The 57,051-nt window shown below is 72.9% G+C and carries 47 protein-coding genes (2 of these 47 cut by a window edge); 15 read left to right on the top strand and 32 right to left on the bottom strand.

The window, feature by feature from the left end; genetic code table 11:
• From ACIF8S_RS20700 to ACIF8S_RS20630, 15 genes are all read right to left on the bottom strand, one after another.
• Positions 1–298 carry the 5' end (the start) of an EboA domain-containing protein gene (locus tag ACIF8S_RS20700; protein WP_400000666.1) on the bottom strand. It extends 464 nt beyond the left edge of the window, so only the first 298 of its 762 coding nucleotides appear in the window; it begins with the start codon at positions 296–298; its stop codon lies beyond the left edge, outside the window.
• Complete coding sequence (locus tag ACIF8S_RS20695) at positions 295–1,242, bottom strand: sugar phosphate isomerase/epimerase family protein (protein ID WP_400000664.1); 948 nt, start codon at positions 1,240–1,242, stop codon at positions 295–297. Before ACIF8S_RS20695 ends, ACIF8S_RS20700 begins: the two co-directional genes overlap by 4 nt.
• Complete coding sequence (locus tag ACIF8S_RS20690; protein WP_400000662.1) at positions 1,239–2,297, bottom strand: SCO3242 family prenyltransferase; 1,059 nt, start codon at positions 2,295–2,297, stop codon at positions 1,239–1,241. The genes ACIF8S_RS20695 and ACIF8S_RS20690 overlap by 4 nt, the downstream gene beginning before the upstream one ends.
• A complete protein-coding gene (locus tag ACIF8S_RS20685) occupies positions 2,294–3,490 on the bottom strand; it encodes an inositol-3-phosphate synthase (protein ID WP_400000660.1) in 1,197 nt (398 codons plus the stop codon). Before ACIF8S_RS20685 ends, ACIF8S_RS20690 begins: the two co-directional genes overlap by 4 nt.
• A gap of 411 nt (positions 3,491–3,901) precedes the next feature.
• A complete protein-coding gene (locus ACIF8S_RS20680) occupies positions 3,902–7,615 on the bottom strand; it encodes a ThuA domain-containing protein (RefSeq protein ID WP_400000659.1) in 3,714 nt (1,237 codons plus the stop codon).
• A 270-nt stretch (positions 7,616–7,885) separates the two neighbouring features.
• Positions 7,886–8,884, bottom strand: a complete 999-nt coding sequence (locus ACIF8S_RS20675) for a sugar phosphate isomerase/epimerase family protein (RefSeq protein WP_349800248.1) — start codon at positions 8,882–8,884, stop codon at positions 7,886–7,888.
• Positions 8,885–8,899: 15 nt separating this feature from the next.
• Positions 8,900–10,108 carry a Gfo/Idh/MocA family protein gene (locus ACIF8S_RS20670; protein WP_400000657.1) on the bottom strand — a complete coding sequence of 403 codons (1,209 nt, stop codon included), beginning with the start codon at positions 10,106–10,108 and terminating at the stop codon, positions 8,900–8,902.
• Between the two features lie 79 nt (positions 10,109–10,187).
• Positions 10,188–11,237 (bottom strand): substrate-binding domain-containing protein, encoded by a 1,050-nt coding sequence (locus ACIF8S_RS20665; protein ID WP_349800244.1) that lies wholly within the window; start codon positions 11,235–11,237, stop codon positions 10,188–10,190.
• A 17-nt stretch (positions 11,238–11,254) separates the two neighbouring features.
• A complete protein-coding gene (locus ACIF8S_RS20660) occupies positions 11,255–12,274 on the bottom strand; it encodes an ABC transporter permease (protein WP_145826328.1) in 1,020 nt (339 codons plus the stop codon).
• Complete coding sequence (locus tag ACIF8S_RS20655) at positions 12,271–13,791, bottom strand: sugar ABC transporter ATP-binding protein (RefSeq protein WP_400000655.1); 1,521 nt, start codon at positions 13,789–13,791, stop codon at positions 12,271–12,273. Before ACIF8S_RS20655 ends, ACIF8S_RS20660 begins: the two co-directional genes overlap by 4 nt.
• An 826-nt stretch (positions 13,792–14,617) precedes the next feature.
• Complete coding sequence (locus ACIF8S_RS20650; RefSeq protein WP_400000653.1) at positions 14,618–15,799, bottom strand: ROK family protein; 1,182 nt, start codon at positions 15,797–15,799, stop codon at positions 14,618–14,620.
• A gap of 307 nt (positions 15,800–16,106) precedes the next feature.
• Positions 16,107–16,784 (bottom strand): GntR family transcriptional regulator, encoded by a 678-nt coding sequence (locus tag ACIF8S_RS20645; protein WP_400000652.1) that lies wholly within the window; start codon positions 16,782–16,784, stop codon positions 16,107–16,109.
• 155 nt (positions 16,785–16,939) lie between these two features.
• Complete coding sequence (locus tag ACIF8S_RS20640) at positions 16,940–17,905, bottom strand: beta-ketoacyl-ACP synthase III (protein WP_400000650.1); 966 nt, start codon at positions 17,903–17,905, stop codon at positions 16,940–16,942.
• A 169-nt stretch (positions 17,906–18,074) separates the two neighbouring features.
• Complete coding sequence (locus ACIF8S_RS20635) at positions 18,075–18,215, bottom strand: hypothetical protein (RefSeq protein ID WP_349800234.1); 141 nt, start codon at positions 18,213–18,215, stop codon at positions 18,075–18,077.
• Positions 18,184–19,536 (bottom strand): OFA family MFS transporter, encoded by a 1,353-nt coding sequence (locus tag ACIF8S_RS20630; RefSeq protein ID WP_400000648.1) that lies wholly within the window; start codon positions 19,534–19,536, stop codon positions 18,184–18,186. Before ACIF8S_RS20630 ends, ACIF8S_RS20635 begins: the two co-directional genes overlap by 32 nt.
• Before the next feature lie 179 nt (positions 19,537–19,715).
• Between ACIF8S_RS20630 and ACIF8S_RS20625 the strand changes: the two genes are divergently transcribed.
• From ACIF8S_RS20625 to fdhD, 5 genes are read left to right on the top strand one after another with little or no spacing between them, the layout of a single operon-like run.
• A complete protein-coding gene (locus tag ACIF8S_RS20625) occupies positions 19,716–20,687 on the top strand; it encodes a 2-dehydropantoate 2-reductase (protein ID WP_400000647.1) in 972 nt (323 codons plus the stop codon).
• A complete protein-coding gene (locus ACIF8S_RS20620) occupies positions 20,684–22,609 on the top strand; it encodes a molybdopterin oxidoreductase family protein (protein WP_400000645.1) in 1,926 nt (641 codons plus the stop codon). The genes ACIF8S_RS20625 and ACIF8S_RS20620 overlap by 4 nt, the downstream gene beginning before the upstream one ends.
• Positions 22,610–22,615: 6 nt before the next feature.
• Complete coding sequence (locus ACIF8S_RS20615) at positions 22,616–24,481, top strand: NAD(P)H-dependent oxidoreductase subunit E (protein ID WP_400000644.1); 1,866 nt, start codon at positions 22,616–22,618, stop codon at positions 24,479–24,481.
• On the top strand, positions 24,478–25,338 hold the full coding sequence (locus tag ACIF8S_RS20610; protein WP_400000642.1) for a 2Fe-2S iron-sulfur cluster-binding protein: 861 nt from the start codon (positions 24,478–24,480) through the stop codon (positions 25,336–25,338). Before ACIF8S_RS20615 ends, ACIF8S_RS20610 begins: the two co-directional genes overlap by 4 nt.
• 17 nt (positions 25,339–25,355) lie before the next feature.
• Complete coding sequence (gene fdhD, locus ACIF8S_RS20605; RefSeq protein WP_400000640.1) at positions 25,356–26,204, top strand: formate dehydrogenase accessory sulfurtransferase FdhD; 849 nt, start codon at positions 25,356–25,358, stop codon at positions 26,202–26,204.
• Positions 26,205–26,437: 233 nt separating this feature from the next.
• Here the strand turns inward: fdhD and ACIF8S_RS20600 are convergent, their stop codons facing one another.
• Positions 26,438–27,451, bottom strand: coding sequence for a bile acid:sodium symporter family protein (locus tag ACIF8S_RS20600; protein WP_400000792.1), 1,014 nt, complete (start codon positions 27,449–27,451; stop codon positions 26,438–26,440).
• Positions 27,452–27,656: 205 nt separating this feature from the next.
• Between ACIF8S_RS20600 and ACIF8S_RS20595 the strand changes: the two genes are divergently transcribed.
• From ACIF8S_RS20595 to ACIF8S_RS20585, 3 genes are all read left to right on the top strand, one after another.
• A complete protein-coding gene (locus tag ACIF8S_RS20595; RefSeq protein WP_400000639.1) occupies positions 27,657–28,538 on the top strand; it encodes a LysR family transcriptional regulator in 882 nt (293 codons plus the stop codon).
• Positions 28,539–28,834: 296 nt separating this feature from the next.
• The gene (locus tag ACIF8S_RS20590) at positions 28,835–30,661 is read left to right on the top strand and encodes an AMP-dependent synthetase/ligase (RefSeq protein ID WP_400000637.1); all 1,827 of its coding nucleotides are present in this window, start codon (positions 28,835–28,837) and stop codon (positions 30,659–30,661) included.
• 125 nt (positions 30,662–30,786) lie between these two features.
• Positions 30,787–31,578, top strand: a complete 792-nt coding sequence (locus ACIF8S_RS20585; protein WP_349800420.1) for an aldo/keto reductase — start codon at positions 30,787–30,789, stop codon at positions 31,576–31,578.
• A gap of 135 nt (positions 31,579–31,713) precedes the next feature.
• Here ACIF8S_RS20585 and ACIF8S_RS20580 read toward each other — a convergent pair whose 3' ends face one another.
• Positions 31,714–32,418: an SDR family oxidoreductase gene (locus ACIF8S_RS20580; RefSeq protein WP_400000635.1), complete on the bottom strand. Its 705-nt coding sequence runs from the start codon at positions 32,416–32,418 to the stop codon at positions 31,714–31,716.
• Between the two features lie 296 nt (positions 32,419–32,714).
• Here ACIF8S_RS20580 and ACIF8S_RS20575 point away from each other — a divergent pair, with 296 nt between their 5' ends.
• A complete protein-coding gene (locus ACIF8S_RS20575; protein WP_400000633.1) occupies positions 32,715–33,260 on the top strand; it encodes an RDD family protein in 546 nt (181 codons plus the stop codon).
• 67 nt (positions 33,261–33,327) lie between these two features.
• Here the strand turns inward: ACIF8S_RS20575 and ACIF8S_RS20570 are convergent, their stop codons facing one another.
• Together ACIF8S_RS20570 and ACIF8S_RS20565 are read right to left on the bottom strand one after the other, a co-directional pair.
• Entirely contained in the window at positions 33,328–34,263 is a 936-nt protein-coding gene (locus ACIF8S_RS20570) for a class I SAM-dependent methyltransferase (protein ID WP_400000632.1), read from the bottom strand.
• A 156-nt stretch (positions 34,264–34,419) separates the two neighbouring features.
• Complete coding sequence (locus ACIF8S_RS20565; protein ID WP_400000630.1) at positions 34,420–36,159, bottom strand: glycoside hydrolase family 6 protein; 1,740 nt, start codon at positions 36,157–36,159, stop codon at positions 34,420–34,422.
• A gap of 492 nt (positions 36,160–36,651) precedes the next feature.
• On the opposite strand from ACIF8S_RS20565, the gene ACIF8S_RS20560 reads away from it, so the two are divergent.
• Positions 36,652–39,567: a glycoside hydrolase family 48 protein gene (locus ACIF8S_RS20560; protein WP_400000628.1), complete on the top strand. Its 2,916-nt coding sequence runs from the start codon at positions 36,652–36,654 to the stop codon at positions 39,565–39,567.
• Positions 39,568–39,781: 214 nt separating this feature from the next.
• Entirely contained in the window at positions 39,782–40,369 is a 588-nt protein-coding gene (locus tag ACIF8S_RS20555; RefSeq protein WP_400000626.1) for a chloramphenicol phosphotransferase CPT family protein, read from the top strand.
• Here the strand turns inward: ACIF8S_RS20555 and ACIF8S_RS20550 are convergent.
• Both ACIF8S_RS20550 and ACIF8S_RS20545 read right to left on the bottom strand, forming a co-directional pair.
• Complete coding sequence (locus tag ACIF8S_RS20550; protein WP_400000624.1) at positions 40,347–41,087, bottom strand: class I SAM-dependent methyltransferase; 741 nt, start codon at positions 41,085–41,087, stop codon at positions 40,347–40,349. The genes ACIF8S_RS20555 and ACIF8S_RS20550 overlap by 23 nt on opposite strands.
• A gap of 5 nt (positions 41,088–41,092) precedes the next feature.
• Entirely contained in the window at positions 41,093–41,398 is a 306-nt protein-coding gene (locus tag ACIF8S_RS20545) for a 4a-hydroxytetrahydrobiopterin dehydratase (protein WP_400000622.1), read from the bottom strand.
• A gap of 127 nt (positions 41,399–41,525) precedes the next feature.
• Here ACIF8S_RS20545 and ACIF8S_RS20540 point away from each other — a divergent pair, with 127 nt between their 5' ends.
• On the top strand, positions 41,526–42,341 hold the full coding sequence (locus tag ACIF8S_RS20540; RefSeq protein ID WP_400000620.1) for a helix-turn-helix domain-containing protein: 816 nt from the start codon (positions 41,526–41,528) through the stop codon (positions 42,339–42,341).
• Here ACIF8S_RS20540 and ACIF8S_RS20535 read toward each other — a convergent pair.
• Positions 42,323–42,748, bottom strand: coding sequence for a hypothetical protein (locus ACIF8S_RS20535; RefSeq protein WP_400000619.1), 426 nt, complete (start codon positions 42,746–42,748; stop codon positions 42,323–42,325). The genes ACIF8S_RS20540 and ACIF8S_RS20535 overlap by 19 nt on opposite strands.
• 194 nt (positions 42,749–42,942) lie before the next feature.
• On the opposite strand from ACIF8S_RS20535, the gene ACIF8S_RS20530 reads away from it, so the two are divergent.
• Positions 42,943–43,806 carry a helix-turn-helix domain-containing protein gene (locus ACIF8S_RS20530; RefSeq protein WP_400000617.1) on the top strand — a complete coding sequence of 288 codons (864 nt, stop codon included), beginning with the start codon at positions 42,943–42,945 and terminating at the stop codon, positions 43,804–43,806.
• A 13-nt stretch (positions 43,807–43,819) separates the two neighbouring features.
• Here ACIF8S_RS20530 and dnaK read toward each other — a convergent pair whose 3' ends face one another.
• From dnaK to ACIF8S_RS20495, 7 genes are all read right to left on the bottom strand, one after another.
• Positions 43,820–45,697: a molecular chaperone DnaK gene (gene dnaK / locus ACIF8S_RS20525; protein ID WP_400000615.1), complete on the bottom strand. Its 1,878-nt coding sequence runs from the start codon at positions 45,695–45,697 to the stop codon at positions 43,820–43,822.
• 96 nt (positions 45,698–45,793) lie between these two features.
• Positions 45,794–46,537 carry a glycerophosphodiester phosphodiesterase family protein gene (locus tag ACIF8S_RS20520; RefSeq protein WP_400000613.1) on the bottom strand — a complete coding sequence of 248 codons (744 nt, stop codon included), beginning with the start codon at positions 46,535–46,537 and terminating at the stop codon, positions 45,794–45,796.
• A 79-nt stretch (positions 46,538–46,616) separates the two neighbouring features.
• Complete coding sequence (locus ACIF8S_RS20515) at positions 46,617–47,045, bottom strand: OsmC family protein (RefSeq protein WP_024883822.1); 429 nt, start codon at positions 47,043–47,045, stop codon at positions 46,617–46,619.
• A 98-nt stretch (positions 47,046–47,143) separates the two neighbouring features.
• On the bottom strand, positions 47,144–48,964 hold the full coding sequence (locus tag ACIF8S_RS20510) for a hypothetical protein (protein WP_400000611.1): 1,821 nt from the start codon (positions 48,962–48,964) through the stop codon (positions 47,144–47,146).
• On the bottom strand, positions 48,961–50,022 hold the full coding sequence (locus ACIF8S_RS20505; protein ID WP_400000610.1) for an ATP-binding protein: 1,062 nt from the start codon (positions 50,020–50,022) through the stop codon (positions 48,961–48,963). Before ACIF8S_RS20505 ends, ACIF8S_RS20510 begins: the two co-directional genes overlap by 4 nt.
• 127 nt (positions 50,023–50,149) lie before the next feature.
• Positions 50,150–52,222, bottom strand: a complete 2,073-nt coding sequence (locus ACIF8S_RS20500; protein WP_400000608.1) for a phage holin family protein — start codon at positions 52,220–52,222, stop codon at positions 50,150–50,152.
• A 100-nt stretch (positions 52,223–52,322) separates the two neighbouring features.
• The gene (locus ACIF8S_RS20495) at positions 52,323–52,724 is read right to left on the bottom strand and encodes a hypothetical protein (protein ID WP_349800184.1); all 402 of its coding nucleotides are present in this window, start codon (positions 52,722–52,724) and stop codon (positions 52,323–52,325) included.
• A gap of 83 nt (positions 52,725–52,807) precedes the next feature.
• Here ACIF8S_RS20495 and ACIF8S_RS20490 point away from each other — a divergent pair, with 83 nt between their 5' ends.
• Both ACIF8S_RS20490 and ACIF8S_RS20485 read left to right on the top strand, forming a co-directional pair.
• Positions 52,808–53,581: an MBL fold metallo-hydrolase gene (locus ACIF8S_RS20490; RefSeq protein WP_400000607.1), complete on the top strand. Its 774-nt coding sequence runs from the start codon at positions 52,808–52,810 to the stop codon at positions 53,579–53,581.
• Complete coding sequence (locus tag ACIF8S_RS20485; protein WP_400000605.1) at positions 53,578–54,231, top strand: DedA family protein; 654 nt, start codon at positions 53,578–53,580, stop codon at positions 54,229–54,231. The genes ACIF8S_RS20490 and ACIF8S_RS20485 overlap by 4 nt, the downstream gene beginning before the upstream one ends.
• A 9-nt stretch (positions 54,232–54,240) precedes the next feature.
• Here ACIF8S_RS20485 and ACIF8S_RS20480 read toward each other — a convergent pair whose 3' ends face one another.
• The 3 genes from ACIF8S_RS20480 to ACIF8S_RS20470 all read right to left on the bottom strand — a co-directional run.
• Positions 54,241–55,284 carry an MBL fold metallo-hydrolase gene (locus ACIF8S_RS20480; RefSeq protein WP_400000603.1) on the bottom strand — a complete coding sequence of 348 codons (1,044 nt, stop codon included), beginning with the start codon at positions 55,282–55,284 and terminating at the stop codon, positions 54,241–54,243.
• Positions 55,281–56,528 carry an aminotransferase class I/II-fold pyridoxal phosphate-dependent enzyme gene (locus ACIF8S_RS20475; protein ID WP_400000601.1) on the bottom strand — a complete coding sequence of 416 codons (1,248 nt, stop codon included), beginning with the start codon at positions 56,526–56,528 and terminating at the stop codon, positions 55,281–55,283. Before ACIF8S_RS20475 ends, ACIF8S_RS20480 begins: the two co-directional genes overlap by 4 nt.
• A 177-nt stretch (positions 56,529–56,705) precedes the next feature.
• Positions 56,706–57,051, bottom strand: partial view of a hypothetical protein gene (locus ACIF8S_RS20470; RefSeq protein WP_400000599.1) — the final stretch only. Its footprint extends 548 nt past the window's final position; the window shows 346 of its 894 coding nt (coding positions 549–894); its start codon lies beyond the right edge, outside the window; its stop codon occupies positions 56,706–56,708.

The following is a 57,051-nucleotide window of genomic DNA, read 5'->3' as shown; positions in this document are numbered from 1 at the left end:
GGGCCGCGTGCAGGATGAGGACGCGGGCGGCCTCGGCGTGCTCGGGGCCGCAGCGGCGGCCCGCCTCGGCGAGGCGCAGTTCCCACACCGAGATCGGTCCGTGGGTGCCGGGGTGGGCGGTGGCCTCGTCCAGGGCCTGGTCGAACCAGGCGCGGGCGGCGCCGTCGAGCCGTGCCGCGAGGTGGCGGCGCAGGTCGGCGGGCGGGGTGAGGGCGGGGGTGGTGCCGTCACAGGAGATTGCCGGTCTGCCGGTGGTGTCTGCCTCCGGGCCGGCCGGGGTCGCGTGCGGGCGGGTCATGGGGTGGTGCTCCCTTCGGGGGTGGCGGAGGGATCGCCGTGGGAGGGGACGGTGGAGGGACCGGTGGCGGTCCGTGCCGCGAGGCGGGCGGCGCGACGGAGGTACGGCAGGGAGTGGGCGGCGAAGCGGGGGCCGGCGTGGGAGTGGCGGGGCAGTTCGACGACCGTCAGGCCCTGGTACCCGGTGGCGGCGAGGGCCGCGAGGACGGGCGGGAAGTCGATCTCGCCGTCCCCGAACGGCAGGTGTTCGTGGATGCCGCGCCGCATGTCCTCGATCTGCACGTGGCGCAGCCAGGGGGCTGCCTCGCGGACGCAGTCGGCGGGCGCGAGGGGTTCGAGGCACTGGCAGTGGCCGATGTCCAGGGTGAGGCCGAGCGGCTCGGGGTCGCCGAGGGCGCGGCGCAGCTGGTGGAAGTCGGCGAGGGTGGCGAGGAGGTGGCCGGGTTCCGGTTCGACGGCGAGCGGGACGCCGGCGGAGGACGCGGCGTCCAGCACCGGGGTGAGGGACTCGGTGAGGCGTTTCCAGGCGGTGTCCTCGTCGGTGCCGTCGGGCACGGTGCCGCTGAAGCAGTGCACGGCGTGCGCCCCGAGGTCGGCCGCCACCCGCACGGCCCGCAGCAGCAGGTCGACGCGGCGCGCCCGGTCGTCGGGGTCGGGGTCGAGCAGGGACGGGCCGTGTTTGCGCCGGGGGTCGAGGACGTAGCGGGCGCCGGTCTCCACCGTGACGCCGAGCCCCAGTTCCTCCAGCCGGCGGGCGACCCGCCGGGTGCGGGCGGCGAGGTCCGGGGCGAGCGGGTCGAGGTGCATGTGGTCGAGGGTCAGGCCCACGCCGTCGTAACCGAGGTCGGCCAGCAGGGCGAGGGCGTCGTCGAGGCGGAGGTCGGCGAGGCCGTTGGTGCCGTACCCGAAACGCAGCGGCAGCGCCGGGGGCTCGTGCGGGGTCATGTGATGCTCACCTTCCTCATGGCGCGCCTGCGGGCGAACGCCCGGCCCGCGGGGGCCAGGGCGGCGATCAGCAGGGACGTGACGGGCGCGCCGGACCGGGCGGCGAGCGCGGCCTGCAGCGGGACGGTGGCGCGGATGCCGCCTCCGACGGCGCGCTGGGTGAGCGGGGGTGAGGGGTTGAGCGCGGCGTGGAAGTACGGCCGCCCGGCCGTGGCGGCGTACGCGGCGGCCAGCGCGGCGGTGACGGCGCCGGCGGGCGTGGGCCGGGCGCCGCCCGGGGTGGAACCCGGCAGGCCGGGGGCGGCTGCTGCCCGCCGGCCTGCCGGGAGTCGGGTACGGCCACGGGTGGCCAGGCAGGTCAGGACGCCCGTCGCCGCGAGGGCCGCGAGCGGGGCCGCCGCGGAGCCCCCGGTGGTCTCACGCCGGGAGACGGCGGTGACCGCGAGCGTGTGGCAGCCGAGCAGGGCCGCGGAGGGCGCGGCGGCCTTGGTGTCACCGGCGGCCGCCGCGCCCATCAGCAGGTCCAGCGCACGGGCGGCGGCCATGGCGGCGGGGCCCGCGGGCGTGTGCTTCAGCGCCAGGTCGTACGCCCAGACCGTCGCCGCCAGCGGTGCTGCCACCGCGAGGGCGGGCCGGCCGGCTCGGGCGGCGAACAGCAGCCCGGCGCCGGTGAGTCCGCAGGCGGCGGCGAACGCGGCGGCGGGGCGGACCCGGCCCGACGGGAGGGGGCGGTGCGGGCGTTCCACGGCGTCCTCGTCGCGGTCGGCCCAGTCGTTCAGCACCATGCCGGCCGCGTACAGGCACAGCGAGGATGCGACGGGGAGCAGCGCGCGGGCGCCCGGGGTCCGGCCGGCCGCCGCCACACCCGCCAGGGTGTCGCCGGGGACGGTGAACAGGGCGGGCAGCCGCACCAGTTCGGCCCAGGCGGCGGCGTGACCGGGGCGTGGGGCGGCCCGCGGGGCGGTCCCCGGCGCCGGGGTTTTGGCCCCGGACGTGGTGTCCGGGGCCGCGGGGGCGGGCGGGGCGGGCCGGTGCGGGGACACGAGGCGGGTCATCGCCGGGCCTCGCTGTCCCCCGCGTCGTCGCGCAGGCGGGCGGCGAAGCGTCGCAGCTCCGTGTACTGCTCGCCCAGGGACGACGGGCCGTCGCCGACCGGGTCCTTGAAGTAGAAGCCGAGTTCGCCCAGCGGGCCGGTCAGCCTCTTCTCCTGGGCGCGTACCAGCAGCCGGGCCAGGTCCAGCACCAGGGGCGCGGCGAGGGCGGAGTCGCAGCCCTGCCAGATGGTCTGCAGGATCATGCGGGAGCCGAGGAAACCGTCGAAGGCGATGTGGTCCCAGGCGGTCTTCCAGTCCCCCAGCGCGGGCACGTCGTCGATGTGCACCTCGCCCTGCGGTGCCGCGCCGAGGGTGTCGGCGAGGACGCGTTCCTTGCCCGCGTTCTTCGCGGCGGCCGCCGCGGGGTCGGCGAGGGCGGCGCCGTCACCGCCGCCCAGCAGGTTGGTGCCGGACCAGGCCCGCACGGCGAGGGCCCGCTGCTGGAACATCGGGCCGAGCACGGAGCGGAGCAGGGTCTGCCCGGTCTTGCCGTCACGGCCCGCGTACGGCACGCCGGAGGACGCGGCGAGGTCTGCCAGCGCCGGGTGGTGCAGGCCGGTGGAGGGGGTGAAGTTGGCGTAGGCGCAGCCGGCGCGCAGGGCGGCGGCCGCGTAGAGGGAGCTGGGCGGCAGGGCGCCGTCCGTGGGGGCGGGCTCGGTGGAGGCGACGTTCACCACGACGGCGCCCGCGAGGTCGTTGCGGCGCACGAAGTCACGGATGTCGGCGGCGAACACCTCGATCCAGTCGTCGTCGGTGCGGGCCGGGACGGTGTCCGTGCCCTCCGGGACGGGGCCGCCGGGCCTGATCTCCCGGTCGGCGGCGACCAGTTCGGCGTGCACGGCGGCGGGCAGGCCGTGCGGCAGGACACCGCCGTCGGCGAGGTGCTCGGCGCGCTTGGGGAGCGGGCAGTCGACGGTGTCGTGCCCGCCGAAGACGAGGGACGACAACGATGGCAGACCGCACGCGGCGAAGTCGGCCGTCTCGGTGACCATGCCGGTCGCCGGGTGGAGTCCGGCGGCGACGGCGGCACAGCCCGCGACGGCGGTCGTGGCCACGGACCCACGGGCGCCGACGAACCAGACGCCGTGGCGGGGAGCGGAGGACGAAGGGGTGGGGGCGGTGGGAGTGGGGATGGACGACGGTTCGGCGGACATGGGCAGCCTCCTTGTCGAACGCGAACCGGGTGGCGGTACGCCGGCCCGGGGGCCGGACGGTGTGCCGGACTCGGGCCCGGGCGTGTGCCCGGTCCCGAGGACGAACGAGGTGTCGGGGAGAGGCCGGCGGGCGCCGGACCCGAAGACCGGCGGGTGCCGAGCCACGGACCGGCGGGGTGCCGGACCGGGGCAGGCGGATGCCGGACCCGAGGCTCGGCCAGGGTGCCGAGCCACGGACCGACGAGGTGCCCGGCCACGGACCGGCTGGGTGCCGAGCCACGGACCGGCGAGGTGCCGGGCCGAGGGCAGGCGGGGCGCCGGCCCCCGGTCGGCGGGGGTGTCGGGCCGTGAGGCCCGGGGAGGCGGCGGGCGGAGGTCCGGCGTCCTTCGCCCGCCGCCGTTCTCGGTGCCCTAGGAGGGCAGTTCCTTCAGCTGGATGTTGCGGAAGGACACATGGTCGTCGGCCCCGTGGTTCTGCAGGCCGATGTACCCGTCGGTCAGGCTCCGCTGCGGGTCCTTGTTGGTGAAGTCGTTGATCTTGACTCCGTTGAGGAACACCTGCAGCCGCTCGCCCTGGACCTTGATCTCGTAGGAGTTCCACTGCCCCGGCGGGCGCAGCACCTGGTCACGGGCCTTGATGTTCGCCGCCTTGAACGTGTAGATCGCACCCGTGGTGCGGTCCACCGCGTCCGTCGCGTCGATCTGGACCTCGTACCCCTTGTCGACCGCGGACCACGGGTCGTCGGAGGCCGGGAAGCCCACGAAGACACCGGAGTTGTCGTCGCCGCTCATCTTCCAGTCGAGCTTGAGCGAGTACGACCCCAGCTCCTTGGCCTGGTACCAGAGCAGACCCATGCCGCCCTCGGACTGCAGGGTGCCGTCCACGACGTTGAACTTGCCGGGGCCGGCCTGCTTCCAGCCGTCCAGGGTCTGGCCGTTGAAGATCTTCCGGTAGCCCTTGTCCGGCTTGCAGTCCGCCTTCACCTGGCCGGTGGCGTACTGCAGACCGCCGAGCAGGTGGGCGCGGAAGGCCTCGTCGGCGTACGACTCCTTGGTGTGGCCACCGCCCGTGTAGAAGGAGCGGCCGCCGCCGTAGGTCTGGCACCAGGCGATCGGGTGGTCGCCCTTCATGGTGCCGCCCTGGTAGGTGGTCTCGTCCAGGGTGGCGAGGACCTTGGCCTGCTCACGCGGGTTGGTGCGGTAGTTGTACCACTCGTCGGTCCGCTCCCACGCGTCGTCCAGGTGGGCGGTGGCGGGGTGGTCGTGGTCCTCCACGCGCACGGTGGCCTTCTGGATGGCCGGGTGCGAGTGGAAGTACGCGCCGACGAGTCCGCCGTAGAACTCCCAGTCGTACTCGGTGTCGGCGGCGGCGTGGATGCCCAGGTAGCCGCCGCCGTTCTTGACGTAGTTCTCGAACGCCTTCTGCTGGTCGGCGTTGAGGACGTCACCGGTGGTGGACAGGAAGGCGACCGCGTCGTACTTGGCGAGGTTGGCGGTGGTGAACTGTCCGGCCTCCTCGGTAGCCGTGACCGAGATGCCGGCCGGGGCGCCGAGTTCCTTCAGGGCGGCGACACCGGTCTCGATGGAGTCGTGCCGGAAGCCGGCGGTCTTCGAGAAGACCAGGACCTTCTTGCCCTGCTTGAACGGCTCGCTGGAGAACTCGAAGTCGTCCACGTCGTACAGCGCGCCGTCACCGCCCCTGAAGACCAGGTAGATCTCGGTGGTCTTCTTCGGCAGTGCCCGCAGCGGAACGTCGACGTCCTGGAACGTCTCCCAGCTGCCGGTCGGCGGGATGTACGCCGAGCCGTGCAGCGGGCCCTCGGGCGAGCCGGTGCGCAGCTCGAGGAAGCCGCCGGAGCCGCCGGAGGAGGCGCGTACGGTCATCTTCTTCTGCCCGGCGAAGCGGTAGGGGCTGAAGGAGATCCAGTCGCCGTCGTGGATGTCACCGACGGTCTTGCCGCCGTTGGCCTGCGTCTTGTCGAAGACGTTCACGCCGGACTGGGACGTGAAGTGCTCGGCCTGGCGGTGCAGCGGCTGGACGACGGTGCGCGCGGTGCCGGTCAGGGCCTCCTGGCCGTTGGCTCCGCCGTCGGTGTAACTGGCCCCGACGACACCGTAGATGTTGGCGTTGGGGTCGTGGCCGCCGTCACCGGCGGGCGGCTTGAGGGTGCCCTCGCAGCCCGTCTCGCTGGTCAGCTCGTGGGCGTGGGAGTCGTGGCCGAGGCTGTAGGCGACCTTGACCTTGGAGCAGTCGATCGTCTCCTCGGGGTCGGTGACGGTCACCTTGAACGGCACCGGCTCACCGAAGGCGGCCAGGCTGCCGTTGCCGGGCACCTCGATCTTCACCTTGGGCTCGGTGTTGCCGACGACGATCCGGGCGCTGGCGTTGCCGGTGTTGCCCTCGGGGTCGGTGGCGGTGAAGGTCGCGGTGTAGGTGCCGACCTTCTTGTACTTGTGGGTGGGGTTCAGCCCCTCGCCCTTGGTGCCGTCACCGAAGTCCCAGGCGTAGGTGAGGTCCGGGGAGTCGGCGTCCTCGGCGGTGGCGGTGAACGTGACCTTCAGGCCGGCCGCGCCGGACGTCCGGTCGGCGCTCACCCCGACGATCGGGGAGAAGCCGTCCTCGGCGTTCTCGATGCGGTACAGCCCGGAGTACTGGTCGCCCTGGAACCAGGACAGGCCGTAGTCGAGGACGTAGAGCGCGCCGTCGGGGCCGAACTCCATGTCCATGATCTGGGTGCCGGTCCACGGGAAGTCGTTGATCTTCGCGACCGAGCCGTCCTCGTTCTGCTCGATGCGCTTGATCCAGCGGCGTCCGAACTCACCCGCGAAGAAGTCGCCGTCGAACTCCTCGGGGAACTTCACCGACGACTCCAGGTCGGGGTCGTAGCGGTAGACCGGGCCTCCCATCGGGGACTCGGAGCCGGTGCCGAACTCGGGGACGGAGCCGTCGTCGTAGGGGATCCAGGCGGGCTGGGCGGGCGGCAGGTCGACCAGGCCGGTGTTGTGCCGGGAGGTGTTCTTCGGCGCGGAGCAGTCGAACGTGTCGCCCGAGGCGCCGGTGGCGAAGTCGTAGTCGACGTAGGCGTCGTTGTCGCCGGTGCAGAACGGCCAGCCGAAGTTGGCGGCCTTCGTCACCTTGGCGAACTCGACCTGTCCGGCCGGGCCGCGGGTGGGGCTGGCGGCGCCGGCGTCGGGGCCGTAGTCACCGACGTAGACGATGCCGGTCTTCTCGTCCACGCTGATGCGGAACGGGTTGCGGAAGCCCATCGCGTAGATCTCGGGACGGGTCTTGTCGGTGCCCGGCGGGAAGAGGTTGCCCTCCGGGATGGTGTACGAGCCGTCCTCGGCGACCTTGATACGCAGGATCTTGCCGCGCAGGTCGTTGGTGTTGCCGGAGCTGCGGCGCGCGTCGAACGCGGGGTTGCGGTCCGGCCGCTCGTCGATCGGCGTGTAGCCGTCGGAGGCGAAGGGGTTGGTGTCGTCGCCGGTGGACAGGTAGAGGTTGCCCTCGGCGTCGAAGTCGATGTCGCCGCCGACGTGGCAGCAGGTGCCGCGGGAGGCCGCGACGTCGAGGACCTTCTTCTCGCTGGCGAGGTCGAGGGTGCCGTTGGGGTTCAGCACGAACCGGGAGAGGCGGTTGACGCCGTCGAACTTGGCGAAGTCCGCGGCGGTGCCGTTCTCCGGGGCGTCCCCGGCGGGGGTGTCGAGCGGCGGGGCGTAGTAGAGGTAGATCGCCCGGTTGGTCTCGAAGTCGGGGTCGACTCCGACGCCCTGCAGACCCTCCTCGTCGTGGTTGTACACGTCCAGACGGCCGGCGACCTTGGTGGTGCCGCCCGCGTCGGTGAGGCGCAGGGTGCCGTCCCGGGACGTGTGCAGGACGCTGCGGTCCGGCAGCACGGCGAGCGACATCGGCTCGCCCGTCTCGGGCTCGCCCTTGGCGAGCGGGACCTGCTGGAACTGGCCCTCGGCCGCGGCCGGCTGGTCGTGCTCCGGGTGGCCGGGGTGGGCGCCGGCGACGGTGGCCGGGGTGCCCACGGCCAGCAGCAGGCCGGTGACGAGGGCGAGGGTGGTGCGGAAGGCGGGGCGCGTCGTGGTGCGGGTGGATTTGAGTCTTCTTCTGTGCACGAAGTCCCTCCGGGAACGGGATGGGGCCGTACGGAACAGGTGCTGATCGTGCGGTGCGTGCGGGCGCCGGGGTGCGCCGTCACCCCGGAGGCGTGGGTGTCCTGAACACTTCAGGGACGGTAACCGCGTTCTTCCTGGGACAACACCCCTTGGACCGCTACTGGTTCAACTTTTTCCCACGAGAGGACAAAGCGGTTTCCGGGCAGGCCGGAGCGGGGGCCGACGGCTTCGCCGGCCCCCGTCCCCGACCTGTCGCCGGACCCGGGTCGGTCAGCTGTTGAAGGCCGCGTCGAAGGACGCGGTGGGCGGGTCGAAGTCGAACGCCTTGAGGCGCTTCAGCGCCTCCGGGGCGCCCTGGAGGCGGTCCATGCCCGCGTCCTCCCACTCGACGGAGACGGGACCCTGGTAGTCGATGGAGCGCAGCATGCGGAAGACGTCCTCCCAGGGCACGTCACCGTGGCCCGCGGAGACGAAGTCCCAGCCGCGCCGGGGGTCGCCCCACGGCAGGTGGGAGCCGAGCCGGCCGTTGCGGCCGTCCAGACGCTTGCGGGCCTCCTTGCAGTCGACGTGGTAGATCCGGTCACGGAAGTCCCACAGGAAGCCGACCGGATCGAGGTCCTGCCACACGAAGTGGGACGGGTCGAAGTTCAGCCCGAACGCCGGGCGCCGGTCCACCGCGTCGAGCGCGCGCACGGTGGTCCAGTAGTCGTAGGCGATCTCGCTGGGGTGGACCTCGTGCGCGAAACGCACGCCCTCGGCGTCGAAGACGTCCAGGATCGGGTTCCACCGCTCGGCGAAGTCCTCGTAGCCGCGCTCGATCATCGACTCGGGGGCGGGCGGGAACATGGCGACCAGGTGCCAGATGGCGGAGCCGGTGAAGCCGATGACGGTGTCGACGCCGAGGAGGGCCGCGGCGCGCGCGGTGTCCTTGATCTCGGCGGCGGCCCGCTGCCGTACGCCCTCGGGTTCGCCGTCGCCCCAGATGCGGGGCGGCAGGATGCCCTGGTGGCGTTCGTCGATGATGGCGTCGCAGACCGCCTGGCCGACCAGGTGGTTGGAGACCGCCCAGCACTTCAGGCCGTACTTGTCGAGGAGCTGGTGGCGCCCTGCCACGTAGGACGGGTCGGCAAGGGCCTTGTCCACCTCGAAGTGGTCGCCCCAGCAGGCGAGTTCGAGGCCGTCGTAGCCGAAGTCACGGGCGAGCCGGCAGACCTCCTCGAGCGGCAGGTCGGCCCACTGGCCGGTGAACAGGGTGAAGTTGCGCGGCATCCGTATCCGTCCTCCTCAGGCGGCGATCGGGGTGTAGACGGCGTTCTTCTCGGCGCTCTCCTCCACCGCTGCGAGGACGCGCTGCACCTGGAGTCCGTCCGCGAAGGACGGTTCCGGGCCGCGGCCCTCGGCGATGGCGTGCACCAGGTCGCGGGCCTGGTGCGCGAAGGTGTGCTCGTAGCCGAGCCCGTGGCCCGGCGGCCACCAGGCGTCGAGGTAGGGGTGGTCGGGCTCGGTGACCAGGATCCGGCGGAAGCCGCCGTGCGTCGCGGGCCCGGTGCCGTCGTGGTACTCCAGCTCGTTGAGCCGTTCCAGGTCGAAGGCGAGCGAGCCGCGCTCGCCGTTGAGTTCGATCCGCAGGGCGTTCTTGCGTCCGGTGGCGTACCGGGTGGCCTCGAAGGAGGCGAGGGCGCCGGAGGTGAAACGGCCGGTGAACAGGGCGGCGTCGTCCACGGTGACCGGCCCGGTGCCCGCCGCGGAGACGGCGGCCAGGCCGCTGCTGGGCGCGGTGGGCAGCGGCCGCTCCTTGACGAACGTCTCGGTGAGCGCGGAGACGCCCGCGAGCTGCTCGCCGGCCAGGTACTGGGCGAGGTCGACGATGTGCGCGCCGAGGTCGCCGAGCGAGCCGGATCCCGCCTGTTCCCGGCGCAGCCGCCAGGTGAGCGGGAACTGCGGGTCGACCAGCCAGTCCTGGAGGTAGACCACCCGCACGTGCCGCAGGGTGCCGATGCGGCCCTCCTCCACCATCCGCCGGGCCAGCGCGGTGGCGGGCACCCGGCGGTAGTTGAAGCCGACCATGGCGACCTGGCCGCGGGCCTGCGCGTCCTGTGCGGCGCGGGCCATCGCCTCCGCCTCCGCGACGGTGTTGGCGAGGGGCTTCTCGCACAGCACGTGCTTGCCCGCGGCCAGCGCGGCCAGCGCGATCTCGGCGTGGCTGTCGCCGGGGGTGCAGATGTCGACGAGGTCGATGTCGTCGCGCTCCACCAGGGCGCGCCAGTCGGTCGCGGCCTCCGCCCAGCCGTGCCGGCCGGCCGCCGCCCGCACGGCGTCGGCGTCCCGGCCGCAGATCACGGCCATGTCGGGGCGGAGCGGCAGGTCGAAGACGCGTCCCACGGTGCGCCAGCCCTGGGAGTGGGCGGCGCCCATGAAGGCGTAACCGACCATGCCGATGCGCAGCGGTGGCTTCCCCGTTTCCGCCCCTTCGGACGCTTGCGGCTGTGCCATTCGGAAGTCCTCCTCGTCGTCGTGGCGGGCGGGGCGGTCCCCGCCCGGTGGGCTGGTCAGGCCCGTGGGGCGGGGCTCCTCACCGGAAGCCGGTGGGCATGTACTGGTCGACGTTCTCCTTGTCGACGACGGCCGAGTAGCAGGTCACCGACGAGGGGATCTCGAACTCGGCCAGGCCGCCGATGCCCTTGCCCTGGCCGAGGGCCCGGGCGAGGTCGATGGCGGAGGCGGCCATGGTCGGCGGGTACAGGACGGTGGCCTTCAGGACGCCGTTGTCGGCCTTGATGGCCTCGAACGCGGAGAGCGCCCCGGCGCCGCCCACCATCAGGAAGTCGTCCCGCCCTGCCTGCTCGATGGCGCGCAGGGCGCCCACGCCCTGGTCGTCGTCGTGGTTCCACAGCGCGTCGAACTGCGACTGGGCCTGGAGCAGCTGGGCCATCTTGGCCTGTCCGGACTCGACGGTGAACTCGGCGGCCTGGCGGGCCACCTTGCGGATGTTCGGGTAGTTCTTCAGCGCGTCGTCGAAGCCCTGGGTGCGCTGCTTGGTCAGCTCCAGGTTGTCCAGGCCGGCCAGCTCGATGACCTTGGCGTCGGACTTGTCCTTGAGCTTCTCGCCGATGTAGTGCCCGGCGTTCAGGCCCATGCCGTAGTTGTCGCCGCCGACCCAGCAGCGGTACGCCTGCGGGGTGTTGAAGATGCGGTCGAGGTTGACGACCGGGATGCCGGCGCGCATGGCCTTCAGGCCGACCTGGGTGAGCGCCTTGCCGTCGGCCGGCAGGATGACCAGGACGTCGACCTTCTTGTTGATGAGGGTCTCGATCTGGCCGATCTGCTGGGCGGTGTCGTTGGAGCCCTCGGTGCTCTCCAGCGTGACGTCGGAGTACTTCTCGGCGCGCTTCTTGGCGTTGTCGTTGATCGCGTTGAGCCAGCCGTGGTCGGCCTGCGGTCCGGCGAAGCCGATGGTGACCTGCTTGCCGGGCTTGTCGTCGGCGGCCGGCTGGTTGTCGGCGGCGGGCTCGTCGCCGCCGCTGGGCTCGTTGCTGGTGCAGCCGGTGACGAGAACGCCGGCGGAGACGGCGGCGGCCCCGAAGAGGAGCCCTCTGCGGCTGGTGAACGTCGGCTCTGGCATGGCGGTGAACCCTTCCCTCAGGTCGTGCTCGCGGTACGCCGCTGGACCAGCACGGCGGCGACGATGATCGCGCCCTTGGCGATCTGCTGGACGTCGGTCTGCAGGTTGTTCAGGGCGAAGATGTTGGTGATGGTGGTGAAGATCAGGACGCCGAGGACGGAGCCGACGATGGTGCCGCGGCCCCCGGTGAGCAGGGTGCCGCCGATGATCGCGGCGGCGATGGCGTCGAGTTCGTAGAGGTTGCCGTTGGTGTTCTGGCCGGAGCCGGCCAGCACGATCAGCAGGAACGCGGCGATGCCGCAGCACAGTCCGGACAGCAGGTACAGGTAGAGCCGCTGGCGGCGGACGTCGATGCCGGCCAGCCGGGCGGCCTCCGCGTTGCCGCCGACGGCGACGGAGCGGCGGCCGAACGTGGTGCGGTTGAGGACCAGCCAGCCGATGACGGTGACCGCGGCGAACACCAGCACCAGCGGGGGGACGCCCAGCACGTAGGCGTCGCGCTCGCCGAGGTCGAGGACGCTGTCGACGGTGACGATCTGCGTCCGCCCGTCGGTGATCTGCAGGGCGAGGCCGCGGGCCGAGGCGAGCATGGCCAGGGTGGCGATGAACGGCACCATCCCGCCGTACGCGATGAGCACCCCGTTGACCAGACCGCAGCCGAGGCCGACCAGGACGGCGGTGAAGAGGATGCCGGCGAAGCCGTACTCCTGGGTGGCGACGGTGGTGGCCCACACCGAGGCGAGGGCGACGATCGCGCCGACCGACAGGTCGATGCCGCCGGAGATGATCACGAACGTCATGCCGACGGTGACGACACCGATGACGGACGCCTGGGTGAGGACCAGCTGGAGGTTGCGGGTGTCCAGGAACTGGTCCGGCTTGGTGAGGCCGCCGATCAGGATCAGCACGGCGAGCACGCCGAGCAGGGACAGGGTGCGCACGTCGGCGCGGAACAACACGGCCCGCCAGGCGGGCTTCTCGGCGGCCGACGGCACCTTGTCGGTGCTGTCCCGCGGCGGGGAGACGGGCTGCGTCATGACGCCGGGCTTCCTTCCATGACCAGGTCGAGTACACGGTGTTCGTCGAGTTCGCGGGCGGGCGCCGTGTGGACGACGGTGCCCTCGCGCAGCACCAGGACGCGGTCGGCGAGGCCGAGGACCTCGGGGACCTCGCTGGACACCAGCAGCACGGCGAGGCCCTCGTCGGCCAACCGCCTGACGACGGCGTACAGTTCGGCCCGCGCGCCGACGTCGACGCCGCGGGTGGGTTCGTCGAGCAGCAGCACCCGGCAGCCGCGCAGCAGCCAGCGGGCGAGCACGGCCTTCTGCTGGTTGCCGCCGGACAGGGTGCGCACGGGCACGTCGGGGTTGTCGGGCCGCAGGGACAGCTCCCGGACCGCCGCGCGCGCCGCCCCCAGTTCGGCGCCGCGGTCGATCCAGCCGGCCCGCGCGAAGCGGGACATCGAGGAGACGGACACGTTGCGGGTGACCGACTCCAGCATCAGCAGGGCCTGCGCCTTGCGTTCCTCGGGCGCGAGGCCGAGTCCGGCGCGGACGGCGGCGCGGACGCTGCCCGGCCGGAGGGGCTTGCCGTCGACGAGGACCCGGCCGGTGTCCGGCTTGCGGGCGCCGTAGACGGTCTCCAGGATCTCGGACCGCCCGGACCCGACGAGCCCGGCGAGACCGACGATCTCGCCGGGGCGGATCTGGAGGTCGAGCGGGGCGAACTCGCCCTGGCGGGACAGGTTCTCGACGGTCAGCACCGGTTCGCCGGCGGTCGGTGCGGCGGCGGGCCGGGGCGGGAAGACGTACTCGACGTTGCGTCCCGTCATCAGCGAGACGACCTCGCTGGTGGGCGTCGACCTGGCGGGGAGCCCGCGGGCCACCGCCCGGCCGTCCTTCAGCACGGTCACGCGGTCGCCGATGCGGCGGATCTCCTCCAGGCGGTGGGAGATGTACACGACGGCGACGCCCTCGGCGGTCAGGTCGCCGACGATGCGGAAGAGGTTGTCGACCTCGTCCGGGTCGAGCGCGGCGGACGGTTCGTCCATCACGATCAGCCGTACGTCGTGGGAGAGGGCGCGGGCCATCGACACGATCTGCTGGTGCGCGGCGGAGAGGTCTCCGACCAGCCGGCCGGGGTCGATCTCCGGGTGTCCGAGCCGCTTCAGCAGGTCGGCGGTGGACGACTTGGTGGCGCGTCCGCGGACGACGAAGCCGGCGGCGGTGGGTTCGTGGCCGAGGTGGACGTTCTCCGCGACCGACAGGTGCTCCACCAGGTCGAGTTCCTGGTAGATGGTGGCGATGCCGAGGCGCATGGCGGCGATCGGCGAGCGCAGGGTGACGTCGTCGCCGCGCCAGCGGATCGTGCCCGTGTCGGGCTGGTGGGCGCCGGCCAGCACCTTGATCAGGGTGGACTTGCCGGCGCCGTTCTGGCCGAGCAGGCAGTGCACCTCGCCGGCCTGGACGTCGAGGTCGACGCCGTCCAGGGCCCGGACTCCCGGGAAGGACTTGGTGATGCCGGACATGGTGAGCAGCGGTGGTTCTGGTGCCATGCGGATTCCCCTCGGCGGGCGGTACGGGGCCGGTGGCCCCTCGCGGGGCAGGCGGTGCCTGGCCCCCTGCGGGGCCGGCTGTCCCGGCCCCGTGCGGGGCAAGCGTTTTCTGGCAGGGCGGAGCTGAGCGACGGCGTTGTGTGGTTGCGCGGCGGGTGGTGCGGCTCGCACCGGAGCGGGGTGGCGCCCGCGCCGGCGGGTGGTACGGGGCGGTGCCCCGCACCGACGGTTGGTGCGGCTCGTACGCCGGAACGGACGGCTTCCGTACCGGCGGGTCGTGCCGTGTGCGGACGCGGGTGGCGATCGCACCGGCACGGTGGTGCCTTGCACGCCGGCGACGGGACGGCGTCCGCGCCGGCGGGTGGTGCCTCGTGTGCCAGGACGGGCGGCTTCCGTCCGGGCACGTGGCGCACCGCGTGCGGACGCGAGTGGCCGTCGCACCGGCACGTCGGTGCCTGACAACCGGTGCGGCTGGCGGTCGCACCGGCGAGGGGCCGGAACGGGCGGCTTCCGTACCGGCGGGTCGTGCGGGTGCGGCTGGCGGTCGCACCGGCGAGGTGGTGCCTTGCGTGCCGGCGACGGTGTGGCGCCCGTGCCGGCGGGTGGTGCCCTGCACGCCGGTACGGGACGGCGCCCGTGCCGGCGGTGGTGCAGTTCGGGTCGGCGCGGGCAGGCCCGCGCCGGGTGGTGCCGGGGCGGTGCACTCGCCCCGGTCGGTGCTGGTGCCGGGCGGGCGAACCCGTTCCGGGTGGTGCTGGTGCCGGGCGGGGTGGTCCGCGCCGGGTGGTGCTGGTGCCGGTGGCGGCGGGGCCGCCCCGGCGTGGGCCTACGCGGGTGAGAACAGGTGGTCGCTGATGAGGCGGGCCGCGCCGATGACGCCGGCGGCGGGGCCCAACTCCCCGAGGACGATGGGCAGGTTGCCCGTCGCCAGGGGCAGTGAGCCGCGGTAGACCTGGGTGCGGATCGCGGCGAGCAGGGTGTGGCCGAGGCCGGTCACCCCGCCGCCGATCACCACCAGGCCGGGGTTGAAGAAGCTGACCAGGCCGGCGATGACCTGGCCGGTGCGGTTGCCGCCCTCACGGATCAGGTCGAGGGCGGTGGCGTCACCGGCGGCGGCCGCGGCGGCGACGTCGACGGCACTGAGCGTGCCGTTCGCCTCCAGCCGGGTGGCGAGTTCGGCGGAGAGCCGCTGTTCGGCGGCCTCCGTCGCGTCCCGGGCCAGGGCCGCGCCGGAGAAGTGCGCCTCCAGGCAGCCCCGGTTGCCGCAGGCGCACGGACGGCCGTCGGGCACGGCCTGGATGTGCCCGATGTCGCCCGCGCTGCCCGTCGTACCGCGGTAGACGTCACCGCCGACGACGATGCCGCAGCCGATGCCGGTGCCGATCTTGACGCAGAGGAAGTCGGCGACGGTGCGGGCGACGCCCGCGTGCTGCTCCCCCAGCGCCATGAGGTTCACGTCGTTGTCGACCATGACCGGGCAGCCGAGCTCCTGGCTGAGCGCCTCCCGCACGGGGAAGCCGTCCCAGCCGGGCATGATCGGCGGCGCCACCGGGATGCCCTCGGGGAAGCGGACCGGTCCGGGGACGCCGATGCCGGCGCCGTCGAACCCCTCCGCGAGCCCGGTGGCTCTCAGCTTGGCGGCCATGGCGAGCACCTGCTCGAAGACCGCGACCGGTCCCTCGCGCACGTCCATGGGCTGGTTGATGTGTCCGAGGATCTCCAGTTCGGCGTTGGTGACGGCGACGTCGACCGAGGTCGCGCCGATGTCGACGCCGAGGAAGCGCAGGTGCGGGTTGAGACGGATGTTGTGGGAGCGGCGGCCGCCGCGCGAGGCGGCGAGTCCGTCGGCCACGACGAGTTCCGTCTCCAGCAGCCGGTCCACCTCCACGGCCAGCTTCGACCGCGACAGGTCGACCTGGTCGCCCAGCTGGGCACGGGAGTTGGGTCCGCCGTCGCGCAACAGCCTGAGCAGTCGTGCCTGATGGGCGTTCGCGGGTCGCGCTGTCATGCGTCTCACGAGCCCCTCCCCGCCTCGTCGGCTGTGCGCGCCGGATTCCGGCCACGTGTGTGGCGTGCCTTCGGATGGGAAAGTAGCAGCGCCTGCCGAAGGTGGGAAGAAGTCGCGCAGGAATTGACCCCTACTTTTTCCACTCTCAGGACAAAGAGGGGGTGCGGGGACCCGGGAGGACCCGGTCGGTACGGGCCCGAACGCGCCGGGACCAGGCAACGTGCGGTGCCGCGCGCCGGCGGGCGGGGCGGGCTCAACGCGCCCGGGCCGCCCGGTCCGGCCGGAATCCCGTGGGCTTCCCGGCCCCTCAGCCGTCCGTCCGGGCGTGGTACGACCGGCGGGTGTGCTCGGTGTGCTCCCGCATCAGGCGGGTCGCCGACTGCTCGTCGCGCGCGGCGATCGCCGCGATCAACTCCCGGTGCTCCACCCAGGACTGGGCACCGCGCTGCCGGGCGACCGGCGTGTAGTACCAGCGCACCCGCCGGTCGACCTGGGCGGCCAGTTCGGCGAGCACGGCGTTCCCGGCCAGCTCCATCACCTTGGCGTGGAAACGGGCGTTGAGCGCCACGGCGGCGTCCACGTCGTCGGCCTCGACGGCCGCGACCCCTTCGGCGAGGATCTCCTCCAGGGCCCGCACCCCCTCGCTGTCGGCGTTGCTCGCGGCCAGCCGGGCCGCCTCCGCCTCCAGCAGGGTGCGCACGGTGAGGAGTTGGTCGGCCTCCTCCTCCGTCGGCTCGTGCACGAACGCGCCCTGGGCGGGGCGCAGGTCGACCCAGCCCTCGGTGTTGAGACGCTGGAGCGCCTCGCGCACCGGCTGACGGGACACCCCGAGGTGGCCCGCGAGTTCGCTCTCGACGAGGTGCTGACCCGGCCGGAGGGCGCGGGTGGTGATGAGTTCGAGCAGTGCCTCGTAGACGCGGTCGCGCAGCGGGCCCGGCCGTTCGAGCCGGGGCACCGCCCCCTGGGGCAGTCCTGTCGACAACATCGGTCCCCCTCCTCGGCGGCGCCCGTGCACCCGGCGCACGAGCCGGAGACGCCGCAGACGTCCTGGGTGGTGATTGTCTTTCGTCTACAGTCTACGGCTCGACGCCGCACCCCGTTCGGGTTGCCCTCGTCACACCGGCGTCACCCGTGGCGCGCTCACGGGCACCGCACGACCTGCCCCGCGTACGACAGGTTCCCGCCGAAGCCGAAGAGCAGCACCGGGTCCCCGGCCGACACCGCTCCCTGCTCCACGAGTTTGGAGAAGGCGAGCGGAATGCTCGCGGCCGAGGTGTTGCCGGAGTCGACGACGTCCCGCGCGACGACGGCGTTGACGGCGCCGAGCCTGCGCGCGAGGGGCTCCACGATCCGCAGGTTGGCCTGGTGCAGCACGACGGCGGCGAGGTCCTCGGGCGTCAGTCCCGCCTTCTCGCACGCCTGCCGGGCGAACTCCGGCAGCCGCGTGGTCGCCCAGCGGTAGACGCTCTGCCCTTCCTGCGCGAACCGCGGCGGGGTCCCCTCGATCCGCACCGCGTTCCCCATCTCGGGCACGGAGCCCCACAGCACCGGTCCGATGCCGGCCCCGGCACCCTCCGCGCCCCCGGCGCACTCCTCGGTCGCCTCCACGACGGCCGCGCCCGCCCCGTCGCCGACCAGGACGCACGTGGTGCGGTCGGTCCAGTCGGTCACCTCGGACATCTTGTCGGCGCCGATCACCAGCGCCCGCCGCGCCCCGCCGGCCCGCACGGCGTGGTCGGCGGTGGCGAGGGCGTGGGTGAAGCCGGCGCACACCACGTTGATGTCCATCACGGCGGGGCCGGGCATGCCGAGGCGGGCCGCGACCCGGGCGGCCATGTTGGGCGAGCGGTCGATCGCGGTGGAGGTGGCGACCAGGACCAGGTCGATCTCGGCGGGCGTGCGGCCGGCCGCGGCGAGCGCCTTGGCGGCGGCGTGCGCGGCCAGTTCGTCGACGGGCTCGTCGGGACCGGCGATGTGACGGGTACGGATGCCCACCCGGCTCGTGATCCACGCGTCGCTGGTGTCGACCATGCCCGCCAGGTCCTCGTTGGTCAGGACCCGGGCGGGCTGGTAGTGGCCGACGGCGGTGATGCGCGAGCCGCTCATGGTGATCCCCTTGGTGATCCGGTTGCGGGATGCACCAGTCTGATCAGTGACTCACGGGTACGGCCGCAAGTGAAGCGACAGGAAACGGGCGCGAGGCTTGTCGGCTTCCGTCAGCCCCGGGAAGGCTCCGTCAGGCGTCCCCGCGCCCGTCCCCTCGGCCACCGGCCGGTCACCCGGTGAAGAGCTGGGTCGCCTTGCGCACCAGCTCGTACAGGCCGTAGGCGAGCGGGAGGCCCACCCAGAGCCAGGAGAAGGCGATCAGCGCGCGGCGGTCGGGCTCAGGCGGACTCTGACTGCTCTCGCCGGTCATGGGCGGCCTCCTTCGGGGTCCCGGCCGGGGTGCCGGCGGCGGGTTCGTGGTGGCGGGGGTGGACGGGGCGGACCAGTTCGTTGGCGACGAAGCCGACGGCCAGCAGCCCGATCATGACGACCAGGGACACCCCGTAGAGGGACGGGCCGTGCTTGCCGGCCTCCTCCTGCCGGTCGGCGACCCAGTTGACGATGAGCGGTCCGAGGACGCCGGCCGTGGACCAGGCGGTGAGCAGCCGGCCGTGGATGGCGCCCACCTGGTAGGTGCCGAACAGGTCCTTGAGGTAGGCGGGGACCGTCGCGAAGCCGCCTCCGTAGAAGGACAGGATGACGAGCGCGGCGAGCACGAACAGCGGCTTGGAGGAGTCGCCGAGCGACCAGATGAGGGCGTACATCAGCGCGCCGACGCCGAGGTAGACGCGGTAGATGTTCTTCCGGCCGATGAGGTCGGAGGTGGTGGACCAGCCGATGCGGCCCGCCATGTTGGCGGCGGACAGCAGGGCGACGAACCCGGCGGCGGCGGTCGCGGACACCGGTGCGGAGCTGTCCGCGAAGAAGTCGCTGATCATCGGCGCGGCCTTCTCCAGGATGCCGATGCCGGCGGTCACGTTCATGCAGAGCACGAGCCACAGCAGCCAGAACTGCGGGGTGCGCACGGCGGACCGGGCGGAGACCTGCGGCCCGGCGGTGACGGCGGGCGCGTCGGCCGTCGGCCGGGCGGTGGGCGGCACCCGCACCAGCAGCACGCCGAGCAGCATGAACACCGCGTACGTCAGTCCGTGCACCAGGAAGGCGTACGCGATGCCAACGTTGTCGCTTCCGAACGATTCGAGCATCTGCGCCGACCAGGGGGAGGCGATCAGCGCGCCGCCGCCGAAGCCCATGATGGCGATGCCGGTGGCCATGCCGGGCCGGTCCGGGAACCACTTGATGAGCGTGGAGACGGGCGAGATGTAGCCGATGCCCAGGCCGATGCCGCCGACGAAGCCGTAGCCGAAGACGATCAGCCAGTACTGCTCGGTTGCCGCGCCCAGCGCGGAGAGCAGGAAGCCGGAGGAGAAGCAGATCAGGGCGACGGTCATCGCCCAGCGCGGTCCCCGGCGTTCGACGAGGGTGCCGCCGAAGGCGGCGGACAGCCCGAGCATCACGATGCCGAGCTGGAAGGGCAGGGCGCTCTGGGTGCCGCTGAGGTCGAGCGCGGACTCCAGCGGCGGCTTGAACACGCTCCAGGCGTAGGCCTGGCCGATGGAGAGGTGTACGGCGAGTGCGGCGGGCGGTACGAGCCAGCGGCTCCAGCCCGGCGGTGCGACGGGGGGACTCATGAATCCCCAACCGTAGGGAGCGACCGGCCCCTTGAGAAGACGGTTGAGCGGACAACCACCGGTACTGCACAAAGCCTTGTCGGCCTCGCCTCCATACTGTAGACAATATTTCGTCGACAGAGATTCGGCGATTCTCCCGGTTCTTCGGTATCCCTCGACCGAACGGAGCTCCCTTCGCCATGAAAGTCGCAGTCCTCGGCGCCGGGGCGATCGGCGCCTACGTCGGTGCCGCGCTCCACCGTGCGGGCGCCGACGTGCATCTCATCGCCCGTGGACCGCATCTGGCGGCCATGCGGCAGGACGGGGTCCGGGTGCTCAGCCCGCGCGGTGACTTCACCGCGCGTCCCCGTGCCACCGACGACCCGGCCGAGGTCGGCCCGGTCGACTACGTGTTCCTGGGCCTGAAGGCCAACTCGTACGCGGCGTGCGGGCCGCTGATCGAGCCGCTGCTGCACGGCACGACCGCCGTGGTGGCCGCCCAGAACGGCATCCCCTGGTGGTACTTCCACCGGCACGGCGGACCGTACGACGGACGCCGCCTGGAGAGCGTGGACCCCGGCGGCGCGGTCAGCGCGGTCCTCGCGCCCGAACGGGCCGTCGGCTGCGTGGTGTACGCGGCCACCGAACTCGAACGGCCCGGTGTCGTACGCCATGTGGAAGGCACCCGCTTCTCGATCGGCGAACCCGACCGCGGCGTCTCCGCGCGGTGCCGGGAGCTGAGCGAGGCGATGCGGGCGGGCGGCCTGAAGTGCCCGGTCGAGACGGACCTGCGCAACGACATCTGGCTCAAGCTGCTGGGCAACATCTCCTTCAACCCGATCAGCGCCCTGGCGCGGGCCACCATGCGGCAGATGTGCCTCCACGGCGGCACCCGCCGGGTCATCGAGACGATGATGGCCGAGACGCTGGCGGTCGCCCACGCCCTCGGCTGCGAGGTCGGCGTCTCCATCGAACGGCGGCTGGCCGGCGCCGAGAAGGTCGGCGACCACCGCACCTCCACGCTCCAGGACCTGGAGCGCGGCAAACCGCTGGAGCTCGACGTGCTGCTCGCGGCCGTGGTCGAGCTGGCGGAGATCACGGGCGTCCCCGTGCCCACCCTGCGCACCGTGCACGCCCTGTCCGACCTGCTCGCGCTGAGGAGCGCCGCATGAGGAAACGCGACCGGACCCCGAAGACCTACACCCGCCTCACCCACCCCCTCGTCCGCGACTCCCGGGACGAGCCGCTGCGAAGGGCCACCTGGGACGAGGCCCTGGACCGCACCGCGCGCCATCTGTCGGCGGCGCGCGGCGCGTTCGGCATGTTCTCCTGCTCCCGCGCCACCAACGAGATGAACTACGTGGCGCAGAAGTTCGCCCGGGTGGTCATGGGCACCAACAACGTCGACTCCTGCAACCGCACCTGCCACGCCCCCTCGGTCGCCGGGCTGTCCGCCGCGTTCGGCTCGGGCGGCGGCACCTCGTCGTACGAAGAGGTGGAGCACACCGACGTCGTCGTGATGTGGGGCTCCAACGCCCGCTTCGCGCACCCGATCTTCTTCCAGCACGTGCTGAAGGGCATCCGTAACGGCGCCCGGATGTACGCCGTCGACCCGCGTCGGACGTCCACCGCCGAGTGGGCGGAGAGCTGGCTCGGGCTGAACGTCGGCACGGACATCGCGATGGCCCACGCGATCGGCCGCGAGATCATCCACTCCGGTCTGGTCAACGAGGCGTTCGTCCGGCGGGCCACCACCGGATACGAGGAGTACAAGGCGCTGGTCGAGCCCTGGACGCTCTCGCTCGCCGAGAAGGTGACGGGCGTCCCGGCCGCGGCGATACGGGAACTGGCGCACGCCTACGCCCGCGCCGAACGCGCCCAGCTGTGCTGGACGCTCGGCATCACCGAACACCACAACGGCACCGACAACGTGCGGGCCCTGATCAACCTCGCCCTGCTGACCGGGCACGTCGGCCGCTACGGCTCGGGCCTGCAGCCCCTGCGCGGCCAGAACAACGTGCAGGGCGGCGGCGACATGGGGGCGATCCCCAACCGGCTCCCCGGATTCCAGGACCCCCTCGACGCGAGCGTGCGCGCCAAGTTCGAGGCCGCCTGGGACACCGTCATCCAGCCGCACTACGGGATGACCCTGACCGAGATGTTCGAGGCGATGGAGGACCGGTCGCTGCGTGCCGTCTACTGCATCGGCGAGAACCCGGCCCAGTCGGAGGCGGACAGCGACCAGGCCGTGCGCCGGCTGAAGGAGCTGGACTTCCTCGTCGTCCAGGACATCTTCCTCACCAGGACCGCCGAACTGGCCGACGTGGTGCTCCCCGCGACCGCCGGCTGGGCCGAGACCGAGGGCACCACCACCAACAGCGAACGCCGGGTGCAGCGCGTCCGCCGGGCCGTGACACCACCCGGTGAGGCGCGCGAGGACATCGACATCCTCTGCGACCTCGCCACGCGCCTCGGCCACGACTGGAAGTACGCCGACTCCGAGGCGGTGTGGAACGAGCTGCGCTCGGTCTCCCCTGACCACCACGGCATGACGTACGCCCGCCTGGAGGAGCACCAGGGCATCCAGTGGCCGTGCCCGAGCACGGACGCGCTGGAACCGCCGTACCTGCACGGCCGGCTGTGGGAGAAGGACCCCGGGCGGCGGGGGCGGCCGGCGCCCTTCGGGATCGTTCAGCACGACCCGCCGGTGGACCTCACCGACGAGCGGTACCCGATCCGCCTCACCACCGGGCGCCGCCTCGACTCCTACAACACCGGGGTGCAGAGCGGCTCCTTCGCCTCCCCGCTGCGGCGCGGCGAGTCCGTCGAGCTGTGCCCGGAGGACGCCGAGCGGTACGGCGTCGTGGTGGGCGAGGAGGTGCGGGTGACCTCGCGGCGCGGGTCCGTGCTGGCGCCGGTGTGGGTGGACCCCGCGCTGCGGCCGGGGCTCGCCTTCATGACGTTCCACTTTCCCGACGAGGTGGACACCAACCAGCTGACGATCGAGGCGAACTGCCCGATCGCGGGGACGGCGGAGTTCAAGGCGTCGGCGATCCGGATCGAGAAGCTCCCGGCTCCGACACACGTGAGGTGAGCAAGCGTGGACCTGCACTTCGGTGACAGCAAACCGACCGACGAGGAACGCGCCGCCGTGGACGCCCTGCTGGGCCCGCCCGAGTCGTCCTGGGAGGGCGCCGACCGTTCCGAGGCGGACCTGCGGTGGGCGCGCGGCGGGCGGGCGGCGCGCGACCGCCGCGACCTGCTGCTGCCGGGGCTGCACGCGCTCAACGACCGGGTCGGCTGGATCAGCGAGGGCGCGCTGGACTACCTGTGCCGCCGGCTGACGGTCCCGCCGGCCGAGGCGTACGGGGTCGCGACCTTCTACGCCATGTTCTCCGTGCGTCCGCGCCCGGCCACGGTGCTGCACGTGTGCACGGACCTGGCCTGCGCGGCGGCGGGCGCGCCGAAGCTGTGCGACGCGGTGGAGGCCCGCCTGGGCCCGGCGTCCGGAGTGGCGGTGCAGCGCGGCCCGTGTCTGGGCCTGTGTGAGCGGGCCCCGGCGGCGCTGGTGGTCCGGGCCGGGGAGGACGCTTCCACGGCGCCCGACGGCGGAGCGCCCGGCGCCGTCCCCCGGGCCACCGCCGTGTGCGCGCCCGCCACCGCGGACGCCGTGGTCCGGGCGGCGCTCGCCCCGGAGAACGCCCCTCAGGAGCCGCCGGCCGTCACGGCGGTCCCGCAGGCCGGCGATCCCGGGCTGCTGCTCCTGCGCCGCGTCGGCACCGTGGACCCGGCCGACCTGGACGACTACCGGGCGCACGGCGGCTACACCGCGCTGCGCCGCGCCTTCGCCCTCGGGCCCGCCGGGGTGATCCGGGAGGTGACCGACTCCGGTCTGCTCGGACGCGGCGGCGCCGCCTTCCCGACCGGCCGCAAGTGGCAGGCCACCGCCTCCCAGCCGGACCACCCGCACTACCTGGTCTGCAACGCCGACGAGTCCGAGCCGGGCACGTTCAAGGACCGGGTGCTGATGGAGGGCGACCCGTACGCGCTGGTCGAGGCCATGACGGTCGCGGCGTACGCGACCGGCGCCCGGCACGGCTACCTGTATCTGCGCGGCGAGTACCCGCGCGCCCTGGAGCGCATGGAGCACGCCATCGCCCAGGCGCGGGCGCGCGGCCTGCTCGGCGACGACGTCCTCGGCCAGGGTTTCTCCTTCGACATCGAGATCCGGCGCGGTGCGGGCGCCTACATCTGCGGCGAGGAGACGGCCCTGTTCAACTCCATCGAGGGCTATCGGGGCGAGCCCCGCTCCAAGCCGCCCTTCCCGGTGGAGAAGGGGCTGTTCGGCAAGCCGACCGTCGAGAACAACGTGGAGACGCTGGTCAACGTGCTGCCGATCCTCACCCTGGGCGCCCCCGCGTACGCGGCGATCGGCACGGGGGCGTCCACCGGTCCCAAGCTGTTCTGCGTCTCGGGCAGCGTGGCCCGCCCCGGGATCTACGAGCTGCCGTTCGGCGCGACCCTCGGCGAGCTCCTCACGCTCGCCGGCGTACGGGACGGTCTGCGGGCGGTGCTGCTCGGCGGGGCCGCCGGCGGATTCGTCCGCCCCGACGAACTGGACATCCCCCTCACCTTCGAAGGCACTCGGGAAGCCGGCACCACCCTCGGCTCCGGAGTCGTCATGGCCTTCGACGACACCGTCCCGCTCCCCCGCCTGCTGCTGCGCATCGCCGAGTTCTTCCGCGACGAGTCCTGCGGGCAGTGCGTGCCCTGCCGGGTCGGCACGGTCCGCCAGGAGGAGGCGCTGCACCGGATCGCCGAGCGCACCGGCGCGGACGCCGCCGCCGACATCACCCTGCTGCGCGAGGTGGGGCGCGCGATGCGGGACGCCTCGATCTGCGGTCTGGGCCAGACCGCGTGGAACGCCGTGGAATCCGCCATCGACCGTCTGGGGGCGTACGAATGACCGTGACACCTTTGGGGATCCCCCGCCGCCTGCTGGAGTTCACCCTGGACGGTGAGCCGGTCCGGGCGCCCGAGGGATCGACGGTCCTGGACGCCTGCCGGGCCGCGGGGAAGGACATCCCGACGCTGTGCGAGGGCGACACGCTCACCCCGAAGAACGCCTGCCGGGTCTGCGTGGTGGAGGTCGAGGGCTCACGCACCCTGGTCCCCGCCTGCTCGCGCAAGGCGGAGGCGGGCATGGATGTGCGTACCGGCACCGAGCGGGCGCGGCACAGCCGCAAGGTCGTCCTGGAGCTCCTCGCCTCCTCGGTCGACCTGTCGACGACGCCCCGGGTCGCCGAGTGGCTGAAGGAGTACGAGGCGAAGCCGGACCGCTTCGGACCGGACGCGGCCCGGCTGAACGAGGAGCCCCGGGTCGACAACGACCTCTACGTGCGCGACTACGGCAAATGCATCCTCTGCTACAAGTGCGTGGACGCCTGCGGCGACCAGTGGCAGAACACCTTCGCGATCTCCGTCGCCGGGCGCGGATTCGACGCCCGTATCGCGGTGGAGCACGACGCGCCGCTGACCGACTCGGCGTGCGTGTACTGCGGCAACTGCATCGAGGTGTGCCCCACGGGGGCACTGTCGTTCAAGTCGGAGTTCGACATGCGGGAGGCGGGTACGTGGGACGAGTCGCGGCAGACGCGCACGACGACCGTGTGCGCCTACTGCGGCGTGGGCTGCAACCTGACGCTCCATGTGCAGGACAATGAGATCGTGAAGGTCACGTCGCCGCACGACAACCCGGTGACCCACGGCAACCTGTGCATCAAGGGCCGGTTCGGCTACCAGCACGTGCAGAACCGGGACTGAACGGAACGGACAGGGACATGGGACGAGTCACGGAACGACGCAAGGTGATCCGCATCCGGGACGGGGCGGTGTCCACCCGCCCGGACACGCTCGTTGCCGAGGAGCCCCTGGAGATCCGGCTGAACGGCAAGCCCCTGGCGATCACGATGCGCACCCCGGGGGACGACTTCGCGCTGGCGGCCGGCTTCCTGGTCAGCGAGGGCGTGCTGGCGGCGGCCTCGGACCTCCGCAACATCGTCTACTGCGCCGGGGCCACCGCCGACGGCTCGAACACGTACAACGTGGTCGACGTGACGACCGCCCCCGGAGTGGAGATCCCCGACATCACGCTGGAGCGGAACGTCTACACGACGTCCTCCTGCGGTCTGTGCGGCAAGGCCAGCCTGGACGCGGTGCGCACCACGACCCGTCACCCGATCGCGGACAGCCCGCCGCTGCGGGTGACGCCGGAGCTGCTGGCGGAGCTGCCGGACCGGCTGCGGGCCGCCCAGCGGGTCTTCGACCGCACCGGCGGACTGCACGCGGCGGCCCTGTTCGACGAGCACGGCGAGCTGCTGGACGTACGGGAGGACGTGGGCCGGCACAACGCGGTCGACAAGCTGGTCGGCCGGGCGCTGCAACAGGGGAACCTGCCGCTGTCCCGGACGCTCCTGATGGTGTCCGGTCGGGCCTCGTTCGAGCTGGCGCAGAAGGCGGTCATGGCCGGCATCCCCGTGCTGGCCGCGGTCTCGGCGCCGTCCTCGCTGGCCGTGGACCTGGCGGCGGAGACCGGCATGACCCTGGTGGGCTTCCTGCGGGGCAGTTCCATGAACGTGTACGCGGGTGAGGAGCGGATCGCCCTGCGGGCCGCGGCCGTCAGGGCCTGACCGGTCCCCCCGCTGCACGGCGGCGGGGCCCCAGCCGGCGGGGAGCGCCCCCTGCGCCGCGGGGCCCCGCCGCGAACAGGGTGCCGTGGACCCGAGCCCTGTCGGCCCCTGACGTCACCGGGCGTGCCGGACGACACCGCACGACGACGGCACCCCGCGCGACCGCTGGAGCAGCCTCTGGTGCTCAGCCACGACGTGGGCCGGCTGGGGGACGTCCGCGGCGGCGGTGGTGCTCAGCCGGAACGTGTGCCTGTACCGACCTCGGTTCGTGACCGTGCGGCCCGGTCCTCCGGGGTGGCCTCCGGGACCGGGTCCTTCGAGCGGCGCTTGGCGATCACCGCGCACACCATCAGCTGCATCTGGTGGAACAGCATCAGCGGCAGCACGGCCAGCGAGGCGTGCGCCCCGAACAGCACGCTCGCCATGGGCAGTCCGGCGGCCAGCGACTTCTTCGACCCGGCGAACTGGATGGCGATCCGGTCCTCCCGGCCGAAGCCGAGCCCCTTGGCTCCGTACCAGGTGAGCGCCAGCATCACGGCGAGCAGCACGGCCTCGACGACGAGCAGTCCGCCGAGCCGGGCGGGGCTCACCTGGCTCCAGACGCCCTGCACCATGCCCTCGCTGAACGCGGTGTAGACGACGAGCAGGATCGAGCCCCGGTCCACCAGTCCCAGCACCTTGCGGTGGCGGGCGACGAAGCCGCCGATCCAGCGGCGCGTGAACTGCCCGGCGAGGAACGGCACCAGCAACTGCAGCACGATCTTCACCACCGAGTCCGCGGAGAAGCCGCCGGCGCCGCCGCCGAGCAGCGCCGCCGCGAGCAGCGGGGTGACGACGATGCCGGCCAGCGAGGAGAAGGATCCGGCGCAGATCGCGGCGGGCACGTTGCCGCGGGCGATCGAGGTGAAGGCGATCGACGACTGGATGGTGGAGGGGACGAGCGTGCAGAACAGCAGCCCCTGGTACAGCGGGTCGGTGAGCAGCACCGGGACCAGTCCGCGGGAGGCCAGGCCCAGCAAGGGGAAGACGGCGAACGTGCAGACCAGCACGGTGAGGTGGAGCCGCCAGTGCTTCAGCCCGTCCAGTGCCTCACGGGTGGAGAGCCGGGCGCCGTAGAGGAAGAAGAGGAACGCGATCGCGGCCGTGGAGGCGCCGGAGGCGATGTCCGCGCCGGTGCCGCGGGCGGGCAGCAGTGCGGCCACACCCACCGTGCCGAGCAGCAGCGTGATGTACGGGTCGATCGGCATCCATCGCGGCCAGTGCGGGCGTTTCACGGTGCTCCACGTGCTCGGGTGTGTGTGCTCGGCGGTGCGGTCGCGGAGGGCGGGTTCCCCCGGCTGCCGGGGACAAGGCGTCCCCGCCCCATCGTGCTCCTCCGTCCCGTGATCGGGAATCCCGTACACCGCACTCACTGTGATCGTGATACGTGATGACGGGGGTAGGCTGCCGGGCATGTACGAGCCGACCCACCTGCGGACCTTCCTGTCCGTGGCCCAGACGCTGAGCTTCACGCAGGCGGCGCGGCGGCTCGGGCTCCGCCAGTCGACCGTGAGCCAGCACGTGCGGCGGCTGGAGGAGGCGACCGGGCGGCTGCTGTTCACCCGGGACACCCACTCCGTGGAGCTGACCGAGGACGGCGAGGCGATGCTCGGCTTCGCGCGGCGCATCCTCGACGTGCACGAGCAGGCGGCGCAGTTCTTCACCGGCACCCGGCTGCGCGGGCGGCTGCGCTTCGGGGCGTCCGAGGACTTCGTGCTGACCCGGCTGCCGGAGATCCTCGAACGGTTCCGGCACGAGCACCCGGAGGTCGACCTGGAACTGACGGTCGAGCTGTCGGGCACCCTGCACGAGCAGCTCGCCGCGGGCCGCCTCGACCTGGTGCTGGCCAAGCGGCGGCCGGAGGATCCGCGCCCGGACCCGCACCGGCTGGTGTGGCAGGACGAACTGGTCTGGATCGGCACGCCGGGCCTGCGCCTCGACCCGCACCGCCCGGTGCCACTGATCGTCTACCCGCCGCCCGGCATCACCCGGGACCTCGCGCTGCGGGCGTTGGAGCGGGAGGGACGGCAGTGGCGCATCGTGTGCAGCAGCGGCAGCCTCAACGGGCTGCTCGCGGCGGCCCGGGCGGGGCTCGGGGTGATGGTGCACGCGCGCGGGCTGATCCCGCCGGGGCTGGTGCGGATGCCGGAGCGGGCGGGGCTGCCGGAGCCGGGCTCGGTGGACTTCGTGGTGGTGCACGGCCGGCGCCGCCCCTCGGCGCAGGGCGCGGCGGACGCGCTGGCGGCGGCGATCCTCGCGGGCGGCGACCGGCTGCACCGCGGCGGGCGGGGGTGACGGTCCGGGTCGTCCGTGCGCTGAGCTGGGTGAGAGCCGTCGCGACGGCCATGGGGCGGTCATGGGGTCGTACAGATTCCGTGGAGATTGCCGCACCGAAACTTACTCCACCGTCAGGAATGTGCCGGACCTCTCCCCATCTGGGAGGTATCTCCTTCACCGGCCGACACCAGGCCGCCTGGTACGCGGCTTTCGACCCGGTTCCGCCCCTCGGACCCGTGGGGTAGCTTTCACCGCGCTGTGCGGGACGACGGTGTTGCCGCACCGGTCCGAGCGCCAGGAAGCGGGGAGCGGGATTGCGCGAGTTCACCAACCCTCCGTTGTCACAGGCGCCCTCGGTGGGCGGTCTGGCCGACGTGGTGTTCCGGTACGCCGAGGAGGAGCCGCTGCGCGTGGCACTCGGCCGCAAGGACGACGACGGCCACTGGCGCGACGTGACCTGTGCCGAGTTCCGTGATGAGGTGCTCGCCCTGGCGAAGGGCCTGCTGGCGGGCGGCATCCGGTTCGGCGACCGGGTCGCGATCATGTCCCGCACCCGCTACGAGTGGACCTTGTTCGACTTCGCGCTGTGGGCGATCGGCGCGCAGGTCGTCCCGGTCTACCCCACGTCCTCCGCCGAGCAGTGCTCGTGGATGCTGCACGACGCGGAGGTGACGGCCGCGATCGTGGAGCACGAGGACCACGCGATGACCATCGCCACGGTCATCGACCGGCTGCCGCGGATGCGCCGGCTGTGGCAGCTCGACGCCGGCGCCGTCCAGGAGCTGTACGACGCGGGGGCGCACCTCGACGACGACGTGGTGCACCGGCACCGCCGGGCGGTCACGCCCGACTCGGTGGCGACGGTCATCTACACCTCGGGCACCACCGGCCGCCCCAAGGGCTGCGCGCTCTCGCACGGCAACTTCATGTACGAGGCGGACACGGTCATCGAGCGCTGGGAGCCGGTGTTCCACTCCCGCCGGGGCGACGAGGCGTCGACGCTGCTGTTCCTGCCGCTCGCGCACGTCTTCGGGCGGATGGTCGAGGTCGCGGCGATTCGCGGCAAGGTGAAGTTCGGCCACCAGCCGCAGCTGAACGCGGCCGCGCTGATGCCCGACCTGGCCGCGTTCAGACCGACGTTCATCCTGGCCGTGCCGTACATCTTCGAGAAGGTGTTCAACGCGGCGCGGCGCAAGGCCGAGCGGGAGGGGCGCGGCGGGCCCTTCGAGAAGGCCGTCGAGGTGGCGGTGCGGTACGCGGACGCGGTGGAGGCGAAGGCCTGGGGCACGGGGCCCGGCCCGTCGGCGTCGCTGCGGATGCAGCACCAGCTCTTCGAGAAGCTCGTCTACACCAAGATCCGCGCCGCGATGGGCGGCAGGATCCGGCACGCCATGTCGGGCGGTTCGGCCATGGACCGCCGGCTCGGCCTGTTCTTCGCGGGCGCGGGCGTGCAGATCTACGAGGGGTACGGGCTGACCGAGTCGACCGCGGCGGCCACCGCCAACCCGCCCGAGCGCACCCGCTACGGCACGGTGGGGCAGCCGATCCCCGGGGTGAGCGTGCACATCGCCGACGACGGCGAGATCTGGCTGCACGGCGGGAACGTCTTCCAGGGCTACCTCAACAACCCCAAGGCCACCGACGAGACGCTGCACGACGGCTGGCTGGCCACGGGCGACCTGGGCGCGCTGGACGAGGACGGCTATCTGACGATCACCGGGCGGAAGAAGGAGATCCTGGTGACGTCCGGCGGCAAGAGCGTCTCGCCGGGGGTGCTGGAGGAACGGGTACGCGACCATCCGCTGGTCAACCAGTGCCTCCTGGTCGGCAACGACCGGCCGTACGTCGCCGCGCTGGTCACCCTCGACCAGGAGGCCGTCGAGCACTGGCTGTCGATGCGCGGCAAGCCGCAGCTCCCCCCGGCCGAACTGGTGCGCGACGCGGACCTGGAGACGGAGGTGCGGCGCGCGGTGGTCGCGGCCAACACCCTGGTCTCGCAGGCCGAGTCGATCCGCACCTTCCGCATCCTCGCGCAGCCGTTCACCGAGGAGCACGGACTGCTCACCCCGTCGCTGAAGCTGAAGCGCAAGGCGATCGAGAAGGCCTACGGGGAAGAGGTCGAGGCGCTCTACCGGGCATGAATTCCGCGGTCAGGAATGCGCGGAGCGTCGTGATCGTTGACGATGGGGGTATCAGCTGACCACAACCTAAGGATCGAGAGCTCGTGAGCAAGGTCCCCCCGATCACCCTGAACAACGGCGTGGAGATGCCCCAGCTGGGCTTCGGCGTCTGGCAGGTACCGGACGCGGAGGCCGAGACGGCCGTGGCGGCGGCACTGGAGGCCGGCTACCGCAGCATCGACACGGCGGCGATCTACGGCAACGAGGAGGGCACCGGAAAGGCCATCGCGCGGTCGGGCGTCCCCCGTGAGGACATCTTCGTCACCACCAAGCTGTGGAACAGCGACCACGGGTACGACTCCACGTTGAAGGCCTTCGACACCTCGCTGGCCAAGCTGGGCCTCGATTACGTCGACCTGTACCTCATCCACTGGCCGACCCCGGCCCGCGACCTGTACGTCGACACGTACAAGGCGTTCGAGAAGCTGCTGTCCGACGGGCGGGCCCGCGCGATCGGCGTGTCCAACTTCCTGCCGGAGCACCTGGAGCGCCTGATCGCGGAGACGTCGGTCGTCCCGGCGGTCAACCAGATCGAGCTGCACCCGCACCTCCAGCAGGCCGCCTCCCGGGAGTACCACGCGGAGCAGGGCATCGCCACCGAGGCCTGGTCCCCGCTGGGCTCCGGCAAGGGCATCCTGGAGATCCCGGCGATCGTGGCCATCGCGCAGAAGCACGGCCGCACCCCCGCGCAGGTGGTGCTGCGCTGGCACCTCCAGCTGGGCAACGTCGTCATCCCCAAGTCGGTGACGCCGTCCCGCATCAAGGAGAACATCGACGTCTTCGGATTCACCCTGGACGCCGAGGACCTCGCGGCGATCAGCGCGCTCAACGAGGACCGGCGGTTGGGTCTCGACCCCGCGGAGTTCAACCAGGCCTGAGGCACAGGCTCCGGTGGCCGGCCCCCGTGGTGACGGGCGGCCGGCCACCGGCGTGTGCGGGGCTGTCGGTTCGGCTTCCCCGACGGCGTGTCCAGGCTGGTCGGTTCAGCTGTCCCACCGGCGTGTGCGGGCCGGTCAGTTCGGCTGTCCCGCCGGCCTGACGACGACGGTGTTGACGTCCACCCCCTCCGGCTGACCGAGGGCCCACACCACCGAGTCGGCGATCTGGCCGGCGGTGAGCAGGTTGCCCGGCGGCAGACCGTCCCCGCCGTCCCAGAACGGGGTCTCCACCCGGCCCGGCGCGATCAGGGTGACCCCGATGCCCCACTCGGTGACCTGCCGCCGGGTGTTCTCGGCGAGCCCGGTCACCGCGTACTTCGTGGCCCCGTACAGATTTCCCGGGGTGGGCACGAACCCGGCGACGCTGCCGATCAGCACGATCCGCCCGCCGCTCTCCCTGAGCGCGTCGACGGACGCCCGGATCAGCAGGGCCGGGCCCAGCACATTGGTCAGCACCATCTCGGTCCACCCGGCGGGATCGCCCTCGGCGACCGTGTCGTGGGTGGCGAACCCGGCGTTGGCGACGACGGTGTCCAGCCGGCCGAACCGCGCGAGCGCGGCGTCGACCGCCGCCCGCACGTCGTCGTACGCCGCCGCGTTCCCGGGGATCATCAACAGCCGCTCCGGATCGCCCAGTTCCTTGGCGAACGTCCGCAGCCGTTCCTCCCCGCGCCCGGTGACGGCGACCCGTTCCCCCGCCTCCAGCAGCCGCCGCGTCACGGCCGCCCCGATCCCGCTCCCGCCACCCGTGACGAGCGTGACGCGCGTGTCGTCGGTCATCTGTCCCCCTTGTGTGTGAGTGCGGGGAAGTCCACCACGTGAAGCGCTTCCCAAGTCAAGCGATCCCTCCCCCGTACCGGGGCGGCCGTACAGGCAAACACGGCTGCTTGTGCGGGAGTCGTGAAGGCGCGACGGCCCGGTCGAGCGCTTCCGCCGGGCGCGGGCCGGAGCGTCCTCGCGGGTCAGCGCACGGTGGTTGACGTTTGCACATTGCAGAAGTCGCCCCGGGCTGCTATCAATTGCGCACGCTCGTCACACGATCTTCACTTCTTCAGAACTCTCCCAGGAGCAGTGCCATGGACTTGGACAAGACGCCTGCCGCGGCCCCGGCCGACCCCGCGACCGGTACCGCGCCCGCGCCCGGGGCGCCGACCGGGTTCGGGCCCGCGCCCGTCGTCCCCGCGGCACCCGTCGTCCCCGTGGCGCCCGTCGTTCCGGCCCCGGTGCCGGGTCACGCCGGCGTCCTGTACCCCGTGCCCAAGGAACTGCGCGTGGGCGCGGGGTCGCGGTTCCTCGCCTACCTGCTCAACGTCGTCCTGATGACCGTCACCCTGGTCGTCGGCTGGCTGGTGTGGGCCATGGTCACCTGGTCCAACGACTCGGCGAATCCCGGCCAGAAGCTCATGGGCCTGACCATCGTGAAGAAGGACACCGGCGCCCGGCTGACGTGGGGCGAGATGTTCGTCCGGAACTTCCTGCTGGGCGGCCTGGTGCTCGGCGTGCTCAGCACCGTCACGGCGGGCATCGTGGGCCTGGTCAACCTGTTCAAGATCTTCGGCAGTGAGAAGCAGAACCTGGTGGACTCCATGGCCGGTACGGTCGTCGTCAGGACCGCCGGCTGAAGCCCGCACCCGCGCGGGAGACGTCGAGGGCGTACCGGTGTGCCGGTACGCCCTCGACGCGTTCCGGTCACACCGGGCGCACCGCCGCGTGGACGGTGTGCGCGGCCAGGACGAACACGTCCGGGCGGTGGTGGACGCTCGCCGGGTCGTCCGGGTCGGTCAGACGGTCCAGGGTCGCGCGGTCGTCGGCGTCCAGGTACTCGCCGAGCAGCTCGCGGGTGCGGGTGAGGGACGTGACCACGTAGGCGCGGGCACGCTCCGGCACCGGGGCCGGCAGGTCCAGGAGGAAGGTGCGCGAGCGGGTGTGGCGCAGTCCCGCCGCGGTGAGCAGCGCGGGCCAGTCCTCCACCTGGGCCACCGCGTCCGGCAGTTCCTCGCGCATCCGTGTGAACCGCTCCTCCTCCACGGCGTCGATCCGTGCCTGGAGTCCGGGGCGCCCGAAGCCGATGTCACGGGGCAGGAATCGGGCGGGCAGCCCGCCCTCCATCACGGCCAGGGTGCCACCGGGAGCGAGGCGTTCGGCGCAGGCCGCGAGCGCCGCGCCCTGGTCGCCGAGGTGGTGCACGCTGCGGCTGGCCCACAGCAGGTCGGCCGGATAGTCCAGCTCGGCCAGCACACCGGGCATGTCGCCGGTCAGGGTGTCGAAGCGGTCGGCGACCCCCAGGCGTCCGGCGCGGGCGCGGGCCCGCTCCAGAAGCGGCTCGGAGCCGTCGACGGCCACGATCCGGGCGCCCGGGAAGGTCTCGGCGAACAGGCCGGAGATCACGCCGGGACCACTGCCGGCGTCCACGACCAGCCCCGGCTCGGTGACCTCCTTGGCCAGCCAGGTCAGGGCCCGCTCGTACAGCGGGGTGAACAGTTCCGCCTGCGACTCCAGCAGCGGTGCCAGCTCGGCCCAGTCGAGGTGTTCGTGGTCGTGCCCGTGCTGCCCGTGCCCGTGCTGCTGGTCATCGTGCCGCCGGTGGTCGTCGTCGTGCCCGGGTGCGTGGTGGTGGTGCGCCATGGTGGTCAGCCTCTCCGCTCGGATGCGGTCAGCGTGCGACGACGCACCGGGAAGGGGCAAACGGTGTTGCCACTCCCGCAAAAGCGGACGGGACGCGGGTCCGCCGGACCCGGGCCCCGCGAAAGGGTCCGGGCCCGGCGGACCGGGGTCAGGCCGTCACGACAGCGGCGGGTAGGCGTTCCGCATCAGCTCCTGGAACTGGGCGGAGAACCAGTGTCCGGAGATCGGGGCGTCGCCGAGCGCCCCCGACATGTTGTTGTCGTTGCGCGGGTTGCCGGTGTACGTGGGGTCGCACATCCGGTCGAAGCCCTTGCCCTCGTCGTTGTCGATGGCCTCGCTCGCGCCGTCGGACTCACCCGGGGGCTTCATCCACACGTAGGCGTCGATACCGGGCTCCGGGGACGCCTGGGGCCGCTCGCCCAGTCCGGCTCCGGCCTGGTTGCACCAGTTGCCCGGGTTGAAGCGGCGGTCGTAGCGGCCACCGTCGACGTAGGTGTCCACGCTGGTCGTCGCGCCGGGCCCGGTGGGCCGGTCCGCCCCGCCCCAGCCGTTGCGGGAGGTGTCGATCAGCATGCCGATGTTCGAGTCGAAGCCGAGCGAGACCAGTTCCTCGCGCAGCGCCTGGGCGTACGACAGCTCGTCGACGTAGCGGTTCCAGCTGACCCACTTCGACTCGCGCACCGACTTGCCGCCCACGCTGTCGCCGATGGAGAAGTGGTCCTCCTCCAGCGCGCTGTAGTTGGCCGTGTTGGCGATGAAGCCGTGCACGTCGGCGACGGTCGCGCCCTCGGCCGTCGCGGCCTGCTTGAACAGCTGGGCGGAGGGGCCGAAGTTGTCGTCCCAGCCCAGCCAGCCGTGGTGGCCGGCGTCCACGTAGTTGTAGACGTTGGGCGCGTCACCCAGCTTGTTGAGGGCGTAGCCAACGCCCTTGATGTAGTTGCCGTTGGACTTCATCACGTCGCAGTTCGGCGTGGCGGTGGCCCGCGGCGACACGTTGGTGACCAGGTTGGGCAGCGAGTCGATCTCGACCGTGGTGACGATCCGCAGCGAGGCGTACTTCGGGTCGGAGAGGATCTCCGCGATCGGGTCGATGTACTCGCTCTTGTAGCGGTCGATCTCCGTCGGGCCCAGCTCGCCGTTGGAGGCGAGGGCGGCGCAGTCGCGGCCCGGCAGGTTGTAGATGACGAGCTGGACGACGAGTTCGCCGGAGCCCTGCTGTTCCAGGGCCTCGTCGAGGTGGTCCCGCAGCCCCATCTTGCCGCCGGCCCCGTTGATGGCGGCGATGCGGTCCAGCCAGACGCCGGTGGGCTGGTCGGCGATGCGGCTGCCGCCCGGCTCGGCGGCCGCGTTCGCGGACCACTCGGGGTTCACGTAGACCTTCGCGCCGTCGTACGGGTTGTCGACGCGGTCACCCGGGTCGGTCGGGTCCGTGGGGTCCGTCGGGTCCGTGGGGTCGGTCGGGTCCGTCGGGCCGCCGGAGTCGACGTTGCAGGTCACGCCGTCGAGGGTGAAGGTGGCGGGCACGGCGTTGGTGCCGCTGTAACTGCCCTGGAAGCCGAAGGTGGCGGAGCCTCCGGTGGCGAGCGTGGCGTTGTACGACTCGTTGGCCGCCGTGACGTTCGCGCCGGACTGGGTGATCCTGGCGTTCCAGCCGCTGGTCACCCTCTGGTTGCCGGCGTACGTCCAGTTCACGGCCCACGACGACTTCGCGGCGCCGTGGTTGGTGACCGTCACGGACGCGGTGAAGCCGGTGTCCCACTGGTTCTGCACCGTGTAGTCGACGGTGCAGGGGACGGCGGCCGCGCCGGCGTCGCCCGGGACGGCGGCGATCGCCGACCCGGTGGCGCCGGCGACCAGCGCCATGGCGGCGAGGAGCGCGGTTCTGGTGCGACTCATTGTGCGGGTTCCTATCCGTAGGGGGCTTTCCTTCGAGGGCGCGCGCGGACGATCGCGCGGCCTGGTGCCTTACGGGGTGGGGGATGCCGTCCCGGATCCGCACGGGCGGGTCCGTGATGCCGGCCGGACGTCTCCGGGCAGCACGACGGCACAGGGATCCCACGGGGATGAGCGCCCCCGCGTCAGGTGCTCCACACGTGCACGGGGGTGGCTAAAAGTACTGAACGCGGGGGGTGGCGCATCGAGCGACTCCTTGCAGCTCGGACGCGTCGTGACGGACGCGTCGACTGATGGAACCGCTCCCACTGGTGCACATGAAGCTAGCGCCAAGTGACGATGAAGAACAGAGGGTGTGCGGACTTTGGCGCTTCCGCGTCCGTCGAATCTTTTCGATTTGCCCCAAGGCTTGACCGGTCATCACCCCGTCTCCACTATGGGAGCGCTCCCACTGGTTCAAGCCTTGACATGTCGAGTCGCAGGAAGGACCAGCACATGCATCCCCCACCCCGCAGACGCGGTGGCGTGCGGCGCCTGTTAGCCGTCGCCGTGACAGCGCTCGCCCTGCCGCTGACGATGCTCTCGACGGGCTCCACCCCCGCCCGTGCGGCGGCCGTCCAGTGCAGCGTGGACTACAAGACGAACGACTGGGGGTCGGGCTTCACGACCGACCTGACGGTCACCAACCGCGGTACCGACGTCATCGACGGCTGGACCCTGACGTACTCCTACACGGGCAACCAGCGCCTGGTGAACGGCTGGAACGGCAGCTGGTCGCAGTCCGGCTCCACCGTCACCGTGAAGAACGCCGGGCACAACGGCCGGATCGCCGCCGGCGGCGCCGTCACGACCGGCGCCCAGTTCTCCTACAGCGGCTCCAACGCGGCGCCCGCCTCCTTCGCGGTCAACGGCACCACCTGCACCGGCACCCACCAGCCGCCCATCGCCGTGCTGACCAGCCCGGAGGCCGGCTCGGTCTTCACCCAGGGCGAGACGGTGCCGCTCGCCGCCACCGCCGCCGCGGCCGACCGGGCCACGGTCACCAAGGTGGAGTTCTACGACGACACCGAACTGCTCGGCACGGACACCTCCGCCCCGTACACGCTGGCGGTCGGCGGACTGGCCGTGGGCGCCCACTCGCTGGTCGCGAAGGCCTACGACAGTCTGGGCGCCTCCGCCTCCTCCACCCCGGTCGGCATCACGGTGGCCTCGGGACCCACCGTGGTCGCGAGCCCTTCCCAACTGGGCGTCCGCCAGGGTGAGTCGGGCACCTTCGAGGTGAAGCTCTCCAAGCAGCCGAGCGCGGACGTGACCGTCACGACGGCCCGGGCGAGCGGCAACACCGGGCTGTCGGTGTCCTCCGGCGCGGCCCTCACCTTCACCCCGTCGAACTGGAACACCGCGCAGAAGGTGACCGTCGCAGCCGACGACTCCGGCACCGGCTCGGCCGTCTTCGAGTCCTCGGCGCCCGGCCACGCCAAGGCCGCGGTCACCGTGACCCAGCTGGGCGCGACCAAGTCGTACGAGGCGCGGTTCCTGGAGCTGTACGACAAGATCACCGACCCGGCGAACGGCTACTTCTCGCCGGAGGGCATCCCGTACCACTCGGTCGAGACGCTGATCGTCGAGGCGCCCGACCACGGTCACGAGACCACCTCGGAGGCGTACAGCTACCTGCTGTGGCTGCAGGCCATGTACGGCAGGATCACCGGGGACTGGACGCGGTTCAACGACGCCTGGGGGACGATGGAGCGGTACGCCATCCCGACCGCCGCGGACCAGCCGACCACCTCCTTCTACGACCCCTCGAAGCCGGCGACGTACGCGCCCGAGCACGACACCCCCGACGAGTACCCGTCGCAGCTCGACTCGAATGTCTCCGTCGGCCGTGACCCGATCGCGGCGGAGCTGAAGTCGGCGTACGGCACCGACAACGTGTACGGCATGCACTGGATCCAGGACGTGGACAACGTCTACGGCTACGGCAACTCGCCCGGGAAGTGCGAGGCCGGACCGTCCGACACCGGCCCGTCCTACATCAACACCTTCCAGCGCGGACCGCAGGAGTCGGTGTGGGAGACCGTCACGCAGCCCACCTGTGACGCCTTCAAGTACGGCGGCACCAACGGCTACCTGGACCTGTTCACCAAGGACGCGTCCTACGCCAAGCAGTGGAAGTTCACCAACGCCCCCGACGCCGACGCGCGCGCGGTGCAGGCGGCGTACTGGGCGGACCTGTGGGCGAAGGAGCAGGGCAAGGGCGGCGAGGTCGCCGGGACCGTCGCCAAGGCCGCCAAGATGGGCGACTACCTGCGCTACGCGATGTACGACAAGTACTTCAAGAAGGTCGGCAACTGCACCAGCACGTCCTGCCCGGCCGGCACCGGCAAGGACGCCTCGCACTACCTGCTCTCCTGGTACTACGCCTGGGGCGGCGCCACCGACACCTCGGCGGGCTGGTCCTGGCGCATCGGCTCCAGCCACGCGCACGGCGGCTACCAGAACCCGCTCGCCGCGTACGCGCTGGCCAACCACGCGCCGCTGAAGCCGAAGTCGGCGACGGGCGCGGAGGACTGGGGCAAGTCGTTCCAGCGCCAGCTGGAGTTCTACCGCTGGCTGCAGTCCGCCGAGGGCGGCATCGCGGGCGGCGCGACGAACAGCTGGGCGGGCCGCTACACCACCCCGCCGTCCGGCACACCGACCTTCTACGGCATGTTCTACGACGAGAAGCCGGTGTACCACGACCCGCCGTCGAACCAGTGGTTCGGCTTCCAGGCGTGGTCGCTGGAGCGGGTGGCCGAGGTGTACCAGCAGACCGGCAACGCGCTCGCCAAGTCGGTGCTCGACAAGTGGGTCGACTGGGCGCTGTCCGAGACCACGGTCAACCCGGACGGGTCGTTCCTCTTCCCGTCCACGCTGAAGTGGTCCGGCAAGCCCGACACCTGGAACGCGTCCTCGCCGGGCGCCAACAACGGGCTGCACGTCGAGGTCGTCGACTACACCAACGACGTCGGTGTGGCCGGCTCCTACGCCAAGATCCTGACGTACTACGCCGCCCGCTCCGGTGACACCGAGGCGGCGGACACGGCGAAGGCGCTGCTGGACGGCATGTGGGAGAACCACCAGGACGACCTCGGCATCGCCGTCCCGGAGACCCGCCGCGACTACGAGCGCTTCGACGACCCGGTGCACGTCCCGTCCGGCTGGACCGGCACCATGCCGAACGGCGACCGGATCGACTCCTCGTCGACGTTCCTGTCCATCCGGTCCTTCTACCAGGACGACCCGGCCTGGTCGAAGATCGAGAGCTATCTGAAGGGCGGTGCCGCGCCGGTCTTCACGTACCACCGGTTCTGGGCCCAGGCGGACATCGCCACGGCCATGGGCGCGTACGCGGAGCTCCTCGAATAGTCCCCGCCGACGCTCCGCGTACCGGCCCCGGCACCTGACGCCGGGGCCACCACCGGGCCGGACGGCCCCCTCACGCACGGGGGGGCCGTCCGGCCCTCGCACGCTCCGGCCCCGGCCCTTCCCCCCCACGAGGACGGACACCCCACCGTGCGAAGAACCACCGCCGGCGAGGGATGACGGGGCCGCCCCCGCCGGCGACCCCGAAGGAGCCCCGATGCACGGACGGATCATCTTCCTGAACGGGACGTCCAGTTCGGGCAAGTCCAGCATCGCGAGGGAACTGCTGCACGTCCTGGACGAGCCGTACTTCCACATGCCCGTGGACGCCTTCCACCGGATGCGGACGAGCCGGGAGATCGACGCCGACCGGCTTCCGGAGGTACTGCACCGGACCTGGCGGGGATACCACCGGGCGGTCGCGGGAATGGCCGCGGCGGGAAACAACGTGGTCGTCGACCATGTGCTGAGTGAGGAGTGGCGACTCGCCGACTGTCTCGCGCTGTTCGACCCGCGAGAGGTGGTTCTGGTCGGCGTGCGGTGCTCCCTGGAGGAGACCGAACGGCGTGAGCGGGAGCGGGGCGACCGTCCGGCGGGGCTCGCTGCCCGGCAGTACGGGCGGGTGCACGCGCACGGCGTGTACGACGTCGAGTGCGACACGACCACGACGAGCCCGGCGGACTGCGCCCGCGCCATCGCCGCGTTCCTGCCCCGCCGCCCCTCCCCCACCGCCTTCGAACAGCTCCGGGAGTCGGTGGGCGCCGTGTCCGGGACAGGGGGCACTACGGTTTGCGGAACGCCTTGAGGGTGAAGACCGGGTCCGGGCGGGGGCGGTTCTGGTCCGGGAGGGCGGAGAGGCGGGTGGCGAAGTCGTCCACGAGGGGGTGGCCGGTCGGGAGGGTGACGAACCAGCCGCGTCGCAGGTCGTGCACGGTGCGGCTGGGACTGCGGCCCTGGCCGTGGCCCCGGAAGCGGGCCTGACCCGCCGGGACCAGTCCGTGCCCCGCCGCCCGGGCCGCGACCGTCGCGGGGTCGTCGGGCACGGGGCTCGGCGGGCGGTCGGCGAGCACGGCGTCGATGTCGCTGCCGACGTTGTGCGAGAGCCCCTTGTGCACGGTGGTGACGTACACCCCGCCAGGGCGCAGCACGCGGGCGCACTCGCGGATGACGGCGCGCACGTCGGCGGGGTCGTTGAGCAGGTGCAGCAGCCACACGCTGACCACCGCGTCGAAGCACGCGTCGCGGAAGGGCAGCCGGCGGCTGTCGGCGCGGACCACGTCCCCGGGCAGCCGGTCCGCCGCCAGCCGGGTCATCGACGCGGAGAGGTCCGCGCCCGTGACCCGCAGCCCGGGGCGGGCGCGCGGGAACAGCCGGGTGACGATGCCGGTGCCGCAGGCCACGTCCAGCAGGCGCCGCGCCTGCCGCGGGACCAGGCTCAGTACGGCCTCGGCGGCCGCCGCCGCGCGGGGTTCCCCGCCGCGCAGGGCGTCGTAGCGTTCCGCTTCCTCGTCGTAGTCCAGCACGCGCCTCAGTGTGCCCCGTGGGCGGGCGCCAAGTCGTCCACCCTGCGGGCGAGCTCGAGGTCCTTCTCGGTGACGGCGCCGCCCGCGCTGTGCGTGTGCACGGACAGGGAGACGGTGTGGTGGCCGAGGGTGAGGTCGGAGTGGTGGTCCAGCTCGTCCTGCACCCGGGCGACATGGACGACCATGGCCGCCGCCGCCATGTGCGAGCTCAGCCGGTAGGCGCGGGTGAGGCGGTCGCCGTCGAGCGTCCAGCCCGGCAGCTCGGCGAGCCGGGCCTCGATCTCCGTCCGGGACAGCGGTTCGACGGGCATGGTCGGTGCTCCTTCGCCGGGGTCGGCTCTCGTTGCCGCGTCCAGGCTGCCACAGAAGCCCCCTCCGTGCCCTGGCCGGACGGCGGGCGCCTCCTCCGCGCGGCGGCTCCTCGGCTACCGTCCTGGCATGACCACCGTCACGTCCGGCATCCCTTCCCGCACCGAGGGCGTGGGTCCGCTGCTGCGCGCCTGGCGGCAGCAGCGGCGGGTCAGCCAGCTGGAGCTGGCCCTGCGCGCCGACTCCTCCGCCCGCCACATCAGCTTCATCGAGACCGGCCGGTCCCGGCCCAGCGAGGAGATGGTGCTGCGGCTCGCCGAGCACCTGGACGTGCCCGTGCGGGAGCGCAACGCGCTGCTGCTGGCAGCCGGTTACGCGCCCCGCTACCCGGAGACCCCGCTGGACGACCCCGCGCTGGAGGTCGTGCGCGCCGGCATCGAGCGGCTGATCGGCGGGTTCGAGCCGTATCCGGCGCTGGTGGTGGACGCGATGTACGACGTCGTGGCGGCCAACCGGGGAGTCCTGGCGCTGTTCGACGGCGTCCCCGAGGCGCTGCTGACGCCGCCGCTGAACGCGGTGCGGCTCACCCTGCACCCGCGGGGGCTGGCGCCGCGGATCCGGAACCTGCGGGAGTGGCGCGGGCATCTGCTGGAACAGATGCGGCGCAACATCGCCCTGCGCCGCTCGGACCGGCTGCGGGCGCTGTACGACGAGGTGGCGGCGTACCCCGTACCGGACACCGCGGGTCCGGAGGAACCGGCCGAGCCGGTGGCGTACTTCGCGCTGCCGATGGTGATCGAGCACCGGGGACGGACGTTGTCGTTCGTGTCGTCCATCTCCACCTTCAACACCCCGATGGACGTGACCGTCGCCGAGCTGGCCGTGGAGACGCTGCTCCCGGCGGACCCGGCGACGGCCGCGTACCTTCAGACCTGGCTGAGCTGACGCGCCCTCAGCGCCCGGTGCTGGAGCAGCGCGAGGCCGCCCACGGCGAGCGCCTGGAGCCCGGTCCACAGCGCACCGGCGGCGGTCGGCGTCAGCCACAGCGCGAGAGCGGCGAAACTGAGGGCCGTCCAGGCGAGGTTGGCCTCGACGACGACCCGCACGCCGGGCGCCGGCGGGTGCGGCCGGGCGGCCAGCAGGCCCACGCCGGCCGCGTAGGCGGCGAGGAACGCGCCGGCTCCGAGCAGCAGGCCGGACCCGACGCCGAAGAAGCGGCCGAGCGGTCCGGACAGGGCGAGGTAGGCGACGGCGTTGGCGCCGGTCACCACGGCGTCGAGGGCCAGGAGGCGGCGCAGCGTCCGCAGCGGTTCCAGGGTGCGGGCGGGCGCGGCGAGCGGGGTCGCGGACACGGGCATCATCCTCCGTCGGGAGCGGTCACCGGATTCGGTGCGTCCACGATCCCGTGCGGGCCGGACCGGGTCGATTACGTGCGGGGTAATGCGGCGCGGGGCGGCGGGACAGGGCGGTCGTCCACGGCACGTGAGAGTCTCTGAGGGACATGACAGGATGAGCGCATGCCCGGGCGCGTTGGGGAGGCGTGGCGTTGAGTGAGCGGCGGGCCGCACCCACCGTGGGCCAGGTGGTCCTGGGACGGCGGCTGTACGAGTTGCGGGAGGCCGCGGGGCTCTCCCGGGAGGAGGCCGCCCGGATCCTGCGGGTGGCGCCGGCGACCGTGCGCCGGATGGAGACCGCCGAGGTCGCCCTGAAGATCCCGTACGTGCAGATGCTGCTGACGGCCTACGGGGTGCCCGACAGCGAGACCGACACGTTCGTCCTGCTCGCCGAGGACGCGAACCGTCCCGGCTGGTGGCAGCGCTACCACGACGTGCTGCCCGAGTGGTTCAGCCTGTACGTGAGCCTGGAGGGCGCCGCCCGGATCATCCGCTCCTACGAGCCGCACTTCGTGCCCGGTCTGCTGCAGACGGAGGACTACGCGCGGGCGGTCCTGGAGGCCGGGACCATCGGCACGGCGGGCCGGGAGGCCGTCGAGCGGCACGTGGCGCTGCGCATGGAACGCCAGCGGCTGCTGGAGCGCCCGGACCCGCCGCACCTGTGGGTGCTGATGGAGGAGACGGTGCTGCGCCGTCCGGTGAGCCCGGACAGCCGGGTGATGCGCGAGCAGCTGGACAAGCTGCTGGAGTACTCCGCACGGGATCGCGTCACGCTCCAGATCGCCGAGTTCGCCGACGGCCCGCACCCGGGGACGTACGCGCCGTTCTCGCTGTTCCGGTTCGCCGAGCCGGAGCTGCCGGACATGGTGTTCACCGAGTACCTGACCGGCGCCCTGTATCTGGACTCCCGCAGGGAGGTCTCGGTGCACCTGGAGGTGCTGGACCACATGACGGCCCGGGCGGCCACGACCCAGCGCACCGAGAAGCTGCTGCGGGAGTGCCGGGAGCGCCTGTGAGGCGCGGGCCCGTTCAGGCCGCGCCGTCCCGCCGCCCGCCGGCGTCCTTGTCGTCGTCGACGATCTCCGCGTCCACCACGCCGTCGTCCTCCTGCGGCGGTGTGCCGGGGCCGGCGGTCTCGCCCTCGGGGGCGGACGCCGTCTGCGCGTACATCGCCTGACCCATCCGCTGGCTGACCGAGGCGAGCTTCTCGACGCCGGTGCGCAGCTCGGCCGTGTCGGGGTTCTCCTGTCCCAGCAACCCCTTGAGCGCGGTGACGGCCTCCTCCACCTCGGCCTTGGTGTCCCCGGGCACCTTGTCGCCGTTCTCCCGCAGGAAGTTCTCGGTCTGGTAGACGAGTTGCTCGGCCTGGTTGCGGGTCTCGGCGGCCTCGCGGCGCCTGCGGTCCTCCTCCGCGTACTGCTCGGCCTCCCGCATCATGCGGTCGATGTCGTCCTTCGGCAGGGCCGAGCCGCCGGTGACGGTCATCTTCTGCTCACGGCCGGTGGCCAGGTCCTTGGCGGAGACGTGCATGATGCCGTTGGCGTCGATGTCGAACCCCACCTCGATCTGCGGGACGCCGCGCGGGGCCGGGGGCAGACCGGTCAGGTCGAAGACGCCGAGCTTCTTGTTGTACGCGGCGATCTCACGCTCGCCCTGGTAGACCTGGATGCCGACCGAGGGCTGGTTGTCCACGGCGGTGGTGAAGATCTCCGAACGGCGGGTGGGGATCGTGGTGTTGCGCTCGATCAGCTTGGTCATGATGCCGCCCTTGGTCTCGATGCCCAGGGACAGCGGCGTGACGTCGAGCAGCAGGACGTCCTTGACGTCGCCGCGGATGACGCCCGCCTGGAGGGCGGCGCCGAGGGCCACCACCTCGTCGGGGTTGACGCCCTTGTGGGGTTCCTTGCCGGTGAGCTCGCGGACCAGGTCGGTGACGGCGGGCATCCGGGTGGAGCCGCCGACGAGGATGACGTGGTCGACGTCGGACAGCCGCACCCCGGCGTCCTTGACGGCCTGGTGGAAGGGCTGCTTGCAGCGGTCCAGCAGGTCCGCGGTGAGCTCCTGGAACTGGGCCCGGGTGAGCTTCTCGTCGAGGTGCAGCGGGCCTTCGGCGGAGGCGGTGATGTAGGGCAGGTTGATCGTGGTCTCGGTGGAGGACGACAGCTCGATCTTGGCCTTCTCGGCGGCCTCCCGCAGTCGCTGCACCGCCATCTTGTCCTGGGCCAGGTCGACGCCGTACTGGCCCTTGAAGCGCTTGGCGAGCCACTCCACGACCCGCTGGTCCCAGTCGTCGCCGCCCAGGTGGGTGTCGCCGTTGGTGGCCTTGACCTCGATGACGCCCTCGCCCATGTCGAGCAGCGACACGTCGAAGGTGCCGCCGCCCAGGTCGAACACCAGGACGGTCTGGTCGTTCTCCTTGTCCAGTCCGTACGCCAGGGCGGCGGCCGTGGGCTCGTTGACGATCCGGAGCACGTTGAGGCCGGCGATCTCGCCCGCCTCCTTGGTGGCCTGGCGCTGGGTGTCGTCGAAGTACGCCGGTACGGTGACGACCGCGTCGGTGACCTCCTCGCCGAGGTAGGACTCGGCGTCCCTGCGGAGCTTCTGCAGCACCCGGGAGGACAGTTCCTGGGCCCGGTAGCGGGTGCCGTCGATGTCGCCCTGCTCGGGGAACCGCCACCCGGCGTCGCCCATGTGCCGTTTGACGGAGCGTGCGGTGCGGTCGACGTTGGTCACCGCCTGCCGCTTGGCGACCTCCCCGACCAGCACGTCGCCGTTCTTCGCGAAGGCCACGACCGAGGGCGTGGTGCGGGCGCCCTCCGCGTTGGCGATGACGGTGGGCTCACCGCCCTCGAGCACGGCGACCACCGAGTTCGTGGTTCCCAGGTCGATTCCGACGGCACGTCCCATCGCTGTCCCCTTCCGCCAGGGCACCTCTTCGGGCTTCCGAACACTTCCAGCACAAAACTTGAGCGGGCTGTTGTCAAGAGTGCCGGTGGGGAGCCGTCAGCGTCCGGTGGGCCCGTCCGGGTGGTCGCGCAGCCGCACGGCGCGGCGGGGACGGTCGGTGACCAGGACGTCCACCCGCGGGTCACGGAGGAAGGCCCGCATCGCCGTGTCCTCGTTGACCGTCCACACCATGGTGAACAGTCCGGCCCGGGCGGCCTCGCGCAGCACGGTGGCGCGGGCCAGCCGCTGGTGCACGGCGACCCCGTGGGCGCCGCAGGCCCGGACGCGGCGCAGGGGCAGCAGTTCGCTGATCCGGGTCCGCACCAGCCGGCGACGGCCGAGGCCCCGGCCGTCGCGGCCCAGGGAGAGCAGGGTGCGCACGCCCGGGCGGGCGGCGGTGACGGCGGCGACCGAGCGGTCCTCCAGGGTCGTGGCGACGAACCCGTCCTCGCCCAGCAGGGCGACCGCGCGGTCGGCCAGCTCCCGCTCGTACCCGGTCTCCTTCAGGTCCAGGTGTGCGACGAGCTTCCCGGCGACCAGCGCCATCACGTCGTCCACGAGCGGCACCGGGTGTCCGGCGCGGGCGTCGAGTTCGGCGCGCGTGAGGGTGGACAGCAGGGGGCCGGTGCCGCCCACCCGGGGGTCGTGGTGGACGACGAGGACCCCGTCGGCGGTGCGCCGGACGTCGAACTCGACGTACTCGGCGCCGGTGGCGAGCGCGTCCTGGTACGCCTCCCAGGTGGCCGGGGCGGCGCGTTCGGTGCCTCCCCGGTGGGCGGAGACGGCGGGGCGTGGCGTCATGGGCGGCGGCTTTCGGTGGCGGACGCGGCGCAGGCCGCCCCGGCGGGGGCGGCCTGCGGTGGCCCGGCGGTACGGACGGTCAGGCGAGCTTCGCCGTCAGGGTGATCTCGGTGCCCTTCAGCGCCTGGCTGACCGGGCAGTTCACCTTGGCGTCCTCGGCGGCGGCGACGAAGCCGGCCTCGTCCAGGCCGGGGACGGTGCCCTCGACGGTGAGGTGGATGCCGGTGATGCCCTGGCCGGGCACGAAGGTGACCTCGGCGTTGGTGGTCAGCCGGGTGGGCGGGTTGCCCGCCTTGTCGAGGCCGTTGGACAGGGCCATCGAGAAGCAGCTGGAGTGCGCGGCGGCGATCAGCTCCTCGGGGCTGGTCTTCCCGTTCGCGTCCTCGGCGCGCGAGGCCCAGGTGACCGGCTGCTCGGGGATGGCACCCGAGGAGTCGAAGGCGACGACCCCGCTGCCCTTGAAGAGGCTGCCTTCCCAGACGGTGTGTGCGGCGCGCGTGGTTGCCATGACGCAGTCCTTTCGAGAAAAGTCCGGCCGGGTGTCCGGCGGTGCTCGGTCCGGACGCCCGTCACCGGGCGTCCTGTCCCATCCGATCACATCACGGCTCAACTCACCCGGAAGACGGGCCCCCTCGGGGTGAAGGGCAGCCGCGCGCCCTGCGGGATCAGGTAGGCGTGCTCGCGCCGGACCCGCAGTACGTCGCACCAGCCGTCGGTGATGACCAGCACGGGCGCGCCGGGCGGGAAGTCGTCGGCGCGCTGGAGGAGGTCGATGCCGGGCTGGAGCACGGTGCCGCCCCGGCCGCGCACCCGCACCCTCCCGGCGATCTCGGCGACCGGCAGGTAGCCCGCGTCGTGCGGTGCCGCGTCGCAGAACACCACGCGGGCGGCCGGCACGTCCCGGGACCCGGCGTAGGAGGCGATCGCGCCGAGCGCCTTGCCGAGCAGCACGCTGTTCATGGAGCCGGAGGTGTCGAGGACGACGCCGAAGGTGCAGCGGGCGACCTCCTCGGGCGGGAACCGGCGGCCCGCGCGCGGGATGTCCGGGGTGGACGCCTGCCGCCGGGAGGGCCGCGCGAACGACCGCAGCGGCTCGGGGCGGGGCACGAACTCGTCGAACCAGCGGGCCAGCCGGGCGTCCCAGGGCAGCGGCGGATGGCTGAGCGTGCGGATCTCCTGGACCAGTCCGGCCGGCAGCAGGCCGCGCTCCTGACGGTCGTGCAGGTCCATGCCCTGGGTGAGACCGCGCCGGTAGAAGCCGTCGAGGTCGACGCAGTCACGGGGCGGGCCGAGCGGGGCGCCGAGCACGTCGCCGAGTCCCTTGCCGCGCGGGGTGGCCAGGCGCCGGGCGCGGCGGTCGTCCACGATGCGGTCGTAGACCTCCTCGGCGGACAGTCCGGCGAGGTCCTTGTCGTACAGCAGGCCCTCGGGGATGGTGCCGACGTCCATCTCCACCAGCCAGCCGTTGACGACGAAGTCGCAGGCGACGTTGAAGAGGAACGGGTCGCGGGGGCCGCAGCGGTCGCCGTGGCGCAGGGCGGCGTGCAGCATCTCGTGCGCCAGCACGAACCGCCACTCCTCGTCCTGCAGGTGCCGCAGCGGGTTGACGTAGATCTCGCCGGCCCCGGCGTCGACGGCGGCGACGGAGATGCCGTGGGCGCGGGCCAGTTCGGCGTCGGCGACCAGGGTCATGCCGGAGGCGATGCCGCCGAGCAGCGGATAGGAGGAGACGAACCAGCTCAGTGCCTTGTGCCAGGGGCGGCGCGGGGCCGGCGCGCCGCCCAGGCTGTCCCGGCGGCCGCCCGCCATGTCCATCGCGGCGGACACCGTGCGGGTGAGCGCCGTGGCGAACGCCAGCTGGTGGTCCGGCGGCTGCCCGTACCAGCCCTGCCACCGCTCCAGGTGCAGGTCCGCCTCGCCGCCCGCGGTGCCGCAGCGCTCGTACACGGCGGGGATCCCGCCGCGCCGCCAGGCGGCGGCGAGCCGCTCCTCGTCGCCGTCGGGGTAGGCGGCGGGCAGGTCCTCGGGCACCTTGCCGACGGGGAAGCCGAGCAGGAAACGGTTGACGACGACGCAGCGGGCGGCCAGCTCGCAGGCGTCCGGCTGGGTGCGGGGCCCCTCGGCGGCCGGGACGTGGCCGAAGCCGAGGTGCAGGACCGCGTGCGCGAGGGCCCACGCCCAGGTCTCCGGGTCGGCCTGCCGGTCGGGGTGGACGTGCAGCACGGCGTCCGAGTCGACGCGCACCAGACCGTCGCGCGGGGCCAGTTCGCAGTCCTCGCGGCGGCAGACGTCGACGTCCACGGCGGCCAGCGCCGGGTTGGCCCGCATGATCGCCAGCCCCGCGGTGAACGCCTCCGCCGCGAGGTCGCGCTTGCGCTGCCCCTTGCCGCCCTTGGGCTGCGGGTTCTTGCCGCGGCCACGGCTCACCGGCGCGCCTCCACCAGCCGGGGCATGTCACGGGCCGCCTCGACGAGGAACCACGACGGCAGCACCGGGTTGCCGTCCGCGTCGGAGGCGATGACGGTCTGCGCGACCTCGACGGAGATCTCGGCGAGCTGCACCAGCAGGCTCTTGGCCCGGTACGCGATCTGCCGGCCGGCCGCCGACATGTGCTCCTTGGACGCGGGCAGCTCCTTCACCAGCCGGCCGCGGAAGGACTCGGCGAGGTAGTAGAGCAGGTCGCGGTCCTCCGGGCGGTGCGGCCAGCGGGCCTCGCCCTTGAGCACGGCGTCGATCCCGAAGCGGCTGCGCACGATCTTCACGTAGCCGCAGAAGGCTGTGGCGTGCGCGGGGGTGAGCGTGCCGTGGGCGAGGACCTTCAGGGTGTCCTCGCCCAGGTCGCGGCCGAAGGAGTGCAGCGCGTCGGAGAGCATGTGCCAGGAGCGGGGTGTGGAGAACGGCTCCTCGGTCTTGGGCGGCTTGGACCACAGGTGGTCGGGACGGTCGGTGAGGTGGTCGGTGATCCACGGGTGGATGCCGTTGTCCGCCGCCCACACCAGCCAGTCCTTCGGGGACGCCTCCAGGTGGACGTGGGTGAGCCGGTTGACCAGCGCGGAGGCGATGGGCCGGGCGAGGGCGTTGTCGGTGGAGCGGTTGCCGGCGCCGATCACGACGGAGCCCTTGGGCAGTTCGTAGTCGCCGATGCGGCGGTCGAGGATCAGCGAGTAGAACGCCTTCTGCACGTCCGGGGTGGCCGCGTTCAGCTCGTCCAGGAACAGGCAGTACGGCTCGTCGCGGGCGATCGCCTCCGGCGGGCAGAACACCGAGCGGCCGTCACGGATCTGCGGCACGCCGATCAGGTCCTCGGGGGCCAGCTGGGTGCCCAGCAGGCTCACGCACTCCAGCCCGAGGCTCTCGGCGAACTCCCTCACCAGGGAGGACTTGCCGATGCCGGGCGCGCCCCAGAGGAACACCGGCCGCACGGTGGCGAGGCCGAGCAGCAGCTCCGGGACACGGGCGGGGGTGACGGTGACGGCTGCCTGCACGCAGGAACTCCCTCTTCGCGCCTCGACGGGCGCGGTTGCGGCGGGGTGGACGGTTCACCGTCGAGGTTCTCAACCGGGGGGTGTGTCCGTCACCCGAATATTCGCCCGTGACGCCCGTCGCCATCGCTCAGGCCGCTCGTCCGGTGTGGTCCGGCAGGGGGCGGTGGTCCGCCTCTTCCGCCTCGGTCAGCCAGCGGCGCAGGACGTGGTGGACCTGTTCGGCGCCGGTCAGCTCCGTGCCCTCGGGGACCGGGGCGGACAGGACCAGCGGGGACAGCAGGAAGGGCCGGGACTGGGCGCCGCCGAGGCCGCCGTGGGAGCCGATCTGCTCCTCGAACGCGAGCACCTCGCCGTCCGCGGGGTCGTGGAAGGAGTTGACCATGATGTCGGCGGTGTGCGGGAAGGTGTGGGTGCGGCGCACGACGTCGGCCGCGCCGGGCCCGAAGGCCGCCAGCGGGCCGGGGTTGTCGTCCAGCTCGTCCAGCGGGATCTCCGCGCCGTACGCACCGAGCACCACCCCGCCGTGGCGTTCGCTGCGCACCAGCAGGAAGCCGACGCCCGGGTGGTTGGCGAGGGTCGGCAGCAGCGCCGGGTGGCGGGCGTCGATCTCCTCCTTGGTCATCCGGTGCGGCACGTCGGGGAAGGACACCAGGCCCAGGTTCCCGGAGGCCAGCACGACCGGCTCCGAGCCGCGCGAGGGACGGTACTGCTCGGTGCCCTCCTCGACGGGCCTGCGCAGCGCCGCGCGGACCGCCGCGCGGGCCTCCGCGCCGCTGTGGGTGCGCCGGGCGCGGCGCGGCACGGGCAGGCCGCAGCCGGCCCGCACCAGGTCGCCGAGGGTCAGGCCGTAGCGGGAACGGAAGGTCTCGCCGGGGCTCTGCCCGTGGTCGGACAGCACCACGATGCGGTACGGGCGGGGCGCGTGCTCGGCGACGTTCGCGATCAGCGCGAGGGCGCGGTCCAGGCGCTGGAGGACCTTGTCGGTGTCCCGGCTCGTGGGCCCGGAGTGATGGGCGACCTCGTCGTAGGCGACGAGGTCGGCGTAGACGGCGCTGCGGCCGGCCAGCAGGTCGCCCGTCACGGCGGCCACCACGACGTCGCGTTCGACGACGGTGGCGAAGGCCCGCACCAGGGGGTAGAGCCCGCCGCGCGAGACGCGCGGGCGCTGCGCGCGCACGCGGGCCCGCACGGACTGGCCGATCTCCCGGCCCACCTCGGCGACGAAGGAGAGCGCGGTGCGCACGGCGTTGGCGGGGTCGGAGAAGTAGGCGAAGTAGCCCGCGCGGGAGCGGGCCGCCGGTCCCCTGCGGCGGGTGGCGATGGACAGCACCAGCGCCTGCTCGTCGGCCCCGCCGCTGAACAGGTTGCCCCGGCTGGCGCCGCCGTGCGCGAGCAGACCGGCGTGGCCGGAGTGCTCGATGGCGCGCGCCTGGAGCTCGGCGGCGCTGGTGGGCCGGTTGCACACCATCACCTCGCGGCGGGCCTTCTCGTACCAGCGGAAGGCGGGCACGTCGAAGTTGCTGCCGTGCAGGATGCCGAGCTGGCTGGCGCCGGTCTGGCTGGACCAGTCGGTGCGCCAGGGGGTGAGGCGGTGGCTGGGGCGGTCGCCGCCGGTGCCGAGCCAGCGGGCGACGGTGGGCATCAGCCCCTTGTCGACGGCGGACAGCAGGACGTCGTGGCCGACGCCGTCGAGCTGCACGAACACCGTGCCGGGGGTCGCCGGGCAGGGCGGGGTGGAGCGCCGTCTTCGGTCCGCGAGCCGGTACAGGCGGCGGCGGTAGGCGTCGTCGTCACGGACGGCGAGGGCACCGCCGGTGGCCGAGGCGACGGCGGACATCACGGCGGCGACCACGACAGCCGTCTCCGGGGCGGCGGAGCCCCGTTCGACGGGGTTGACGCGCAGCGCCACCCAGAGCAGGGCGCCGTTGAGGAAGAACACCAGCAGGCCGAGGACGAGGGCGGGCACCAGCAGCAGCAGCCGCACGAGCAGGGGCCAGACCAGGGCGGACAGCAGACCGAAGGCGCCGGCCCCGAGCGCGGCGGTGACCGCGATGTCGGTGGCGCTGCTGCCGTCGGCCGAGCGCAGCCGGAAGTCCGGCAGGATGCCCGCGAGGGCCAGCATGGTGAGCGTGGAGACCACCCACACCGTGACACTCCGACCGATCTGACTGGCGACCCGTCGCCATCGCCCGCCACCCACGCCCCGTACACCTCACGTTCCGGTTCTCTGGACCGCGTCCACCCTGTCACAACGTCCTGATGAGGCGTTTCGTCCCCCCTGGTACGCGGTCCCAGGCGCCTCAGCGGCCGTCGTAACCGGCGGTCGGCATGGACAGCCGGCGGTGCACCCGGGCCTTCATCGCCGCGTCGTACGACGGCTCCGCGCGGCCCACCGTCTCCACCCGTACCCCGCGCCGCGCGCACTCGGCGGTGAACTCCGCCACGGACGACAGCGCGCGCTCCAGCACACGCAGGCTGGGCGCCACGAACAGGTCGGTGCCGGGGCGTACCCCGTCCCACAGCAGGCAGTGGTCGGGGCGCAGACCGTGCACGAGGAGTTCGCGGGCCACCACGTAGCCGTGCTCGGCGGCCCAGCGCGCGCACATGGTGTGCTGCCCGCGGGAGTCCACCAGGAACGGATCGGCGTCCAGTTCCTCCAGCGGCGTCAGGCTCGCGATGGTGGTGACCCGCACCGGCGCCATGGTGTCCCCCTCACCTCCGGTTTTCGCCGACGACCCTACTCCTGCGCGTAGGCTTCGGGGAGTCGCGCGAAGGAGGCGAAGAGGTGCCGGTGGAGGTCACGTGGTGGGGACACGCCACCTGCACGCTGGAGGACGCGCACACACGCGTCCTCACCGACCCCCTGTTCGCACGCCGGCTGGCGCATCTGCGGCGCAGGCGTGGTGCGGTGCCGCCGCCCCGGGCGCTGCGCGCGGACGTGGCGCTGGTGTCCCATCTGCACGCCGACCACCTGCACCTGCCGTCGCTGGCCCGGCTCGCGCCCGGCACCCGGGTGCTCGTGCCCCGGGGCGCGCTCCGCGCGGTGCCGGGGCTGCGCCGGCTCACCGGGCTCGCCGTGAGCGAGGTGGCGCCCGGTGACGAGACGACCGTCGGCCCGCTGGTGGTGCGGGCCGTGCCCGCGCGCCATGACGGGCGGCGGCTGCCGGTGGGCCGCCACCGCGCGCCCGCCCTCGGGTTCGTGGTGGAGGGCGAGGCCCGCACCTACTTCGCCGGGGACACCGGCCCGTTCGACGAGATGGCCAAGGAGGTCGGCCCGGTCGACGTGGCGCTGCTGCCGGTGGGCGGCTGGGGCCCGCACCTGGGCGAGGGGCACCTCGACGCGGGGCGGGCGGCCCAGGCGCTGGCGCTGCTGGGCGCGGCGAGCGCGGTGCCGGTGCACTACGGCACGTACTGGCCGATCGGGATGGACGCGGTGCGCCCGCACGAATTCCACGCGCCGGGGCACGAGTTCGAGCGCCTGGCCGCCCGGTACGCGCCGGACGCGGTGGTGCACCGGCTCGGGCACGGGGAGAGCGTGCGCCTGGGGGTCACGCGGTGATATCTGCCGCCGCCCTCGGTCAGGCGGCCGGTGTCCTGGTGCCGCCGGCGGCCGTGGCGCCCGAGTCCACCCAGCAGGCCATCGGGTACCCCTCGCTGTTCCTGCTGGTGCTGATCGGGGCGCTGGTCCCGGTGGTGCCGACGGGCGCGCTGGTCAGTTCGGCGGCCGTGGTCGCCGTCCACCAGACGTCGCCCTACGCGATGGCGATGGTCTTCCTGACCTCGTCGCTGGCCGCCTTCCTGGGCGACGTGGCGCTGTACTGGCTGGGGCGGCGCGGGATGACGTCGAAGAACGGCTCGCGGTGGCTGGAGGCGATCCGGGAGCGGGCCCCCGAGGAGCGGCTGGCGCAGGCCCAGGAGAAGCTCGCCGACCACGGGGTGGCGGTGCTGGTGCTGTCCCGGCTGGTGCCGGCCGGACGTCTGCCGGTGATGCTGGCCTGTCTGGTCGCGAAGTGGCCGCTGCGGCGTTTCGTGCGCGGCAATCTGCCGGCCTGTCTGGCCTGGGCGGCGACCTACCAGCTGATCGGCGTCCTCGGGGGCTCGCTGTTCGACGAGCCCTGGGAGGGGGTGCTCGCGGCGGTCGTGCTGACCGTGCTGATCAGCGTGGCCCCGGGGCTGTGGCGGCGGATGCGCGGCACTCCGGCGGGCTGACGCCGCCGGTCACTCCATCACCCGCGATCCGCCCACCGGGAGGTCCCACAGGCGCTCCCGGGGCAGCCCGGCCGCTTCCCAGGCGTCGCGGACCCGGGTGAGGGGTTCCAGGACCGGTTCCGCGGAGAGCACGAAGGTGCCCCAGTGCATGGGCGCCATGTGGCGCGCGCCGAGGTCCTGGGCCGCGCGGACCGCCTCCTCCGGGTCGCAGTGCACGTCGGCCAGCCACCAGCGCGGGTCGTACGCGCCGATCGGCATCAGGGTCAGGTCGATGCCCGGATAGCGGCGGCCGATGCGGGAGAACCAGTGCCCGTAGCCGGTGTCGCCGGCGAAGTGCACCCGCCGGCCGTCGGGGCCGGTGAGCACCCAGCCGCCCCACAGCGAACGGCAGGTGTCCGTCAGCGTGCGCTTGGACCAGTGGTGCGCCGGTACGAAGTCGAAGCGCACACCGTCCAGTTCGGCCGCCTCCCACCAGTCGAGCTCGGTGACCCGGGTGAACCGGCGGCGGTGGAACCAGCGGCCCAGACCGGCCGGCACGAACATCGGGGTGTCGCGCGGGAGCCGGCGCAGCGTGGGGGCGTCGAGGTGGTCGTAGTGGTTGTGGCTGATGACGACCGCGTCCACGCGCGGCAGCGCCTCCCAGGCCACGCCGACGGGTGTGACGCGGGCGGGGGTGCCGAGGATGCGCCGGGACCACACCGGGTCGGTGAGCACGGTGAGCCCGCCGATCCGCACCACCCAGCTGGCGTGGCCCGCCCAGGTCACGGCCAGCGTTCGGGCGTCCACGTCCGGCACCGGACCGGGGGCGTACGGCAGGTCGGGGATGCCGGCCAGGCCCTCCGGGGTGGGCCGTACCGCGCCCTCACGGGCGAAGCGGGCGAAGGCCTTGAGCCCGGGCAGCGGGGCGGTCAGCCGGTCGTGGAAGGCGCGGGGCCACACCCGGCGCTCGGCGAGCGGGCGCGGCGCGGCGAGTGGGGGGCGGGAGTCGCCGGACGGGGGCCCCGCGTCCCCCGCCGTGGAGGTCGTTCCGGTCGACTCGTGCCGCTGCGTCATCGAGAGGACTCCCATCGCCGAGCGTCGTCACGGAGATCGTCGAAGACCGATGTCAGATGGTTCAACGCGCGTCGCACCTGTGGCAGTTCCGTCGGGTCGTCGGCGTCCAGGCACCGCGCGCGCTCCTCGGGGCTCCCGCCCAGCAGGGGGGCGGTGCACAGTCGTACGCGGTGCGCCTCGAAGTCGTCGCCGAAGCGGTGGCCGCCCGGCGCGGGCATGCCGAGCCGGGCGGTGAGGAAGTCCTCCAGTTCCTGGGCGTCGCCGATGCCCCGCTCGGAGAGCCCGGGCGCCAGGGGGGTGAGGTCGGCGTAGAGGTGCCGGCCGCACCGCGGGGGGCGGGCCAGGGCGCCCGCGGACACCACGGCGTGGTGTGCGGCGGCGGCCACGCGCGCGTGCACGCGGACGGTCGCGGCGACGCGCGCGGTGACGGGTTCGGGCTCGGACAGCGCGTATCCGGCGGCCGCGGCGACGGGGGCGGCCACCCGGGCGTCGAGCGCGGTGAGCACGTCGAGCACGCGCGCGTGGAGAGCGGCGCCCTCCTCGCCCGCGGGGAAGCGGGCCACGGCGGCGGGCCAGCCCGGCGGGAGCAGCGAACCGGCGAGGTCGGTGACGACGGTGACCCGGTCGGGCAGCATCTCGGCGGGGCTCAGCAGCACCGTGTCGTGCGGGTCGTGCAGGGTGTCGCGCCAGGTCTCGTCGCTGACCAGGTGCAGCCCCTCGCCGGCCGCCGCCTCCAGGGTCTCGTGCAGCAGCTCGGGCGGGGCGACGGTCGCCGTGGGGTCGTCGGCCACGGACAGCACCAGCAGGCGCGGGGCGCGGCCCTCGGCGCGCATCCGGCGCACGGTCTCCAGCAGGGCGTAGGGGTCGGGGACGCCGCCGCTCTCGGCGGGGGTCGGCACGTGGAAGACGGGTCTGCCGAGCAGACGCGCGTACGGCGGCCACCAGGAGGCGCAGGGCCTCGGTACGAGGACGTCGCCGTCGATGGCGGCGGTCAGCGCGGTCAGCAGGGCGGGCGCGCCGGGGGCGAGGGCGGTGCGGTCGGGGACGGCGGGCAGTCCGCGCCGGTCCCCGTGGCCGCAGGCGGCGTCGAGCAGGGCGGCACCGCCGCCGACCGGTTCGGCCCCGCCGCGCGCGGCGGCCGCCGCCAGGACGCCGGCCAGTTCGGGCAGCACCGGCAGCCCGTCGTCGGGGAGCGGCGGCCCGAAGCGGACCGGGCCGTGGCCTTGCGGTTCCGTCCGCCGCATCCCTACCTCCGCGCAGTTTCTGGTGCCCCGGTGCCGTGTCCCGGCGTCCGCTCGTGCCGCCCTCGGCGAACTCAGTACCCCGTGACCGGCCCGTCATGAGCACGGTGCCGGATCGCGCGCCGCGCGGCACGGCGGACGGGGCCACGGGACAGGGCGGCGGGACCGAGGGGCCAGAGGTCAGGCATGCGTTCCGCCGCCGCGCCTGCGCAGCAGACGGTGCGCGGCGGCGCCGATCGCGCCCGCCATCAGCAGACCGCCCGCGACCTGGGCGGGCACCGAGTCGGTGAAGGCGCCGCCCCGGCCGGCCTGGACGCCCTGGTGGGCGGTCGGCGACGGGCAGGGCGTGCCGTGCGTCTCCGTGGGCCTGGGCGAGGAGGTGGGCTTGTGCGTGGGCGAGGGCGTGGGCTTCGGCGGGGTGGTCCGGAGCGGGGCCACCCCGGGGTCGGTGGCCTCGGGGTCCACGGCCGTGCGGGGAGGCGCCTTGTGGTCCATGGTCCCGGGGTCCGCCGCGTACGGGTCGGCC

The sequence above is a fragment of the Streptomyces sp. NPDC085937 genome, from assembly GCF_044540535.1.
Lineage (GTDB): Bacteria > Actinomycetota > Actinomycetes > Streptomycetales > Streptomycetaceae > Streptomyces.
This window is presented reverse-complemented; position numbering and strand designations above follow the sequence as displayed.

Coding starts and splice junctions, on each gene's coding strand:
- ACIF8S_RS20695 (WP_400000664.1), bottom strand. CDS start 1,242: ATGACCCCGCACGAGCCCCCGGCGCTGCCGCTGCGTTTCGGGTACGGC.
- ACIF8S_RS20690 (WP_400000662.1), bottom strand. CDS start 2,297: ATGACCCGCCTCGTGTCCCCGCACCGGCCCGCCCCGCCCGCCCCCGCG.
- ACIF8S_RS20685 (WP_400000660.1), bottom strand. CDS start 3,490: ATGTCCGCCGAACCGTCGTCCATCCCCACTCCCACCGCCCCCACCCCT.
- ACIF8S_RS20675 (WP_349800248.1), bottom strand. CDS start 8,884: ATGCCGCGCAACTTCACCCTGTTCACCGGCCAGTGGGCCGACCTGCCG.
- ACIF8S_RS20670 (WP_400000657.1), bottom strand. CDS start 10,108: ATGGCACAGCCGCAAGCGTCCGAAGGGGCGGAAACGGGGAAGCCACCG.
- ACIF8S_RS20665 (WP_349800244.1), bottom strand. CDS start 11,237: ATGCCAGAGCCGACGTTCACCAGCCGCAGAGGGCTCCTCTTCGGGGCC.
- ACIF8S_RS20660 (WP_145826328.1), bottom strand. CDS start 12,274: ATGACGCAGCCCGTCTCCCCGCCGCGGGACAGCACCGACAAGGTGCCG.
- ACIF8S_RS20655 (WP_400000655.1), bottom strand. CDS start 13,791: ATGGCACCAGAACCACCGCTGCTCACCATGTCCGGCATCACCAAGTCC.
- ACIF8S_RS20650 (WP_400000653.1), bottom strand. CDS start 15,799: ATGACAGCGCGACCCGCGAACGCCCATCAGGCACGACTGCTCAGGCTG.
- ACIF8S_RS20645 (WP_400000652.1), bottom strand. CDS start 16,784: ATGTTGTCGACAGGACTGCCCCAGGGGGCGGTGCCCCGGCTCGAACGG.
- ACIF8S_RS20640 (WP_400000650.1), bottom strand. CDS start 17,905: ATGAGCGGCTCGCGCATCACCGCCGTCGGCCACTACCAGCCCGCCCGG.
- ACIF8S_RS20635 (WP_349800234.1), bottom strand. CDS start 18,215: ATGACCGGCGAGAGCAGTCAGAGTCCGCCTGAGCCCGACCGCCGCGCG.
- ACIF8S_RS20630 (WP_400000648.1), bottom strand. CDS start 19,536: ATGAGTCCCCCCGTCGCACCGCCGGGCTGGAGCCGCTGGCTCGTACCG.
- ACIF8S_RS20625 (WP_400000647.1), top strand. CDS start 19,716: ATGAAAGTCGCAGTCCTCGGCGCCGGGGCGATCGGCGCCTACGTCGGT.
- ACIF8S_RS20620 (WP_400000645.1), top strand. CDS start 20,684: ATGAGGAAACGCGACCGGACCCCGAAGACCTACACCCGCCTCACCCAC.
- ACIF8S_RS20610 (WP_400000642.1), top strand. CDS start 24,478: ATGACCGTGACACCTTTGGGGATCCCCCGCCGCCTGCTGGAGTTCACC.
- fdhD (WP_400000640.1), top strand. CDS start 25,356: ATGGGACGAGTCACGGAACGACGCAAGGTGATCCGCATCCGGGACGGG.
- ACIF8S_RS20600 (WP_400000792.1), bottom strand. CDS start 27,451: ATGCCGATCGACCCGTACATCACGCTGCTGCTCGGCACGGTGGGTGTG.
- ACIF8S_RS20595 (WP_400000639.1), top strand. CDS start 27,657: ATGTACGAGCCGACCCACCTGCGGACCTTCCTGTCCGTGGCCCAGACG.
- ACIF8S_RS20585 (WP_349800420.1), top strand. CDS start 30,787: ATGCCCCAGCTGGGCTTCGGCGTCTGGCAGGTACCGGACGCGGAGGCC.
- ACIF8S_RS20580 (WP_400000635.1), bottom strand. CDS start 32,418: ATGACCGACGACACGCGCGTCACGCTCGTCACGGGTGGCGGGAGCGGG.
- ACIF8S_RS20575 (WP_400000633.1), top strand. CDS start 32,715: ATGGACTTGGACAAGACGCCTGCCGCGGCCCCGGCCGACCCCGCGACC.
- ACIF8S_RS20570 (WP_400000632.1), bottom strand. CDS start 34,263: ATGGCGCACCACCACCACGCACCCGGGCACGACGACGACCACCGGCGG.
- ACIF8S_RS20565 (WP_400000630.1), bottom strand. CDS start 36,159: ATGAGTCGCACCAGAACCGCGCTCCTCGCCGCCATGGCGCTGGTCGCC.
- ACIF8S_RS20560 (WP_400000628.1), top strand. CDS start 36,652: ATGCATCCCCCACCCCGCAGACGCGGTGGCGTGCGGCGCCTGTTAGCC.
- ACIF8S_RS20555 (WP_400000626.1), top strand. CDS start 39,782: ATGCACGGACGGATCATCTTCCTGAACGGGACGTCCAGTTCGGGCAAG.
- ACIF8S_RS20545 (WP_400000622.1), bottom strand. CDS start 41,398: ATGCCCGTCGAACCGCTGTCCCGGACGGAGATCGAGGCCCGGCTCGCC.
- ACIF8S_RS20540 (WP_400000620.1), top strand. CDS start 41,526: ATGACCACCGTCACGTCCGGCATCCCTTCCCGCACCGAGGGCGTGGGT.
- dnaK (WP_400000615.1), bottom strand. CDS start 45,697: ATGGGACGTGCCGTCGGAATCGACCTGGGAACCACGAACTCGGTGGTC.
- ACIF8S_RS20520 (WP_400000613.1), bottom strand. CDS start 46,537: ATGACGCCACGCCCCGCCGTCTCCGCCCACCGGGGAGGCACCGAACGC.
- ACIF8S_RS20515 (WP_024883822.1), bottom strand. CDS start 47,045: ATGGCAACCACGCGCGCCGCACACACCGTCTGGGAAGGCAGCCTCTTC.
- ACIF8S_RS20495 (WP_349800184.1), bottom strand. CDS start 52,724: ATGGCGCCGGTGCGGGTCACCACCATCGCGAGCCTGACGCCGCTGGAG.
- ACIF8S_RS20480 (WP_400000603.1), bottom strand. CDS start 55,284: ATGACGCAGCGGCACGAGTCGACCGGAACGACCTCCACGGCGGGGGAC.
- ACIF8S_RS20475 (WP_400000601.1), bottom strand. CDS start 56,528: ATGCGGCGGACGGAACCGCAAGGCCACGGCCCGGTCCGCTTCGGGCCG.